This window comes from Psychrobacter immobilis (assembly GCF_904846185.1).
Taxonomy (GTDB): Bacteria; Pseudomonadota; Gammaproteobacteria; order Pseudomonadales; family Moraxellaceae; genus Psychrobacter; species Psychrobacter immobilis_B.
In genome coordinates this window covers 1-57,671 of the sequence record NZ_CAJGZQ010000020.1, presented here as the reverse complement: position 1 = coordinate 57,671, position 57,671 = coordinate 1, and the positions used below count along the sequence as shown (strand labels likewise).

Annotated in this window: 46 protein-coding genes and 2 riboswitches; of the genes, 18 read left to right on the top strand and 28 right to left on the bottom strand. The window is 42.5% G+C overall.

Annotated elements, in window-relative coordinates:
• Positions 1-231: 231 nt before the first annotated feature.
• The 6 genes from rlmKL to queC all read right to left on the bottom strand — a co-directional run bounded on the left by rlmKL (position 232) and on the right by queC (position 7,712).
• Positions 232-2,535 (bottom strand): bifunctional 23S rRNA (guanine(2069)-N(7))-methyltransferase RlmK/23S rRNA (guanine(2445)-N(2))-methyltransferase RlmL, encoded by a 2,304-nt coding sequence (gene rlmKL / locus JMW94_RS11265; protein ID WP_201604468.1) that lies wholly within the window; start codon positions 2,533-2,535, stop codon positions 232-234.
• A gap of 228 nt (positions 2,536-2,763) precedes the next feature.
• Positions 2,764-3,951 (bottom strand): mechanosensitive ion channel family protein, encoded by a 1,188-nt coding sequence (locus tag JMW94_RS11260; protein WP_227685491.1) that lies wholly within the window; start codon positions 3,949-3,951, stop codon positions 2,764-2,766.
• Positions 3,952-4,067: 116 nt separating this feature from the next.
• Entirely contained in the window at positions 4,068-5,564 is a 1,497-nt protein-coding gene (locus tag JMW94_RS11255; RefSeq protein WP_201604466.1) for a dihydrolipoyl dehydrogenase, read from the bottom strand.
• Positions 5,565-5,741: 177 nt separating this feature from the next.
• Positions 5,742-6,239: a peroxiredoxin gene (locus JMW94_RS11250; protein ID WP_201604465.1), complete on the bottom strand. Its 498-nt coding sequence runs from the start codon at positions 6,237-6,239 to the stop codon at positions 5,742-5,744.
• Between the two features lie 190 nt (positions 6,240-6,429).
• On the bottom strand, positions 6,430-6,759 hold the full coding sequence (locus tag JMW94_RS11245) for a hypothetical protein (RefSeq protein ID WP_045445384.1): 330 nt from the start codon (positions 6,757-6,759) through the stop codon (positions 6,430-6,432).
• A gap of 236 nt (positions 6,760-6,995) precedes the next feature.
• Entirely contained in the window at positions 6,996-7,712 is a 717-nt protein-coding gene (gene queC / locus JMW94_RS11240; RefSeq protein ID WP_201604482.1) for a 7-cyano-7-deazaguanine synthase QueC, read from the bottom strand.
• Positions 7,713-8,142: 430 nt separating this feature from the next.
• On the opposite strand from queC, the gene ttcA reads away from it, so the two are divergent.
• A complete protein-coding gene (gene ttcA / locus JMW94_RS11235) occupies positions 8,143-9,300 on the top strand; it encodes a tRNA 2-thiocytidine(32) synthetase TtcA (RefSeq protein ID WP_201604464.1) in 1,158 nt (385 codons plus the stop codon).
• Between the two features lie 154 nt (positions 9,301-9,454).
• Here ttcA and JMW94_RS11230 read toward each other — a convergent pair whose 3' ends face one another.
• The 6 genes from JMW94_RS11230 to ccoN form a co-directional block, all read right to left on the bottom strand.
• On the bottom strand, positions 9,455-10,036 hold the full coding sequence (locus tag JMW94_RS11230; protein ID WP_087813718.1) for a FixH family protein: 582 nt from the start codon (positions 10,034-10,036) through the stop codon (positions 9,455-9,457).
• Positions 10,037-10,371: 335 nt separating this feature from the next.
• Positions 10,372-11,781 (bottom strand): cytochrome c oxidase accessory protein CcoG, encoded by a 1,410-nt coding sequence (ccoG, locus tag JMW94_RS11225; RefSeq protein ID WP_201604463.1) that lies wholly within the window; start codon positions 11,779-11,781, stop codon positions 10,372-10,374.
• A gap of 479 nt (positions 11,782-12,260) precedes the next feature.
• A complete protein-coding gene (gene ccoP, locus JMW94_RS11220; protein ID WP_087813720.1) occupies positions 12,261-13,397 on the bottom strand; it encodes a cytochrome-c oxidase, cbb3-type subunit III in 1,137 nt (378 codons plus the stop codon).
• Positions 13,394-13,576: a cbb3-type cytochrome oxidase subunit 3 gene (locus JMW94_RS11215; protein ID WP_201604462.1), complete on the bottom strand. Its 183-nt coding sequence runs from the start codon at positions 13,574-13,576 to the stop codon at positions 13,394-13,396. The genes ccoP and JMW94_RS11215 overlap by 4 nt, the downstream gene beginning before the upstream one ends.
• On the bottom strand, positions 13,576-14,214 hold the full coding sequence (gene ccoO, locus JMW94_RS11210; RefSeq protein ID WP_045445396.1) for a cytochrome-c oxidase, cbb3-type subunit II: 639 nt from the start codon (positions 14,212-14,214) through the stop codon (positions 13,576-13,578). The genes JMW94_RS11215 and ccoO overlap by 1 nt, the downstream gene beginning before the upstream one ends.
• A gap of 9 nt (positions 14,215-14,223) precedes the next feature.
• Positions 14,224-15,705 carry a cytochrome-c oxidase, cbb3-type subunit I gene (ccoN, locus tag JMW94_RS11205; RefSeq protein ID WP_201560066.1) on the bottom strand — a complete coding sequence of 494 codons (1,482 nt, stop codon included), beginning with the start codon at positions 15,703-15,705 and terminating at the stop codon, positions 14,224-14,226.
• Between the two features lie 861 nt (positions 15,706-16,566).
• On the opposite strand from ccoN, the gene JMW94_RS11200 reads away from it, so the two are divergent.
• Positions 16,567-16,956, top strand: a complete 390-nt coding sequence (locus tag JMW94_RS11200) for a hypothetical protein (protein WP_055123882.1) — start codon at positions 16,567-16,569, stop codon at positions 16,954-16,956.
• 130 nt (positions 16,957-17,086) lie between these two features.
• Here the strand turns inward: JMW94_RS11200 and JMW94_RS11195 are convergent, their stop codons facing one another.
• A complete protein-coding gene (locus JMW94_RS11195) occupies positions 17,087-18,061 on the bottom strand; it encodes a hypothetical protein (RefSeq protein ID WP_201604461.1) in 975 nt (324 codons plus the stop codon).
• Between the two features lie 453 nt (positions 18,062-18,514).
• Between JMW94_RS11195 and JMW94_RS11190 the strand changes: the two genes are divergently transcribed.
• The 3 genes from JMW94_RS11190 to JMW94_RS11180 all read left to right on the top strand — a co-directional run bounded on the left by JMW94_RS11190 (position 18,515) and on the right by JMW94_RS11180 (position 21,238).
• Complete coding sequence (locus tag JMW94_RS11190) at positions 18,515-19,750, top strand: lipoprotein-releasing ABC transporter permease subunit (RefSeq protein ID WP_055123885.1); 1,236 nt, start codon at positions 18,515-18,517, stop codon at positions 19,748-19,750.
• 155 nt (positions 19,751-19,905) lie between these two features.
• Positions 19,906-20,586, top strand: coding sequence for a lipoprotein-releasing ABC transporter ATP-binding protein LolD (gene lolD / locus JMW94_RS11185; protein WP_045451357.1), 681 nt, complete (start codon positions 19,906-19,908; stop codon positions 20,584-20,586).
• A 340-nt stretch (positions 20,587-20,926) separates the two neighbouring features.
• Complete coding sequence (locus JMW94_RS11180) at positions 20,927-21,238, top strand: hypothetical protein (protein WP_226950370.1); 312 nt, start codon at positions 20,927-20,929, stop codon at positions 21,236-21,238.
• Between the two features lie 183 nt (positions 21,239-21,421).
• Here JMW94_RS11180 and JMW94_RS11175 read toward each other — a convergent pair whose 3' ends face one another.
• Positions 21,422-21,997, bottom strand: a complete 576-nt coding sequence (locus JMW94_RS11175) for a DUF2062 domain-containing protein (protein ID WP_227685489.1) — start codon at positions 21,995-21,997, stop codon at positions 21,422-21,424.
• A gap of 323 nt (positions 21,998-22,320) precedes the next feature.
• Here JMW94_RS11175 and JMW94_RS11170 point away from each other — a divergent pair, with 323 nt between their 5' ends.
• From JMW94_RS11170 to JMW94_RS11155, 4 genes are all read left to right on the top strand, one after another.
• Positions 22,321-25,308: a ComEC/Rec2 family competence protein gene (locus tag JMW94_RS11170; RefSeq protein ID WP_201604460.1), complete on the top strand. Its 2,988-nt coding sequence runs from the start codon at positions 22,321-22,323 to the stop codon at positions 25,306-25,308.
• A 206-nt stretch (positions 25,309-25,514) separates the two neighbouring features.
• Positions 25,515-26,570 carry a signal peptide peptidase SppA gene (gene sppA / locus JMW94_RS11165; RefSeq protein ID WP_045451362.1) on the top strand — a complete coding sequence of 352 codons (1,056 nt, stop codon included), beginning with the start codon at positions 25,515-25,517 and terminating at the stop codon, positions 26,568-26,570.
• Positions 26,571-26,705: 135 nt separating this feature from the next.
• A complete protein-coding gene (locus JMW94_RS11160; protein ID WP_201604459.1) occupies positions 26,706-27,596 on the top strand; it encodes an alpha/beta hydrolase in 891 nt (296 codons plus the stop codon).
• Positions 27,597-27,672: 76 nt separating this feature from the next.
• Positions 27,673-28,461, top strand: coding sequence for a CPBP family intramembrane glutamic endopeptidase (locus tag JMW94_RS11155; protein WP_201604458.1), 789 nt, complete (start codon positions 27,673-27,675; stop codon positions 28,459-28,461).
• A gap of 65 nt (positions 28,462-28,526) precedes the next feature.
• Here JMW94_RS11155 and dusA read toward each other — a convergent pair whose 3' ends face one another.
• From dusA to JMW94_RS11140, 3 genes are all read right to left on the bottom strand, one after another.
• Entirely contained in the window at positions 28,527-29,498 is a 972-nt protein-coding gene (gene dusA / locus JMW94_RS11150) for a tRNA dihydrouridine(20/20a) synthase DusA (RefSeq protein ID WP_201604457.1), read from the bottom strand.
• Positions 29,499-29,630: 132 nt separating this feature from the next.
• Entirely contained in the window at positions 29,631-30,932 is a 1,302-nt protein-coding gene (locus JMW94_RS11145) for an MFS transporter (RefSeq protein ID WP_201604456.1), read from the bottom strand.
• A gap of 289 nt (positions 30,933-31,221) precedes the next feature.
• Positions 31,222-32,862: a phospholipase D family protein gene (locus JMW94_RS11140; RefSeq protein WP_060491440.1), complete on the bottom strand. Its 1,641-nt coding sequence runs from the start codon at positions 32,860-32,862 to the stop codon at positions 31,222-31,224.
• A 596-nt stretch (positions 32,863-33,458) separates the two neighbouring features.
• Here JMW94_RS11140 and JMW94_RS11135 point away from each other — a divergent pair.
• The 4 genes from JMW94_RS11135 to JMW94_RS11120 all read left to right on the top strand — a co-directional run bounded on the left by JMW94_RS11135 (position 33,459) and on the right by JMW94_RS11120 (position 37,719).
• The gene (locus JMW94_RS11135; protein WP_201604480.1) at positions 33,459-34,748 is read left to right on the top strand and encodes an O-succinylhomoserine sulfhydrylase; all 1,290 of its coding nucleotides are present in this window, start codon (positions 33,459-33,461) and stop codon (positions 34,746-34,748) included.
• Positions 34,749-34,999: 251 nt separating this feature from the next.
• Positions 35,000-35,329: a YbaB/EbfC family nucleoid-associated protein gene (locus tag JMW94_RS11130; protein ID WP_045445429.1), complete on the top strand. Its 330-nt coding sequence runs from the start codon at positions 35,000-35,002 to the stop codon at positions 35,327-35,329.
• A 119-nt stretch (positions 35,330-35,448) separates the two neighbouring features.
• Positions 35,449-36,042: a recombination mediator RecR gene (gene recR, locus JMW94_RS11125; RefSeq protein WP_055123892.1), complete on the top strand. Its 594-nt coding sequence runs from the start codon at positions 35,449-35,451 to the stop codon at positions 36,040-36,042.
• Positions 36,043-36,384: 342 nt separating this feature from the next.
• Positions 36,385-37,719: a ribonuclease D gene (locus JMW94_RS11120; RefSeq protein ID WP_201604455.1), complete on the top strand. Its 1,335-nt coding sequence runs from the start codon at positions 36,385-36,387 to the stop codon at positions 37,717-37,719.
• A gap of 39 nt (positions 37,720-37,758) precedes the next feature.
• On the opposite strand, the gene JMW94_RS11115 is transcribed toward JMW94_RS11120, so the two are convergent.
• From JMW94_RS11115 to gcvT, 6 genes are all read right to left on the bottom strand, one after another.
• Positions 37,759-38,448 (bottom strand): esterase/lipase family protein, encoded by a 690-nt coding sequence (locus tag JMW94_RS11115; RefSeq protein ID WP_201604454.1) that lies wholly within the window; start codon positions 38,446-38,448, stop codon positions 37,759-37,761.
• A gap of 110 nt (positions 38,449-38,558) precedes the next feature.
• On the bottom strand, positions 38,559-39,179 hold the full coding sequence (locus JMW94_RS11110) for a hypothetical protein (RefSeq protein WP_060491436.1): 621 nt from the start codon (positions 39,177-39,179) through the stop codon (positions 38,559-38,561).
• A gap of 337 nt (positions 39,180-39,516) precedes the next feature.
• Positions 39,517-42,414, bottom strand: a complete 2,898-nt coding sequence (gene gcvP, locus JMW94_RS11105) for an aminomethyl-transferring glycine dehydrogenase (protein ID WP_201604453.1) — start codon at positions 42,412-42,414, stop codon at positions 39,517-39,519.
• A gap of 76 nt (positions 42,415-42,490) precedes the next feature.
• A complete protein-coding gene (locus JMW94_RS11100) occupies positions 42,491-43,273 on the bottom strand; it encodes a nitroreductase family protein (protein ID WP_201539908.1) in 783 nt (260 codons plus the stop codon).
• 259 nt (positions 43,274-43,532) lie between these two features.
• Entirely contained in the window at positions 43,533-43,913 is a 381-nt protein-coding gene (gene gcvH, locus JMW94_RS11095) for a glycine cleavage system protein GcvH (RefSeq protein WP_011280078.1), read from the bottom strand.
• Positions 43,914-43,982: 69 nt separating this feature from the next.
• The gene (gcvT, locus tag JMW94_RS11090; RefSeq protein ID WP_193007665.1) at positions 43,983-45,170 is read right to left on the bottom strand and encodes a glycine cleavage system aminomethyltransferase GcvT; all 1,188 of its coding nucleotides are present in this window, start codon (positions 45,168-45,170) and stop codon (positions 43,983-43,985) included.
• Positions 45,171-45,358: 188 nt separating this feature from the next.
• A riboswitch (glycine riboswitch) is annotated at positions 45,359-45,518 on the bottom strand.
• A 54-nt stretch (positions 45,519-45,572) separates the two neighbouring features.
• A riboswitch (glycine riboswitch) is annotated at positions 45,573-45,710 on the bottom strand.
• Positions 45,711-45,945: 235 nt separating this feature from the next.
• Between gcvT and JMW94_RS11085 the strand changes: the two genes are divergently transcribed.
• From JMW94_RS11085 to JMW94_RS11065, 5 genes are all read left to right on the top strand, one after another.
• Positions 45,946-46,266 carry a YcgL domain-containing protein gene (locus tag JMW94_RS11085; RefSeq protein WP_045451381.1) on the top strand — a complete coding sequence of 107 codons (321 nt, stop codon included), beginning with the start codon at positions 45,946-45,948 and terminating at the stop codon, positions 46,264-46,266.
• A gap of 307 nt (positions 46,267-46,573) precedes the next feature.
• On the top strand, positions 46,574-47,215 hold the full coding sequence (locus JMW94_RS11080) for a hypothetical protein (protein ID WP_201604452.1): 642 nt from the start codon (positions 46,574-46,576) through the stop codon (positions 47,213-47,215).
• A gap of 385 nt (positions 47,216-47,600) precedes the next feature.
• Positions 47,601-48,464, top strand: coding sequence for an AAA family ATPase (locus JMW94_RS11075; protein WP_201604451.1), 864 nt, complete (start codon positions 47,601-47,603; stop codon positions 48,462-48,464).
• 86 nt (positions 48,465-48,550) lie between these two features.
• Complete coding sequence (locus JMW94_RS11070) at positions 48,551-49,786, top strand: vWA domain-containing protein (RefSeq protein ID WP_201604450.1); 1,236 nt, start codon at positions 48,551-48,553, stop codon at positions 49,784-49,786.
• 437 nt (positions 49,787-50,223) lie between these two features.
• A complete protein-coding gene (locus JMW94_RS11065; protein ID WP_201604449.1) occupies positions 50,224-51,420 on the top strand; it encodes a globin domain-containing protein in 1,197 nt (398 codons plus the stop codon).
• Positions 51,421-51,539: 119 nt separating this feature from the next.
• Here JMW94_RS11065 and JMW94_RS11060 read toward each other — a convergent pair whose 3' ends face one another.
• From JMW94_RS11060 to JMW94_RS11040, 5 genes are all read right to left on the bottom strand, one after another.
• Positions 51,540-52,355 carry a phosphodiester glycosidase family protein gene (locus JMW94_RS11060; RefSeq protein ID WP_201604448.1) on the bottom strand — a complete coding sequence of 272 codons (816 nt, stop codon included), beginning with the start codon at positions 52,353-52,355 and terminating at the stop codon, positions 51,540-51,542.
• A gap of 64 nt (positions 52,356-52,419) precedes the next feature.
• Complete coding sequence (locus JMW94_RS11055; RefSeq protein ID WP_201604447.1) at positions 52,420-54,228, bottom strand: FMN-binding glutamate synthase family protein; 1,809 nt, start codon at positions 54,226-54,228, stop codon at positions 52,420-52,422.
• A 207-nt stretch (positions 54,229-54,435) separates the two neighbouring features.
• Complete coding sequence (gene rtcA / locus JMW94_RS11050; RefSeq protein WP_201604446.1) at positions 54,436-55,524, bottom strand: RNA 3'-terminal phosphate cyclase; 1,089 nt, start codon at positions 55,522-55,524, stop codon at positions 54,436-54,438.
• 343 nt (positions 55,525-55,867) lie between these two features.
• Positions 55,868-56,326, bottom strand: a complete 459-nt coding sequence (locus tag JMW94_RS11045) for a DIP1984 family protein (protein WP_201604445.1) — start codon at positions 56,324-56,326, stop codon at positions 55,868-55,870.
• Between the two features lie 15 nt (positions 56,327-56,341).
• Positions 56,342-57,451: a DUF4209 domain-containing protein gene (locus JMW94_RS11040; protein WP_227685492.1), complete on the bottom strand. Its 1,110-nt coding sequence runs from the start codon at positions 57,449-57,451 to the stop codon at positions 56,342-56,344.
• Between the last annotated feature and the right edge of the window lie 220 nt (positions 57,452-57,671).

The window sequence follows — 57,671 nt, the reverse complement described above, 5'->3', positions numbered from 1 at the left end:
GTTATATAAATAAAAACAATCGCAATAGTGGGATTAAAGCGCTCGTAAATATACGCTTCACGGTTGCTTAGCTATTACTTAGCTAGTATTTAGTGACGCTCTATCATAGCAACAAAAAATGACCCAATCAAAGCTGATTGGGTCATTGTTATGTGTACGACCAGACTGACTATAAAAGTTGGCGTCTAAATGCGGTGGTCAACCTTTATATCGATCCATAAACCTAAATTATCAGCCCTGACGATGACGAATCTCAAAACTTTGATGAATAGGCTTTTTAATATCAAAATCAAAACCAATGGTTTTTTGCGTGATATCAATAATTTCATAACGCTCAGTTAACTGCTCATCGAGCTCAAAGCGGGTAAAGTTATTTGAAAAATACAAAATCCCGTCAGAGGTCAAGCGGTTCATCGCACGATTAATGAGGGCAGAGTGGTCGCGCTGCACATCAAAGGTACCTTGGAACTTTTTCGAATTTGAAAAAGTCGGTGGATCGATAAAGATGACATCAAATTGTTCAGTATTGTCTTTAATCCATTCAAAGATATCGGCTGCGACGAATTGATATTTATTGCGGCTAACGTCCAGACCATTTAATACAAAGTTTTGCTTACCCCAGTCTAGATAGTTCTGTGACAAGTCAACGCTGGTGACTTTTTTCGCGCCAGCCAATGCCGCATGGACACTTGCCGTACAGGTATAAGCAAATAAGTTCAGTACGGATTTATTACGACTGTTGTCTTTGATACGGGCACGCATATTACGGTGATCAATGAACAAACCCGTGTCTAAATAGTCTGTAAAATTGACGTAAAAATAAGCACCATCTTCACGTGCAACATGAAATTTACCACGCTTTTCTGTGGTGTTCTGTTTGCTATATTGGTCATTACCAGACTGGCGTGCACGAGTCTTGATGAATATTTGTTCACGGTTAATACCAAAAACTTCACGAATACCCATTAATGCCAAGTTGAAGCGTTTTTTAGCCGTCTCAGGTGGAATGGTTTTTGGTGGCGCATATTCTTGCACGTGCACATAGTCGCCATATAAATCGACGGCGACTTTGAAGTCGGGCAAGTCAGCATTGTAAACGCGCAAATTACTAACCTTGTCTTTTTTAGCCAACTTCTTCAGCTTGGACAGGTTTTTTTGCAAGCGGTTGATAAAGTCTTGTCCCTCTTCCACTTCAATTTCACGTTTTTCGAAGCGACTAACGAGATTGCCCGTTTGTCCCGCAATCAACGTGCCATAGCGGAAATAAACGGTGATAGCACCATTATGACAGCGTAAGGTTTTTGGTTCTTTGATAGGTAAGATATCAACTTGCTCAACATTAGATGCCAATATGCCAAGCATCGGATCAATGCCGCTACCAGCAAAGCTGTCTTGCAAAATAAGTCCAATCGCCTGATATAAGGGCTTAATCATCTCTTCGTCACCCAAACGCTCACCATAAGGTGGGTTGGTGATGATTAGAGGATTGCTCAATCGACCGTCATCGACTAGTGGCTTCAGAATAGTGCTCAGCTGGTCAAGCGCACGCGTCTCAAGATCAAGTAGTGGTAGTAAATCTTGCAAACCTGCGGCAATCAAGTTTTTCTCTGTTGCTAAAATCGCGACGCTATCAGCATCAAACCCCAAAATCAGCGGTAATGTATCTGGTTGCTCATTAGCAATTGCTAATGCTTCGCGGAAACGTGTCTGGGCATCATCGATCATCTGTTGCCATAAGGCATCGTCATGATGCTGCCATTGGTAAAAACCAAATTGATTGGCGGCTTTATCGATACCCACAGCATAATCGCAATGCATGAGTAGTGCTTCAATAATAAAGGTGCCAGACCCACACATTGGATCAATTAGCGCATTATAAAAAGGTGCATTGCCTGCTTCGTTTTTCTTGTGCCAGCCTGCGCTATACAGTAGAGCAGCTGCCAAGTTTTCTTTGAGTGGCGCTTCAGTCATCGCCACACGATAACCACGGCGATGCAAACTGGTGCCTGATAAATCTAAATACAGCTCAGCTTGCTTATCATTCACGGTTGCAAATATCGAAAAGTCTGGGTTTTTACTATCGACGTTAGGACGGCTGTCATAAACTTCATTGAACGTATCTGCAATCGCATCTTTGATACGTAGCATCGCAAACTGTTGACTGACGGCGACACGCTTGTCGACCGACAGACGAATGGCAAAGGTTTGCTCTAAACTAAACTGCTCAATCCAATTGACCGATTTTGCCAAGCCATAAAGTTGCTCAGCCACATCGTATTCGGCATTGATGTTTTTGCGTTTAATGAGCATTAATACCCGCGAGGCGACACGTGACCACAAACAAATACTATATAAGTCACGCAAAGTACCAGTAACTGCCAGACGGCCTGTACTTTTGATTTCACTTGCAATACCAAAACTTGTCAGCTCAGTTTGGAGTGGTGCCTCAAGCCCATCGGCACAGGTGATAATAAGGTCAAGCGACAATTCTGGTGAAGCTGCTGTTAGAGGTGCGGGCGCGGTTGTTTCGGTCATACGGATACCTGTGGGCTAAATTGATAAGTAATGCACATCATAAAATAAGATGTTTAACCGCCAATTTTACCATAATTCAGGGCAGGATGGTTTAAAGTGGTGGTGTTTATCAAAGAGAGATTCAGCAACGCTACCTTTCACAAAATCATGCTTATCATACTAAAGATGAAAACCTTGAGCCTAAAAATTGTGGGATAAATTGTCCAAGGGATAAATAATATAATGAGCTTATTTATCCGCTTTGCTCAGTGGTGGCGTTTCTGACACGACCTGCGTTGTAGTTGCAAAAGGTTTAGTGGCAATAGGATAATCCACATCCTTTGGCATAAGCAGACGCATATGAGGGTAAGGAGTAGAAATATTAGCGGCATCAAAGGCACGCTTGATATCTTCTTTTAGACCTTCTTTAATTTTGGGCATGCGCGCGACAGCAGCAGGCTTGACCCAAAAACGCACGATAAAGAACACTCCATACTCACCAATTTCATCCACGGTGGCCGAGGTTTCAGGACGGCTGAGTACTACATCGGTATCAGTAAGCACCTGCAAAATTTCCTTGCGAGCAGTATCGACATCATCTTCAAAGGCGATACGCACACGAATATCGAAACGTATGAAGTTCTTGGAGGTTAAATTGGTCACCTCAGAGGAGGCAACGTTAGAGTTGGGAATAATGACGGTGATGTTGTCTCGAGTCAAAATATGGGTGGTACGTAACGCGATAAGGACGACGCGCCCCTCATTGTCATTGATATGAATCCAGTCACCAACCTGAAAAGATTGTTCGAGTAAAATGGTAATACCTGCAATGAAATTAGCAAGTGTTGACTGGGCAGCAAAACCGACTGCCAAGCCCACAATCCCTAAACCCGCGACCAATGAGACGATATCGAAACCAAATTGCGCCATGACGCTGGCAAGTCCGAGTACCAATAGCAGCACTGACAAGATATTTTGAAGCAGCTGCTCTATAGAAGCATTGAGACCATAATGCTGTAACACCCTATGGATAATCTGTCCAGATGACGCCCAAAGTACATAATAAATACCCGCCCATGTACTGGCTTTTGCAGTGGCTTTGATAGTCTCTGGCTCAAAGTAAATCTGGCTCATAATGGCAATCAGGCTGGCAACTATCCAGATATAACGCAAGACTGAACGAACAATCTTAGTACGGCGCTCATTCAGGCGGATTTTTGTCCTACTTTGCTTAAGGATATAAATGGCAAGCCAATAAAAAAATCCCAACACTGCCAGCAGTATTAGGATTTTGATGGTAGTACTAGCGAGCTCTACCGCTTGAGACGACCAATCAAGTGACTCTTCATCGACAGAGCCGCCAAGCGCAAGGTAGAGGCTAGTATGTAGGTCACGAACAATCTCTTTAAAAAAATCAGTAATACTAGCGATTGCCATTTTTTGGTCCATGCAGAGTTTTTTAAAGTATCTCAAGTCGTCAGTGCTACCAAACACAACATGAGTGATGATTAATACGACACATCCTTGTTTTGAAAGTGTAGCTGAGCTGATGCTTAAAAGCTATCTTCCTGTGTGTCTTGGTACTGATAAGGTATTGCCATTTTGTGTTGAACATCGCGTAACGCGGTACGTAAGCCTTCTAATATCGTAGGATGATAAAAAGGCGTATCGAGCATGGCCTTAACACTTAAATCATTGGTAATCGCTGCCGCTAAAATATGTCCAATATACTCGGCATCAGGACCCACCATACTAGCGCCTAAGATTCTATCAGTTTTTTTACAGCCATAGATATGTAGTAGACCACAGTTGACACCCATTACGCGACTACGGCCTTGATTGTCGAAGCTGACGCTACCGATAACATATTCTAAGCTTGTATCCTGCTGAATGTCTGGTAGAGACATGCCGACGTTAACGATTTGCGGTGAGCAAAACACAATCGAGAAGGGCGTGGCGGGCGGGCGAATATGAGCGGCGTCTTCATTCTCGCAGACCATACTTCCAGCGCTATAGCCTTCATCACTGGCCACATGCAATAGTGGGAGATTGGCGTTGGCATCACCAACGATATAGACATCTAAATCACCAATCTGACCTGTTTTTTTATTCAAGTGCTTTGGACGGTCTTTGTCGTCAAGTTCAACGCCTAAGTGTTCAACTCCCAGCTGCTTGATATTATTGCGGCGACCAGTCGCAACCAGTACATACTCACCTTGCCATTGTCGCGACTCTCCAGCACTGTCTTCATAATCAATGAACGCGGCTGAATGGTCATTATCTGTGGCTGTTTGCACGCCGACATCGTTGATTTTGCTGCCCAAATGCATGGTCAATTCGCGGCTTAAGCAATCGATAGCTTTGTTATTGATATCATCGTCTTTGAGACCTGCAACACGTTTGACACGATTAAACAAAGTTACTTCTACACCTAAGCGTTTAAAGGCTTGCGCTAGCTCTAATCCGATAGCACCTGTACCGACGACGGCCATTATTTTTGGTAAATTTGTGAGCTCAAAGATCGTATCAGAGGTGAGCATGGTGTCACCAAGCTTATCTGCCCAGCCATCTGGAATAAATGGAGAGCTGCCCGTGGCGATAATGATTTTGTCAGCGGCAATCAGCGCATCATTGATTTCAATGAATCCTTGGTTATTGATATGAGCGCGTCCTGAGATTTTTTTGTGATCAGGCCAGCTATCTACTTGAGCTTTGATGTAGCTAGCAAAATGAGCACGCTCGTCCCGAACGCGCTGCATGACTTGCTTGCCATCTATCTGGACGGTGGCATGGACGCCAAATTCAGCAGAGTGATTGGCTTCATACGCACGATCAGCGGCGGCAATCAATAGTTTGCTTGGCATACAGCCGACCGCAATACAGGTGGTCGTCCAGAATCCGTCGTTAATAATAACAACATCATCATGGGTTTTACTGGCTTGACGAAAAGCATTTTGCCCAGCAGTACCTGCACCGATAACGGCAACAGATACTTGGCGAGTAGCTTTGGATGCTGTGTTATCCGCTGCAGTATCGGATTGTTTATTCATATGATTCTCAAGTTATAAGATGTTTAGTATTCAGGGCTGTTTTTTAGATAAGTTTTTTAAGAGATTGCTCTAAAAAATTATTAAAAAACTACTTTTAGCCTCTGATATCCAGCGTTTATTGTAATGATTATTAGCGTCTATTTTAAAATGCTTTTTTATGACTCTTGGTTTTATTGGTTAAGGTGCTAAAGTTTCAAGCAAACGTTCAGTGTAGCCTTTGGCACGTAAATTTCGCTGAGCATGGGTCAGCGTGCCATCTTTATCAAAGACAAAGGCTGAACGGACCAGCCCTAACGTTATTTTGCCGTACATATTTTTTTCTTTAATAACGTCAAAGTATTGGCATAGTTTTTCATCAGTATCGCTGATAAGGGCAATGTTTAAATCATATTTGGTGATGAATTTCTCGTGAGATTCAACACTATCACGTGAGACGCCGATAATGTCATAGCCTAAATCATCAAACTCATGGAGATGAGCAGTAAATTCGGTTGCTTGAGTGGTGCAGCCTGGCGTACTGTCTTTTGGATAAAAGTACAGAATAAGCCCTTTATCAGTATTGGCAATCATCTCTTTGAGATTGATTTCATCATGGATAAAGTTGCCGGCAAGCTTTCGTACTATCGTCACTGGAAAGTCAGGTAAGGTTAGGTTTTCTGTGGTTGGTTTTGCCATTGTAAAATCCTTATTCATTTTTGTTTATGTCAGTACTTATATTCGTGCTTATGTCGATTGGTAATCTATGCTGTGTTCTTATTATAAGCAGATTAGTAGCAATTCATCATCAGTTTTACACTTTGCGCCTGTATTGACAACAAAAAAGACTGGCAATAGCCAGTCTTTTGTATATCAAACGAGATGTGTATTACGCTGGTTTTTGTGGCTGTTTTAAATCTAAGCCAACAGTGCATTGCTGCAAATCTTTTTGCATTTTTTTGACATAAGGCAGTCCAGACGGATCTTTTTTGTCTTGGGCATAGCTCTCAATTTCCCACATCTGACCGATGGTCATGTTGCTACGCACGCCAATAGTGCAATTGCATAGTTTGGTCGCATCGCCTTTGTCAGCGACTTTATACTTGACCGCACCATTAACGCAGGTATTGATGTTATTTTGCTTAATATCGGCAGCGTTTGCTTGTGGCATCACAAAAATGGCAGCTAAAGCTAGGGGTAATAATGGCAACAACTTCATAAATATCCTCTTACGGGTAACATCAATTTTCTAAATTTTGTACTCAAAGTAAAGCAAAAGTACTCATAGTTCGTTGACTAATGTGGTTACTTATATCTTGTGATAAATGCAATCGCTCATACCATAACAAGTATGTGAGTTAAAATACAACGGCGGCGTGCTGTGTTAATGCAAGCGAATGTTTCGCTAATGTTGATTGCTATCACGCTTTCATGCAAGTGCAATTCTATGATTTGTTAGGATTGATAATGAGTTGGGTCAGTGATGCCTGCCTGAGCAAAGCCTTGACGGCGTAGGGCACAGCTGTCACATACACCGCAAGCAAGACCTTGTGCATCGGCTTGGTAGCAAGATATGGTTTGCCCATAATCGACGCCCAATGACAATCCAAGCTCAATGGTTTTTGCTTTTGACAGTTGCTGTAATGGCGTTTGAATGGATAAGTGATGACCGGTAACGCCCGCTTTGGTGGCAAGATTGGCCATATGCTCGAAGGCGGCAATATACTCTGGACGACAGTCGGGGTAGCCTGAGTAATCGACTGAGCTGACGCCAATGACGATATGATTGGCATCGGTCACTTCAGCAACGGCTAGCGCATAAGACAAAAATATCGTATTACGCGCAGGCACATAAGTGTTGGGAATAGCGTCGTTATCAATCTCATCACGCTTTTTATTAGGGAATTTATCCGTATCGCCATCAGGAACAATCATACTGTGATCTGTCAGCGAAGAGCCACCAAGCTGAGCGATATCAATATCAATGATTCTGTGATTGACCCCTGCAGTCTCAGCGATGGATTTTGCCGCGACCAGTTCACTATTGTGGCGCTGACCATAATTAAAACTGACCGCAGTCACCGACGCATAACGTGCCTTGGCCCAATACAAACAAGTCACCGAATCAAGCCCGCCTGACAGTAGCACAACGGCATTTTGGCTTTTATGCAGAGCATTTAAGTCAGTATCGAAGGCTTGATTATTAGAGGCGCTTTGCGAAGTAACATTAGTCATAGTGGTATCTATTATTGGTTTGCGAAATGGGTTTGTGAAAAACGCCTATTTTAGCAAAAATACGCTCATTACAGAACCACGAAGCCATTATAAATACGATATGAAACCTTAATCAGCTCAAAAGAGAAATTTGTTTATAAAAGTGTGGAGCTATTAGCAGTGCTATGGTCGAATGTTCAGCATGCCTTAAGCTAAGCCATAAAAAAGACTGAATATTTAATCTGATAGTTTACTCTCATCTTTTCAATCTGTTAGCAAATTTTGTTATAATCGCTGCTTTTAGAGCCACTGTGCTATTACTTTCTTGCTAAAGGCTTTATTCTTCTATTTTTTAGCAAAATTCCCTTGTAAAGATATTGAGTAACTTATGACCGCAGCAACCTTGTTTACGCCACAAATTACGCCTGAAATCGATGATATGTCAGCTGATACAGGTTTGGATAATCATGCTTGGGACACTGATGGTGATAGTATGGAATATGAGGATGTTGCTGACTATCATACAAATGAAGACAGTATCGCCGCTGCACCGTCAACGTCTACTGAATCAGCAGAGTTCCGTAAATTACAAAAGAAGCTGCGTAGACAAGTATCATGGGCGATTCGTGATTTTAATATGATCGAAGACGGCGATGTAGTCATGGTCTGTGTTTCAGGTGGTAAAGACAGCTATACCTTGCTGGATATTTTACTATTACTCAAGCGTATCGCCCCGATTAACTTTGATATCGTCGCGGTCAATCTCGATCAAAAGCAACCCGGTTACCCTGAGGACATTTTGCCAGCGTATTTGAACGAGCAGGGCATTGCTCACTATATCTTAGAAAAAGACACTTATAGTATCGTTAAGAGCGTGGTGCCAGAAGGCAAAACTTATTGCTCGGCATGTTCACGTCTGCGCCGCGGCTCGTTATACGGTTTTGCTAAGCAGATTGGCGCAACCAAAATTGCGCTGGGTCATCATCGCGATGATATGTTGGCGACTTTCTTTTTGAATTTATTTCATGGCGGCACTCTTAAATCGATGCCACCGAAATTGCTCAGTGATGACAAGCAAAACCTACTTATTCGTCCATTGGCTTATGTCGAAGAAAAAGACATCATTGAATATGCTCGCTTAAAAGAATTTCCAATTATTCCATGCAACTTATGTGGCAGCCAAACCAACTTACAAAGAGCCATTATCAACGATATGTTGCGGGAATGGGATGATGCTCATCCGCAGCGTTTGGCCTCTATTTTTAAAGCCATGCAAAACGTCGCACCGTCGCAACTAGCAGACCGTGAATTGTTTGATTTTGAGCAGTTAAGTCTTGATCGTGATGATAATGAACGTTTGTTTGAAGGAGATAACATCCAAGCTGGCCAGACCGAGAGCTTGGCTGAAATTGGCTTACCTGTATCGCCAAAAACCCAAGCGTTCAATCCGAAGTTTGATCATAAGCTGCTTTCGATAGAGTCTGATAATTCAGCAGAAAACAAGCATACGAATCAGAAGATTCCAACAATAAATCCTGTTATTTAACGATTTGCTTATTCGATATTGTTAAATGACATTTATAAAAAATAGCATAAACCGTTAGTGTAAAAAACCAGCTCATTATTGATAAATGGCTGGTTTTTTTTATGTGTTAATAAATTGAATATTAACAATGTCTATAAAAGTAGTTTCTATAAAATCAACTTTCTGCAAAAACAGGTAATGGGTCAAAGCTAACTTTTGAACGTGGTAATTTCGCCACATCTTGCATACGCCAGTCATCTTTACCATCACTACTTACTTGTAGATAATATTTTGCTTTTAGAGGATCTATATCTACCTGCGCACTGTATTTATTGCCCTCGACATGTTGAAGTACGACATCGTGATCTTTTTTGATGTCGGTTGCATGTGAGATAGACAGATCTAGTTTTTCAGGATAAGCCAGAGGATTGCCATTCAGCAGTTTACCTGATTGCAGACTCTGTTCAGGATAATTTAGATAGAATACGACATCACCATTATCTGCAAACTGCATTTCGCCGTGTAAATCTAAGTCATAAGTCAGCTTGTCACGTGACACATCATGATAAAGCGTCTTACCATCCATATACCAGTCGTCACGTACCACGCTATCCCGAATTTGATAAGAGTAATAAACAAAAAAGATACAGGCCACTACGACAAATGCTGGCATGCCAATAACAAAAATAACCACCATGTAATTCTTATACCATGGCTGAGTATCTTGATGCTTAAAATTTGATGCTGGAGTAGACATAAAATACCTATTAATCAGATATCTGTTTATCAGATATCTATAAACTGTATCAATGGATAAGCTGACAGCGAAACAGCTGCCAGTTTAATGATAAATCGTCCACCTGCTAGCCACTGACTCACAGGTGAAATATAGAATTATATACTAGGGCGCATCCTCAGTCTGAATGAAAGCACCTAAATGGATTAAAAATGGTTAAATTTTGCCAAACAGCTGGTTAATATGCCGATATTATCTGCACTATTTTCCTAGTTTGGCTGCCATTTATCGTATCTCTATTATCACTTTTAAAATGAGGACGCGCCCTCGCTAAGCTATCAATCGCTTATAAAAACCTACTGCCCTTGAGTAGTAAATACGTTTTGTTTACTGACTTTATACTGACCATCTTCACTGGTCACATTTAGGGTCACTGATGTTTGTTCAAAATCGATGACCTTAGGATCGCCATAAATACTCACAGGCATATCAAAGCTTTCACCTGCTTCTAATGGTACATCATTGAATCGCAGCTCCAAGCTCAAACCTTCTTGTGGAGCAAGGGTTATCGTATAGGTATGCGGCTCTTGTGTCTTATTAGTCAGCTTGACGATATAGCTGTTTTCAATCATGCCTTGATTATTCACTGAAGACAACTGATTACGGTCACGGCGAATATCAATCTCTAACGGTACACGGTCCGTCAATGCATAAATAACGCCACCACATAAAATAGTAATAACGGCTAAATAAGCAAATAGACGTGGACTGATGACGCGGGTATTTTCTTTTTCTGACAACTGTCGTTCTGTCGTATAACGAATGAGTCCACGTGGATACCCGACTTTATCCATAATTTCATTACAAGCGTCAATACAAGCCGCGCACTGTATACAAGCGACTTGCAAGCCATCTCGAATATCAATGCCAGTCGGACATACCTGCACGCACATGGTGCATTCAATACAGTCACCTAAATGTTCAGGATGCGTGCCTTTTTTGCGTGCCCCGCGAGGCTCACCGCGCTCATAATCATAAGATACGACCAAGGTATCTTTATCAAACATGACACTTTGAAAACGACCGTATGGGCAGATTTGGATACACATCTGCTCACGCATATAACCTGCATTGACGTAGGTAGCAAAGGTGAAAATAAACATCGACACCCATACCCATGTTGGCCAATCAGGAATAGGAATAAAACCAATGGTTTGCCAGCTTTGATATAAATAATCTGTTCCAGCGACATAACTGACAAAGGTTGCCGCGGTAATCACTGAAAATACCAACCAAATAAAATATACCAAAGAACGTTTAAAGGCTTTTTTTGCGCTCATCGGTTCTTTGTCAAACTTGATACGCTTGTTGCGATCGCCAATCACCCATTTTTCAACATATTGATAAAGATGTGTCCAAATCGTCTGAGGGCAGGCATAGCCACACCAAACACGCCCCGCATACACAGTCACCATGAATAAAGTGAATGCGGCAATAATCGCAAAGGCGGCAATGAAGTAAAAATCTTGGGTCAAAAAAGTCATGCCAAAAATATAGTAATGCTGCGACGGAACATCAAGCCATATTGCTTGCCTACCATTATAACGTAACCATGGCAACAGCAGAAAAGCGGCTAAAAGCGCATACATCGTGACGACACGAATGTTTTGATAAAAACCGGTGACAAACCTAGGGTGAACTCGATGCTTGGTCGCATCAAGGTCAATTTGCTGTACAGGGATTTTATTGGGTTGTGGTGCTGACATAAACGTGCCTCTTTTAAAAAAGAATCAGTTTGCTGGCATGATGAACAAACATCTTTAATCATCAGATGTATGAGTGTGTGATGTTATCAATGTCAGTAAGTAGCGGATAAAATATTGAACAGAAAAATATTTTAACCCATCTACCAAATGATCGATTGCAAATAGCTTAATGAGAATGGATGACTATCTTCTAAATTCGCCACTAATAAGTGGTTTTTAGGTATTATCATTTTAGCATTCTCCCTATTATAAATGGGGTAATAATCTTAAAAACCAATCAATATATCAGCATAATGATCGATATATTGATCGTGCTATATGCAGTATTAAACCGTATTTCATTTACCACTCAAATTTTGATAATGCGGCAGCAGTTTATAAACTCTCATCAAAGAATTTATAAAAAAAGGAGAACTGCAATAACAGTTCTCCCTTTGTCAAATCTTATCCACTGATGCTATGACAACCATCTTTAAATATTAGTTAGCCGTCGTTTCTACAGTGGTTGCTACTTGAGTAGCGGTTGGTGCTTTAGCAGCAGGTTGAGGGGTTTTATCTGATAATGAGTAAACATAAGCTGCAAGCAGCATAATACGCTCATTACCCAGTTTGGTTTCCCACTCAGGCATCACACCAGCACGACCATAACGTAAGGTTTCGCGGATGGTCTCACGATCACCACCATATAACCAAATGTTATCTGTCAAGTTTGGCGCGCCAGTAGAAGTCATACCTTTGGCATCTGCACCATGACAAAGTACACAGTTAGTCGGCTCATTAAAGATTGCCTCACCTTGAGCGACTTGAGCTTTATCAAGCTCGTAACCAGGTTGGTTGCCAGATATTGATAGCACGTATTCAGATACCGCACGTACCCCATCTTCACCGATTTGATCACGCCATGCAGCCATACCACCAACTCGACCTTTATGTAGCGTGGTCAAAATGTTTGACGCTTCTCCGCCATATAACCAGTCATTGTCAGTTAGATTTGGATAGCCTACCGCACCTTTGGCGTTAGAGCCATGACAGACCGCACAGTTCTGTAAGAACAACCGACTACCAACCTTTAAAGCATTCGGATTTTCTGAAAGCTTTTCTACATAAGGTGATAGTTCTGCAGTTTTCTCATCAATTTGAGCTTGCAGATCTGCTGGTGGTGTTTCGCTGCGGCGCATCGTTGCTTGTAACTCAGCAAGTGCCGCTAAGGTCTCTGTCGCACCACTAGCATCCGCTTTTGCTAAAATATTTTTCTCAAAGTTATCCGTAAATACTTTGTTATTACTCTCAAGCTCGCTATATAGCTCGTTCTTAGAGGTCCACGGTACCGTTTCGCCATCGACTTCTACAGTGGCAATACCTTCCCATTTTGATGGGAAAATACCTGGGAAAAATACCCAATAGGCAACACCCCAAGCGATAGAGCCAAAAAATATTACGAGCCACCATTTAGGTAATGGCTTGTCGTACTCTTTGATACCATCATAAGCGTGGCCTGTTGTACCGTCATCTTCTAGTTCTGGCTTGTACTTCAATACCATTAGTAAGACACCGAGGATAGCAGCCCAACACATGATACTTAGTATGGTAATCCAAGAACTCCAAAAAAATGTCATCGTTTATCCTTATTGCGCTGCTTTTCAGACAGAGATTTTATATCCTCGTCATCAAGCGCAAGTTGTGCATCTTCTTCGAAGCGTTTTTTGTTTTTTGGCGAATACGCCCACCATGCAACACCTACGAAGGCAACAAAGGCAGAAACGGTCGCAATTGTTTGTAATTCACCAATACCCATTAGCGCTGTCCTTCCATCGCGGTGCCCAGTTGCTGTAGATAAGCAACCAAAGCATCAAGTTCAGTGGCACCAAGTACAGCATCTGGTGCTCCTTCGATATCTTCTTCAGTGTAAGGTACACCAAAGCGATCACGGAATAGACGCATTTTAGTTTGAACGTTTTCACCATTCACTTCGTTGGTAGCAAGCCAAGGGAAACCAGGCATTACTGATTCAGGTACTAGTGAACGTGGCGCAATTAAATGCTGCTTTTGCCAGTCTTCAGAATAACGACCGCCAACACGTGCTAGATCAGGTCCAGTACGTTTTGAACCCCATAAGAACGGGTGATCCCACGTAGACTCAGCAGCACGTGAGTAAGGTCCATAACGTTCAACTTCAGCACGTAGTGGACGAATCATCTGAGTATGACATACGTGACAACCTTCACGAATATAGATGTCACGACCCTCAAATTCTAGTGCAGTCCATGGCTCCATAGAGGGCAGGGGAGCATTCACCCCACCTTCTTCAGGACCCTTGTTGTCATATATCAATGGTACGATTTCAACTAGCGTTGCAAAGCTAATAGCAATAACGATACCGATAACCAACAAGCCTGTATTTTTTTCAATAATTTCATGCGGTGTACCAGACATGATCGCTCCTTATACGTTAGCTGCTGAAGGTTTATCAACACTAGGTTCATGATCAGTAGGATCTGCGATATCGACAGGCTTACCTTCTGGCATTTTAAGTGTTTTATAAACGTTATATGCCATCACAAACATACCCGATACATACAAGAAGCCACCAAAAGCACGACCAATATATGGGAAATGTGAAAACTCAACTGTATCAACGAAGCTATATACCAATGTACCGTCTGGATTAGTAGCCAACCACATCATGCCTTGGCCAATACCTGAAATCCACATAGATACGATATAGAAAATAGTACCCGCTGTCGCCAACCAAAAATGCGTGGTGATTAAGCTGATAGAATACATCTTAGGTTTGTTATAGATACGTGGTAACAGTACATATAGCGAACCAATGGTAATCATACCTACCCAACCAAGTGCACCTGAGTGTACGTGACCGACTGTCCAATCCGTGTTATGCGATAACGCATTCACTGTCTTAATTGACATCATTGGGCCTTCGAACGTCGACATCGCATAGAACGACAATGCCACAATCATAAAGCGAATGATCGGATCGGTACGTAACTTATCCCAACTACCTGATAGTGTTAGCACACCGTTAATCATACCACCCCAAGATGGCGCAAACAGGATGATTGAGAATACCATTGCTAGAGACTGCGTCCAATCTGGAAGCGCTGAATAATGCAAATGGTGACCACCAGCCCACATATATGACGCAATAAGTGCCCAAAAGTGAACGATAGACAAACGGTAAGAATAAATAGGACGACCAATCTGTACTGGAACGAAGTAATACATCATTCCTAAGAAAGCTGCCGTTAGATAAAAACCTACCGCGTTATGTCCGTACCACCACTGCACCATCGCATCAGTCGCACCGCCAAATAACGAGTAAGACTTAAATGCGCTAACAGGAATCGCCATGCTGTTTACGATATGCAGTAATGCAATCGTAATAATAAAGGCTGCAAAGAACCAGTTAGCCACATAAATATGTGAGGTTTTACGTTTGATGAGCGTACCGAAGAAAACAATGGCATAAGAGATCCATACCAAGGCAATTAAAATATCGATTGGCCACTCAAGCTCAGCGTATTCCTTGGTCGATGTTAAACCTAAAGGTAGGGTAATAACCGCTGATACGATAACGGCTTGCCAACCCCAAAAGGTAAACCAAGCTAAATAAGGCGCAAATAACCTTGTCTTACAGGTACGCTGAACAATATAGTAAGACGTTGCGAACAGGGCAGAGCCACCGAACGCAAAAATGACCGCATTGGTATGTAGCGGTCTTAAACGACTAAATGTCAGCCATGGAATGTCAAAGTTAAGTGATGGCCATGCTAACTGTGAAGCAATGAACACACCAATACTCATGCCGACGATGCCCCATACCACGGCCATTATCGTAAAGAATCTTACGATAGTAATTTCGTACTCACGGTCAACTGGGGCGACTGCTGTGTTTTGTAAACTCATTGGATGATTCCTTTACAGCCCGAATTATCAACAGAATTAACTAACTCTCCGCGCTATCTGCATCATAAAAGTAATAGTCAGATAAAAATAGAATCGCGGCACATGCTGTTTTTTGTCTCGCTTATCACCATAATATTATTAACTATCAATCTAAGCTTTCGCTTTGTATCAGCTGGTATTGAGGCATAAAGGCGTTTTAAACGCACGACACTCACAGCTGGTCGATAGTAGGATTGTTAATAAATCATTAAGGTGAATAAGAAGATGCGCCGTTTTTGAGCATCAAACATCTAAAGAGGTGAAGTATTTATCTTAATTATTACCAAAAATGCTGTACTAATGAAGATAGATACCAATATCCATAGGGCCATAAAAATGTACTGACCATAGACGTATGCTAGCGGCGGCTGACAAAAAAACATGTTTGCGTAATGTTTAGTTAAAACTCCCGACTCTGTTTAAGGGTATTGTAACGCAATCCTAATCAAATATCATCAGAACTATGCGGCAAAATACAAACTCTTTGGTAAAAATCTTAGCAAGCAACTTATTATAGCTGTGCAATCTGTCTATTTTATACCCAATTTTATCACGATTCTAGAAATACATTTTGGTGATAGAGGGACAGTAATTACTACGCTTAGATATCATGACCAGCAGCATTTTTGTAACAATGGCCGCATAAGCACTCTAAATAAGTTTTACTTATCATCAAGTCGACCCTTATAATGAGGCTAAATATAAGTGATGATAGCAGTTTTTGTACTGCTATTATGAGCAACTATTTTATCACTTGATATCCAGTCAGGCGAGTGAGCCAAACAACGGTAGCCTGAAATAACACCAATTAAGGACAATAATATGGCAGTTTTTTTGACAGATGAGTGGTTTGAGCAAGTTGAGCAAATGGGTAATGAGGCAGGCGAGCTAAATTTGCCGCCAGCACTGGCGAATATGATCGTCAATCTAAAAGTATCTGACACTGAGCAAGACATTGAAGCAAACTTTGCAAACGGTTTATTGCATCGCGGCTTGAACGATGCAGCGACAACCACATTGTTGCTTGACCGCAGTATCTTGCAATCAATCATCACTGATTTCGATACCAATGAAATTATGGGTGCATTTATGGGTGGTAAAATTCGCGTTGAAGGCGATATGTCACAACTGATGGCAGTACAAACGGCACGCCCAAGTGCTGAACAAAAAGAGCTATATACTCGTATCAAATCAATGACGACCATGGCTTAATTTTATATTTTCAGGGTTTTATCCTGACGATTGTAAGAAGACAAAAAGCCCCTAATGCTTATTAGGGGCTTTTTATTTGATGATACATTTAATGGTCATTCTTAAAAGTAGCGGATGACTCGTAAAGTAGTTAACTGGCTTTTGATTGCTGCGCTGCACTTTGCTGGTTTTCTTTATAGATGGCAGCTTGTAGCCAGACGTTCGCTTGTACGTAGTCATGCACTTTAATAGAAGCCGTCTCTGGCGTGTTGAGCGCACCGATACGAATCACGAAAGGATCGGCATCTTGTTCGCGTAGTATCACGACATCAAACAGGATAATGGATTTATCATTAAATGTTGTTTCTTGCTTGCCGAGCACCTGACCTTGGCACCATGCTTCATCTTCTTGTCCCAAAGTATCACCAAATAGATAGGCACACATGTGACCTAAGTTGATCTCAACTGGCGCCATTTGTGCTTTGGTCTCTGGTTTCCATTCTTTGATTTGCTCTTGCAGATCATCGGGTATTTTTCCATCATTAGCGGCAACGATGTCGTTAAATGCACGGTGGTAGCGGATCGCTTCTTGATCTTCAATCATGATGACTTCGTTTTGCTCACTTAGCTTAATCTCATGTGCCCAAGCGCTAAAGTTCACAAAGTAAGATGTGTCTCGCTGATATAAATGGCGATTGGTGGTGTAGAGCTGGTCAAAGGCGTAAATAATACTGCCATCAGCGGTACGCAAGCGTAATACAGCATCGTGTGAATTGTCATTGGCAATGATGCGCTCAATCTTACAATTGAGTCCATACGGGCTATCGACACAAGGATAAGCATTGATAAAGCATTCAGGCTTGCCATTTTTCATGGCCAATACTTGATTGATATGACAAGGCTGGTTTTCAGACAGCAATAGGCAGCTGTCTTGAGCGCTGACATTGCTATTGAGACCTTTAGGCATGGCCGCCTTTTCGATCATTTTTTGTAGCCATTCTGGCACGTCATGACTCATGTCATCGGTCAGAATACTCCAATGATCGGCGTGACCTGCAGATTGTTCATCAGTCATGGTGATTTTGGTGGGAGATTGGACGTTTTTATATTGATAATTAATGGTCATGAAGATACTCAAAATTAGTCAGCGTGAGGTTTGGACCTGAAACGGCTATTGCTGGCTATCATAAGGCTCTATTTAACACGATAGATTTATGATAGTTGGCAACGTTGTCATCAGTAAAGGGTCAACAAACCACAATGAATGGTTAATGACAATTGTCCTTAGCATACAATATATAGGTATTGACGCAAGTAATAGCAAGCCCCTCATAAAAAATAGTAACAAAAGCCAGTTTTTTATTAAAAAATACGCCCAGTTTTTGCTAATGACTGGCACATATCAGCCAAATTGTGTCAAACTAGCTCCCTTTTGACGGCTGTCTTTGGCTCGTCTGAAACCCTGTTTTTGTGTTCGATTTATATGTGACTATGACAAGTGCAGGTGTGAGATGCATTTGCTGTTGCTCGTTTTATAGTATATATAAAGTCGCACGTAGATAAGATAAAGAGTTTGAATATGTTTCGTCCTTTAGCGTTGTTTATCGGCTTACGATACACCCGAGCAGAGCGTAGTAATGGTTTTATCTCCTTTATCTCGCTTATCTCGATGATTGGTTTGACTCTTGGGGTTGCCGTATTGATCACGGTGCTATCAGTCATGAATGGTTTTGATCGGGAGTTAAAAACCCGTATTTTGGGTATGGTTCCGCAAGCAACGGTCGTTTCCACCGAGATTATCAGTGATTGGAAGCAATTGGCTGATAAAATTAAAGAAGATCCTGAAGTGGCAGCTGTAGCGCCTTTTATTCAACTGCAAGGGATGTTGACGTCAAACGGTCAGGTTGCAGGGATTATGGTCACTGGTGTCGATCCTGAATACGAAAAAGATGTCTCTATTATCAATGAACATATGGTTCAAGGCAGTATTGATACTTTACAAAGTGGTGAGTTCAATATTGTACTAGGTGAAGAGATGGTACAGTCTCTAGGGCTGCAACTGGGTGATAAAGTGACGCTAGTGCTGCCAGAGGCATCGCCTTCACCAGCTGGCGTGATACCACGATTCAAGCGCTTTACCTTGACAGGTATTTTTACCATCAGTCCAGAAGTGGATAGCCTCATGGCATTTATCCCGATGGGTGATGCGGCAAAACTGTTGCGTCTGCCAGATGGCGCGCAGGGTGTGCGTATGAAGCTCAATGACATCTTTACCGCTCCGATGGCAGCAGAAAAAGCCGCCGCTATTGCCCCTCAGCAATTGTATCCTAATGATTGGACACAAACGCATGGCAACCTATTTGGTGCGATTCAAATGGAAAAAGCCATGGTCGGCTTGCTGCTATTTTTAATTATCTTAGTAGCAGCTTTTAATATTGTCTCCAGCCTAGTGATGCTCGTAACTGATAAAAAAGCGGATATTGCGATTCTAAAAACTTTTGGTGCATCTCCTCGTTTGATTACCCAAGTGTTTATGGTGCAAGGCGTGGTCATCGGTGTGATTGGTACGATTGCTGGTACGATACTGGGCGTGATATTTGCGCTTACAGTGAGTGATATTTTAGGCTTTATTAATCAAGTCTTTAATTTGAACTTGTTTGATGCGTATTTTGTTAATTATTTGCCATCAGAGTTGCGTGTACTAGATGTAGTATTGATTACAGGTGCGTCTTTCGTACTGAGCTTTTTGGCAACTATTTATCCAGCACGCCGAGCGGCTAAGATTCAGCCAGCACAGACGTTGCGTTATGAATAAATGATTTTATATGCCGCTTAAGTTTTTATATACAGTTTAAGTTATCACCAATGCTTGTTAGTTAAAATTAATTTTAATGCAAGTTTAGGCTGATAAATTGTTTGTAGCGCTGAATACAGCATCAATACCAGTATAAATAGAATAAAGGAAAAGCCATGTCTGCCATTTTAGAGGCGAAAAATATCAACAAGATATATGATGAAGGGGCGGTTAGTACGCAAGTATTGACTGGCTTGGATTTGACCGTCCATGCTGGCGAGCGCATCGCCATCGTTGGCACCAGTGGTTCAGGCAAGAGCACTTTGCTACACTTGCTTGGTGGTCTTGATACGCCAACCAGCGGCGAGGTCTGGCTACATGGTCAATTGTTAAATAGCATGAATGAAACTGAGCGCGGTGCCATGCGTAACAAGCATCTGGGATTTATTTATCAGTTTCATCACTTATTAGCCGAATTTACTGCCATTGAAAACGTTGCGATGCCGTTATTGATGCGACCAGAGGTCTCAACGACTTCAGCAAGAGAGCAAGCAATTGCGATACTAGAAAGTGTCGGACTTGAGCACCGTCTGGCGCATAGACCTGGTGAGCTATCGGGCGGCGAGCGTCAGCGTGTGGCTATTGCCCGTGCTTTGGTTACGAAGCCATCGCTCATTTTGGCAGATGAGCCAACTGGTAATTTGGACTATGACAATGCGCAAAGCGTGTTTGGATTATTATCAGAGCTGCAAAATACCATGCAGACCGCACTATTAATGGTGACACATGATCGCAATCTCGCGGCGTTGGCAGATCGTCAGTTATTGCTACGTAATGGTCATTGGGAGCAGTATTAACTGTTTTTTAACACTGCATTTTTTAACGCTTTATTTTTAATAGCGTAAATGGTTATGGTTATGGTTATTAAGTAGTAGGGTGTGTCCTGATTTAAGTCAATTGTTATCTACATGGGCTAAACTTTATCAAACGTCGTTGAACTGAACTGCTGATTAATATTTACTATGATCTGTGTTGTTTCTCTTGTTTAACGGCAATTTGTCTTGCTTTTATCATCATTATTAAATGAGGATATACCCTAGAACGACAAGATTTATGTTCAACAGACCCTAAGTTTTAATAAAAATAAACGCAAAATGGGGCTGCAAAATGCCGCCAATTTATTGAAGAAGGACTATTATGATGGATAGAGATGACGACCCAATCGCTGCTTTTGGCAGTGCCGAAGAAGGCAATGAACCGTTAAAACCCTATATGGATGTGACGTTATTCGAGACAATTGATAAACAGGCACAAATAGACCTATTAACACCCGTTTTTGATGCCATTACTTTGGCTGGCGTTGATTATGATCTAAAAGCTCAAGACAGTGCAACGGGCAAACGCTATACATTACTTAAAGATGAAAAAGTAGTTGAAGTTTTCGTGATGGACACTAGCCTTACGGACAACATCCTCGCAGCCATAGAAAAGAATAAAGAAGCAGAGTGACTGGTATCAACAAAGAAAATGACTTTTGTTTTTAAGTCATAGCCAGCTTAAGGTGATATCGAGACATAGCATAGAATAATCGAGGATAGATGGTGACCTAGATTGCTATCGTTAGTGAATGGTTGATAGTAAAGGGTGGTTCGCTACGTTATGGTTACCATGACTTGGTAACAGCAGTATATATTAGATTTTAGGCGATTTATCAGAAGGTTCTTGCTGACGCTTTTGCCAGCTCACGACGGTTTTGTAGCGCCAAACCGCCTTAAATGCCAGTCCACAAACGATGCTGGTCACAATCGCTAAGATCGTCAAGCCTATGCAAAAAGCAGCAATCGATACCGTGCCGCGATAAGTAATAAATGGATTTGCACCATCTGACAGTGCCCATAAGCTAAAATCAGCAATCATCCTGCCGATAAGCCGCAGACTAATCATCGGTACGTCAAGGATTTTGGCACCGATATAATAGCCTGCATAAAAGATCGGCAAGCTCGTGAGTGGATTGGTAATCCAAGTCAAACCGAGTGCCATGGGAACATTGGCACGAAAAATTAATGAGCCAACTAGAGCCAGTAGCATCTGCCCTGGCAATGGGAAAAACGCACTAAGCACCCCAATATAGACCGCTTTATTTAAGCTATGTCGATTAAAGTGCCATAATCGTGGATCAGCCAAATGCGGTGCGAACAGTTTTAAGGTGCGACTTTCTAAGATTTTCTCTGGCGTAGGAAGCAGGTCTTTCAGACGTTTTTGGGGCACAGGATCGCCTTTTGTAATCGTTAGCTACAGTCCGCTCAATCGCATTGATGGTCTGCTATAAAGTAATATTATTCATAAAGTGTACAGCTGAGGATATAGAGGATAATGATGTCAGATTATCATCATCGCAATATGTCAGTCAGTATAGGGTAATAGTTATATAAATGCTATTGCATGACGTATCAGTTGTTGTTTCTGGTTTTAGTATCAATCTGTGTTTTGGTGTTTCGGTACATTTTCGTCATATTAAGTGGCTATTTATCATAACAAATGGCTTTATTTAGGCAAAAACTAATATTCACCTCATCAAGCAAGGAGCGCTGGTGTACTGGTTGATTGGTAGCTTGATTATTATCGCCATGATGGGCGTTTTGGCAGTCGCAGATAGTATGGCGATACCCACTAGTTCATCGTTAATGGATATATTAAATACTCCCACCTTATCTTTGTTGCTCATTATTTTTGCTATTATCCTGATGGTTATTGCCCAGTTTAATGTACCTTCTGCAAAACCCAGCCATTTATCGCAACATACTGCTGGTCTCTCTTCACGTAATCCTTCACATAATACTTCATATAAATCTAAACTCTTCTTTCGTATTTTGACTCATGTTTTAGTTGCTGTATTGGCAATTGGATTAATCATTGGCAGTGCGCTGCAAGCCCTGATTAGCTATCAACAAGCAGAATTAACAGAAATCACTGAGCCAATGCGTGTGCAAGCATTAGTCACCATCGAAGGAATAAGTGACAGCGTTTATGACGTCGCCACGGACAGTGGCTATCGACAAGTTGCTGTCATTAGCGATATATCACCCTTAGTGTCGGCGTTGGCGGTTGAAGATTTAGATGCCATGACCAATAACTTTCTAATAGATGAAAATAATAGCCTAAGTAATAAAAAATTGTATGAAAATAACTCGAATAACAATAACGGCAAAAATGTCACGTACCGTGTATTGCTCAATGGTTATCCAAAAAAACCATCAAAACAATCGTCCAAGAAAAATTTGGACAGCAATCCGTTTGACCGCTTAAATTATTTACAACCTGGCGATCAGCTGTTTATGAGTTTAGCGCTTGCACCACTGGCGACTTCTGAGCAAGCGTTGAGCAATCCATCTGGTTTTGACAGTTATCGCTGGCTGCGAGGTCGTCATATTGATGGAGTCGCTAATATATTGACCGTTGGCACATCAAATGTCACCAATACTGAGGTATCAAAGCCAGCGTTTGCCTCTTCTTCATATCTGCAGCGTTTTCAGACTTATATTAATCAAGGACGTTGGCAATTACGCCAGCATTTTTATCAAGATTGGTCAACACAGACCACAGCAACGCAACAGGCAGAAGCGGTCACTTTAAGTTTGCTCACAGGTGATCGCAGTTTAATCAATCGTGAGACCAAAGATCTATATCAACTGGCTGGTATTTCACATTTGCTGGCTATCTCTGGCACTCATGTATTGTTTTTAGCGATTATGCTGGCGGGTGCGGCGGTGTTGCTTTTTGATCGGCTATGGCCAAGGGTTTATCGTTATGTACCGCGTTGGCAAGTGCGCTGGTGGGTGATGATCGCTGCTGCTTTTATTTATGCGCTATTTACTGGTTTTGATGTACCCGCTGCTCGTACCGCATGGATGTTATTCGCGATAGGTTTGGTCCGTTTAACATTATTGCCGGTTAGTACGATGCGGGTGTTGTTTGCCTTGGCAGTGTTGATGGCATGGCTTGATCCCTACGTATTATGGCAGGCAGGGTACTGGCTATCTTTTATCGCAGTGGCATTACTCCTTAAATATGATGATACATCATATACGCAATCAGCCGTCGTATCAAAAACGGCATCTGCTCATAATGCCAGTGTAGTAAATACTGTATTCAAGCGTATTTGGATAATAGGCAAACGTGTATTCAAATTACAATTTTGGCTATTTATTACTTTATTACCTATTACATTGTTATTATTTGGCAAGGCGTCGCTGTGGGGTCTTGTCATCAATCTGTTTGCTATCGGTTTATTTGGTTGGGTGATTGTGCCGCTTAATCTGTTAGCAGGGCTTTGCTATCTTTTATCACCTGCTATTGCTGATAGTATTTGGCTGCTTGTTAGCGCCATTGTCGCGAAATTGCATGAACTGATAACGTGGTTAACTTCATTACCTGCATTGTCAGAAGCGTGGCTTTATACTCCTGTGAATGTCGCCATATTGCTGATGGTACTATTAAGTATGTTGCCATGGCTACTACCACGAGGATTTATCAGTCGTTTGCTGGCACTGCCGCCACTAACCTTATTAATGATGACGGTCTATGCCAATCAGCAATCACTAACGACAATACCGACCTTGTATATCTTACCAACGGGTGACCCCTATATAAGCGCTGCTTTGTTGCAGTATCCTGTTACCAATAATAAGCAGTCATCCACAACAGATACGCATAAGAAAAACATCAGCTGGCTATTTTTATCTGACCACAGACCCAATGCCGCACGAACGATGCCAAGTAATCTAACGGCGAATAAGCTGTCGATGACATTGGCGCAGCAGCTGGGTAGCTTGTCAGTTGATACACTAGAGGGTATGGTTGTGCAGAGTAGTAGTGCTGGATTGACGGATACGCTTGCTACTGATAAGAAGTATTTAGCTTCTAATGCTAATGCTTCTGAGCTGTTACCTTTGACGGTTTTTCAGCTTAATCAGCGTTTACCTATTAGTCAGTATTGGCAAGCAGGACGCTCTGATCGTTGGTCTGCATTTGAGCAAGCCTATAAAGTCACTAGCCAATCCAAGGACATGACGAATATCAGTGTGCAACGTTGTGAACAAGGCAAAACGTGGCAGTTGGGCAATGGTGATTTGTCCATACAAGCATTGACAGGGTGGAGCAAAATAGACAGTCCCAGTATTTGGGATTGTACGGTGGCTATAGATGCCAGCTTGCCCATAAGGGTATTAAAATATAATGCGGCTGATCCACTCAAATCAACACCTGCCACTGCGCAAACACTCACATCAAGTAGCCAGCCACCGACTCATCAAGCCAATATGCCTCAGGCACGTCTGATATTAAATGCAGATACTCATCAGCGCATTTGGCAAATGTGGACATTATTATGTCCAGTTGAACCACCTGAGCAACCACGTACTTTTCGTAATGTGACATGGCTAGGACATAGCACATCACAGATAACTACCGATGTGATAAATCGTCAAACAATCACTGAAATGATCACTTATGATGACAAAATGCCAGAAGCAACGTTGTTTCTCAATGCGGCAGTAGATACGACCAATATGACGCCATAAAAATATCGCTTATCTAATCAATGTTACAATATAGTGATATTTCCCAGTTATACTATTGAACCATGATTGAAATACCACCATACTTAGCAGCCTATGAATATAGATGACTGTGATCGTATTTGGAGTGACAAGCAGCTCCTTATTACTGACTGTATTTCTATCTTCTCTTTTTATTGCTTTAGACTGTTTCTGACTTAGGAAGTTATATGCCCAACTGGCCACCAGACCCTAACAAACGTCCTGACAATTCGGCAAATCAGCCAGTACCGATGTCGCCGCCAAGCCAGCCGAGTGGACAAGAATGGCGATTGCTTGAAAACACTTTATTGGCTAGTGTGGTCGAGCAACGCCGCGCCCGTCGCTGGAGTATCTTTTTTAAACTATTGACCTTTGGTTATATTTTACTGATATTTCTGACGCTTGGTCGTAGTTGCAGCAGCAGCGCGCCAACGGGTTTAGATGGTGTTGACACGAGCAAGCCGCATTTAGCTGTGGTTGAGCTACAAGGTGTCATTAGTAGTGGCGATGTGGCCAACGCTTATGATGTCAATGAGGCATTGACCCGTGCTTTTGAAAATAGCAATTCAAAGGCGGTAGCATTGGATATCAATTCACCTGGTGGCTCACCAGTACAGTCTGATGAAATTTGGCAGACTATGATGGATTTGCGTAAAGAATATCCAGACAAAAAACTCTATGCGGTGATTGGTGATATGGGTGCTTCTGGCGCGTATTATATTGCTTCTGCGGCGGATGAGATTTATGTGAACCCATCAAGTTTGGTTGGCTCTATCGGCGTGATTATGCCAAGCTATAACATCAAAGGTTTGATGGATAAAGTCGGCGTAGAAGATCGTACGATTACTGCTGGTGAATACAAAGACATCTTAAGTTTGTCACGTCCGTTAACGGACTATGAAGAAAAACATGTCGAAAAAGTATTGGACAACACCCACAAGCATTTCATTAATGCAGTGAAAGAAGGGCGCGGTGATCGTCTCAAAAATCCTGAACAAAATAAGCTGTTCTCAGGATTATTCTGGACAGGCGAGCAGTCGATTGAGCTTGGCTTAGCCGATAAGAAAGGCAGCATCGCTAGCTTAGAAAAGCAGTTAGAGCTGGATAATGTCATCAATTATAGCCCAACAGATCCGTTCCAATTATTCATGGACCGCTTTGCTGTTAAATTGGGTGCGGGCATTGGCTCTAGTGTCAGCCTTGACGTTTTACCGCAAGAAGAAGGTAATGCGCAGATGCGTTAAGCGTTTTATGTTTGAGATTTACTGTGTATGATTGTTGAGGCTGAGCGTATGATTATGCTCAGCCTTAATTGTATATGAGATTCAATGATTATAAAAAATATCCTAAATAGCGACTTAAATCGAAGAGAGCTTGTCATGAGTGATGAAATTAATTTGCCAACTTTTACTGCTTTACCTGTCTCTACAATAACCAACAAACCTGTCCTGCATTTTGCTCATGCTAATGGGATGCCAAGTGCGGTTTATCAGCCATTTTTTGAGAAGTTAGCAGAATTTTTTACCATTGAATATATTGCCATGCTGGGTGCAACGCCTGATTATCCAGTCGATGATCATTGGCGTAGTCTTACACAGCAGATTATTGATAGTGTCAAAAATACCTGTGAGAAGCATGGTGTGTCGCAAGTAGTGGCAGTGGGCCATTCGCTGGGTGCGATGTGTACCTTGCAGGCATTGTATCGTGCGCCGCAGTACTTTGCCCAAGCGGTACTCATGGATCCACCTTGGATTTATGGCAAAGTGAGCTTGCTATGGCATTTGGCAAAGACGGCGGATAGATTGCCGATGATGAATAACCGCCTGATGGATAAATTGTCACCAGCTGGCGTGTCTAAGCATCGCCGTGATGTCTGGGATAGCCGCGCAGATGCGTATGATAAGATGCGGCACAAAGGCTTTTTCAAAAACTTTGATGAACGCAGTTTTCAAGGCTATATCGAGCATGGGCTACAAGAACGTGCGGATGGCAAAGTGACATTGGCGATTCCGAAAGCCAGTGAGGTCGCTGTCTTTCGCACCAATCCATCTTGGTATTGGCTGGCACCAAATCATGGACCAAAGCCGCCTGTTACTTTGATTATCGGTCAAGACAGTATCTTTTTAAAACGCCGATTTCCGCAACAAATAAAGTCGCGTTTGAATATTCCTTATGAGACCCATGCCGGTGGTCATATGTTTCCACTTGAGTATCCAGAGTCGGTCTCTCAGCAAGTATTATCATTGATTGAGCAACAACTACCAACATAATCGCTGATGACTATTTATGCTCATTATTGCTTATGTTAATGCGAGCTGACAAAATATCCGTTTGAGTAATGACTTTATGCTAAAAAATGCTACTGGTTCGCACAATCTTAATACGCCGCCTAAGCGCACGCCGCTATTTTCACGATTGGGTGTCTTTCTACTGACTGTTGGTATGCTGATGGCATTTTTTATGAGTCAGCTGCTAGGCGTGTATATTGCTGGCAAGTTAGTATTACCGGCTTCTAAAAATTCAACCATGGCTGATATCTTCTTTTTTGGTAGTAACGATGGCACCGTGGTCAGCCTCTCTATTATCATAGGCTGCGTGCTATTGATCGCTATTAGCCTTTTGGTGATCCGTGTAAGAGGCGGCGATAGCCGGCAGTATTTAGCGTTAAAGCCGTTCTCATTTGCGGTGGGTATGGGATTGCTTGGGCTGCTATTGATATTTATGATTGGCAGTCAGGCATTAACTTATTTGCTTGATAAATCGCCACTGCTCTTCGTCGACCCTTTATATCAGTCTGTCAGCTCAGTATGGCTGTTGATATTTGCAATGGTCATTGTCGCGCCAATCTATGAAGAGTTGATATTTCGTGGTCTATTATGGTCAGCGATCGAAGAGCAATTTACCTCGTCAACTTATTCAAAGCATCGAGGGGCGATCGTAGCAAGTGTCGTGACCAGCTTGATATTTGCGGTGATCCATGTGCAGTATGGTATTTATGAAATCAGTACCATCGTGGTACTGGCATTGATATTTTGCTACGCGCGTATCAAGTCAGGCTCGCTGTTACTGCCGATATTATTGCATATCGTGAATAATGGGGCGGCGATGTGGCAATATATTGCGCAAATCGCCTAGATAAACAATGGCTATTTCGGCGTTATTATTACACTTTTATGCTATCGTCATAATAATGAATTTTCTTAAGCATCAGGATTTAGTAGTAACACCTCATCCGCTGCCCGTTTGATATCGTCGATTGTTAGCTGAGGTTTACCACTTAATGCCTGTCGCCATTTGCGCGCACCCGTCAGTCCTTGAAACAACCCTAAATAATGTCTTGTCATCGTTGGCAGTGCTTCACCTTTAGCAATCTGCGCCTGCATATACGGATACAGCTGCGCTAGAATATCTGAGCGCTTAGGTGCTGGTTCGTTCCATAAGCTATTGGTTTCTGCTAATAGGTAAGGGTTGTGATAAAACGCGCGACCAATCATCACGCCATCCACATGCTGCAAATGTGCTTCGATGTCTTTAACAGTATCGATGCCGCCATTAATCTCGATATCAAGCTGTGGAAAATCTTGTTTGAGACGATAGACATCCTCATAACGTAGCGGTGGTATCTCGCGATTTTGCTTGGGGCTAAGCCCTTGTAGCCATGCAGTACGTGCATGGACAATAAAGCGTGTACAACCCGCTGCTGCCACTTTTTCTACAAAATCCACCATAAACTCATAACTGTCAAAATCATCGATACCAATACGATGCTTCACGGTTACTGGGATATCGACCTCCGCTTGCATGTGTTTGACCAAATCAGCGACCGTATTAGGCTCCGCCATCAAACACGCACCTATTTTATTATGCTGTACGCGATCAGAGGGACAACCAACATTGATATTGACCTCATCATAACCATGCTGCTGCGCAAATTCAGCACATTGCGTCATCTCGCTAATATCTGCGCCGCCCAGCTGTAGTACCAGCGGATGCTCAAGCGTATCAAAGCGCAGATGCCGTGCTCGATTGCCATGTATCAGCGCGCCTGTACTGATCATCTCGGTGTACAAATAAACATGCGGATTAAAAAGCCGAGCGAAATAACGATAATCCGTCGTTGTCCAGTCGATCATGGGTGCAACGGAAAGACGTTTGTTGGTCATATCAACCATGGTTTTGAGCCTTAATATTTTATAATATTGGTGTCTTAAATAAATGAACAAGGTGCAATGTATGAGACATACGATTGCACCTTAATTTTTTAATTTCAATCGTTATGCAGACAATAGGCAGCTATTAACTAGCTAAATAATGTGGTCGATTTTTTTGAATTCAGGCAAATTATAAAAATAAATACCCATTATTATGCCGATAAAACCGATAAATGCAATGTAGAGCGCTGGTGAGAAACTCACATACAGAGTGGCATAACCCAGTCCAAAAGGCACAAGCACTCCAACAATACCGTAGGCGATATTATAACAAAAAGCCATTCCTGTTAGTCGTACATTGGTCGGAAATAACTGTACAAGGATGGCAGGTATCATCCCAACGATGCCAGCACAAAAGCCTAAAAGCGCATACATAATAAGGATGTAGTCACCGCTGGCTTGCAGATGGTAAAAAAAGGCAAACATCTGAGCGATTAAAAGAATAGAGCCAACCGTCAGAATCTTACCGAAGTTTTGGTGGTTGGATATTATCCCATAAAAAATACAACCAAAAACCATGAACACAATACCCAGACTGTGTGAGAATCCAAATAAATCGCTGTCTAAGGTAAAACGTAATTCAATCAAATCGGGTAGCAATAGCACAACAACGGTCGTGATGCTAGAAACAATAAGCGTGAGAACCATACCGATAAATAGCGAATGTTTGCAATGCTTAAAGAGTAAATTAAAGGGTTTGGCAACATAATCGCTTGGTTTTGAATTTTTCATTTCCAGAAAAAAGGGTGACTCATCTATCCATCGCCACGCCAGTAATGGCAATAAACTCAGAATAGCCGCGATGAAAAATGGCAAGCGCCAGCCGTAATTAGCCAATTGCTCAGTCGTCATAGAATTGGTTAACCAAAGAAAAAAGGCATTAGAAAACAGCACGCCTACATAAAAACTGGCGGTGACATAGCTACAAGATACTGACGAATATTGGCGCGGTACATGCTCTGCCACAAAAACCCAAGCGAGTGGCACATAAAGACCAAATGCCATGCCTTGTATCAGCCTCAAGACTATAAATAAGGTTGGTGCAATCAGCCCCCATTGCCCATAGGTCGGTAAGCATGCCATCGTCAACAAGCTGGCCGCCGTCACTAATATACTGATCAACAGTATAGGTTTTCGACCTTTAATATCACCATAACGACCAAAGATGATGCCGCCAAGTGGGCGTGCCAAATAGCCAATTGCAAATAGACCGAGCCCTTGCACCTTTGTAATAGCTGGGTCAATATTGGCAGGGAAAAAAGCGGTCGCCATGATATCTGCTAGATATAAATAAATCAAAAAATCAAAAAACGCGACTGCGCTGCTAAAGCAGATAAACAGTACGGTGTTTCTGTCTTTAGAGGACATCATTGCATATTGAGAACGAGAAGGCATAATAGGTCGCGCATCCACATATAATAGTATTCGTTAAGCCGATTATTATCTGGATAACCGGCTATAATAAAAAACGACAAATCAATATGAAAAATAATGATTTGCCGAAAAAATAAAGACGTTTGAGCTAACAGTTATTGAGCAATAAGCATCGGAGTTAAAAGCACTTGAATGAAAAGCACCCAAATTAAAAAGTGCTCAAACTAAAAAAATTGGGCAAAAGAATCACTCAATAACGCTGTTATTATTTAAATATGACTAGGTTTTAGAGTACTTTTGATGGTGGCAGCTATAGCAACCAATCAATAGGTAACCATGACATGATAGTCAGCCAGACATGATCGCTGATATCGACGCGTGGCTCTGAATCGTAAACCACTTTTTTATCGTCTTCCATAGTATGCCACTGTAGCTTACCATTATCTGATAGTTTGACTTCATAAGCTTGGTTTAGCAGGTCATCGCTCAGCGCACCATGCAATTGTTTTGCCAGCTCATCATCATTGATGATCACACCCATTTCTGTATTAATATTGGCAGAGCGAGGGTCGACATTATAGGAGCCAATGAATACTTGATAGTCATCAACGGCAAACGTTTTTGCATGTAAACTGGTTGAGGATTGACTACGAGCTTTCCAAAGCTTGTTTTCGCGTTTTTCTTCAGAGGCGGTGGATTTTAGCTCGTAGATTTTGACACCAGCGCGCAGCAAGTTAGGTCGCCATTGACTATAGCCAGAATGCACAGCAGTCACGTCGGTCGCATCAAATGAGTTGGTCAAAATCTTAATCTCGATACCAGCTTCAGCCAATTGCACTAAAGTATTGACACCATCTTTGGTGGGTACAAAGTAAGAGGAAATGATGGTTAGCTTTTTGGTCGGACTGCCTAATAAGGTACGCAATTGATGCACTAAATTGGTATCCGCTGGTACCGTTTTGGTCAGCTTGCCCACATCATCACTTAAAAACTGCATATCTGTCCAGCGAAAAGGCACGCGTTTATTGACCAAGTCACTGTCTATCGTTGACTCTTCTAGCGCTTCTTTATACACCGTCAAATGATTGTCGCTACCTTTTTCGTCCTGACCGAGCTTGTCCAGTGCCGCTAGGAAATCAGGTGCTGTATTGTTGTCAGGCTTCACTAAAGTTTCGATGTCGAATGACAAAGGCGACGACCAATAGCTTGAAAAACTGTTGTCAATATCTGCGACGACTTTACCGATGAGTAAAACATCCAAATCCGCAAATTGACTATTTTGGTCATTGCTTAAATATTCATTGCCAATATTACGTCCCCCAATGATGGTAATCTGCTTATCAAAAGTCATGCTTTTATTGTGCATGCGGCGATTGATACGTGGCAGACCTGTGACGTAGTTTAATGTTTGAAACTTACGGTGCATCAGCGGATTGATGATTCGTACTGCAATATTTGGGTGACTGGAAAAACGTAATAAATGCTGATCGAAGGTGGCATCATTATTAAAATCATCTAATAATAAGCGTACAATGATGCCGCGTTCAGCCGCTTCCCACAGATCTTTCAATAGTAGCTGACCAGCTTGGTCATTATGCCAAATATAATACTGCGCATCGATATTACGTGTGGACATGTCCGTTAATATACTGCGAGAAGCAAAAGCATTGGCACCAGTTACAATGGGGTGATAGCCAGATAAATCTGGGTGAATATCATTCTGCTCGCTAATCGATGCTACCAAATCAACGTCATTGGTTGCTACTGTGTCACTTTGTCCAGTTTCTTGATTGTCTTCTTGTTGATATAAGTCATGTACTCGTGCTGATAATGCTTGGCTCTCAGGTAAGTGCGGCTGTTTTGGCAAAACCTGACATCCACTAAGACCTAAGGTTAGTCCGAGTGTTAGACTCAACGATAAGTTGCTTGGTTCTATACTGAACATCGACATAAATGAATTACCTTAATGAGCCTTACATAAAGAAGTATTTGTTAGAAAGTAAGCGTGAGGGCATGTCCTCAGTTTTAGCCCATTAAAAAGACTATCAATTGAATGAAGGACATGCGCTAGTGCATCGTTTATTTTACCGATGATAGCACTGATTACGAAGCGTATAACAATATCGCCCAAGGCAAAAATTAAATCGCCGCTAAGCTTATCAGCTGTCGTCATCTATGCCTATTATAAATACGTTATTTTTGTTAGATTCAGCGACTTATTCAGTCATTATTTACTTATCGTTTAGATATGCTCTCTCTTTCATCTGTTGTCTAGAAAAAGATATAGTTAATCCTATATAAACCAGATACGGTGTCAGGCTCGCTTACCCTACTATTTGTAGTACTTTCGCTTGCCTTCCTCGTATCTAAATTATATTGAACCGACTATAGATGTGTATTCAAAAATAATGTTTAGCCATCGCTTGAAACCAGCTGTGTGGAATAAGTTGACATGATATGATAACGCTGATGCATTCGGTCGATAATCAGAAGAATAAGCAGTCATTTTATACCAATCAAAATACCAATCAAAGCAACGGAATATTTATGAGTCAGTCGCAAGCCCATGATGATAAAAATGTAGATAAATTAGATCCAAACTGGCGCAGTGACGCGCTCAATTTAGCTCTCGATTATGGTATGCAAACCATTGCTGTACGGGCAGGGCAACATCGTACCGATGAGGGTGAGCACTCAGAGGCTATTTTTACCACCAGCTCATACGTTTATACCTCAGCGGCAGATGCCGCGGCACATTTTAATGGAGACAAGACGGGCAACGTGTACTCACGCCATACCAATCCGAGTGTGCGTACCTTTGAGCGGCGTTTGGCAGCGCTTGAAAACGGTGAGCGCGCAGTGGCGACAGCCTCTGGCATGGGCGCGATTTTGACCATGTGCTTGGCATATCTGAAAGCGGGCGATCATTTGCTTGCTGCCAATCAATTATTTGGCTCATCGATTGGTCTATTTAATAATTATATGGCAAAGTTCGGTGTGGAAGTCAGTTATGTCGATTGCTTCGATAATGAGGCGTGGGCAAACGCCGTTCAACCAAACACCAAAGTCATTTATTGCGAAAGCCCTAGTAATCCATTGGCACAGATTTGTGATATCGGCTTTTTAAGCCAGCTGTGTAAAGCCAATGATATCTTATTGGTCGTTGATAATTGCTTTGCGACACCAGCTTTGCAGCGTCCGCTTGATTTGGGTGCAGATGTGGTGATTCATTCTGCAACCAAGTATTTAGATGGTCAGGGTCGAGTACTCGGCGGCGCATTGGTGGGCAGTGATAAGCTCATGCAAGAGGCGTTTACTGTGGTACGTTCAGGCGGTATCAGTATGAGTCCGTTTAACGCATGGGTATTTACCAAAGGGTTAGAGACGCTGAAACTGCGTATGCAAGCGCATTGTCAAAATGCCAATCAAGTGGCAGAGTTTTTGGTCAATCATCCCAATGTTAGTGCCGTACATTTCTCAGGTTTGAGTGATCATCCTGCTCATGAGCTGGCGACGCGCCAACATCATATGACAGGTGGCTATGGTGCTATCATGGGTTTTGAGGTAAAGGCTTCTGATAGCACTGATTTAAATAGTCGTGATTCGAAATCTGCCGCTTGGCATGTCATTGACTCGACCCAAATGGTTTCTATCACCAATAATTTAGGTGATGCTAAAACCACCATTACCCATCCTGCGACCACCACTCATTTTCGTTTGAGTGCAAAAGAGCGCGTAGAAGCGGGCGTAAAAGATGGTCTTATTCGTTTGTCAGTAGGCTTAGAAGATGTAGAAGATATCATCAAAGATTTGGCGCGTGGTTTAGACAGTTTGTAAAGATAACGGTATAATCGCGGTTAGCACTTTATATTAGGGCGTGTCCTTATTTCAAAAATGGTGATAAAAATGAGATAAATTGCCGTCAAACGAGGAAAATAGCGCAGATAATATCGGGATATTGACCAGCTATTTGACGATGTTTGGCAAGATTTAGCCATTTTTAGCCCGTTTAGATATGATCAATTGAATTGAGGACACGCCCTAGTAAAATATCAATCATTTATGATTAAAAAACAAAAGAGGCAACTATGAATATTCAAGCATTAATGCAACAAGCACAAACGATGCAAAAGAAAGTCGAAGCAAACGTTGAAAATGCTAAAAAAGAGCTTGCGAATAAAGAAGTACAAGCTGAAGCGGGCAGTGGTCTGGTAAAAGTCACCATGACGGGTCGCCATGTGGTTAAGCGTTTAACCATCGATCCAAGCTTGCTAGAAGATGAGCCAGATATGATCGAAGATCTTATCGCTGCTGCTATCAATGATGCCGTTCGTCAAGCAGATGCGCTATACGAAGAAACCATGGCTGGCGCGACCTCAGGTATGGGTCTACCACCTGGTATGCAAGGTATGTTCTAAGTCGTTATTTTTTGAGCCAAACACGACATATTAAAGACAAAATGGGGTTGTTATCGACATGATACGACCCCATTTTCATAGCTACGATTTATAAATTAAGTTAAATAAAGGAAGATGCTTTGCTGACAGCCAAATTTGATCAGCTGGTTAAACAGCTGCGTATTTTGCCGGGTGTGGGTCAAAAAAGTGCCCAACGTATGGCACTGCATTTGCTCACCAAAAAACGTCCACAAGGCATGGCACTTGCCCAAGCGCTTGATGAAGCGATGCGCGATATCGTCGAATGCCAGCGCTGCCACAGCTTCAGTGATGATCACATCTGTCCGCTGTGCCAAGACCCAAGGCGTGATGATGCCTTGCTATGTGTGGTTGAAACAGCAGCAGATGTGATGGCTATCGAACAAACCGCAGGCTACCGTGGCCGCTACTTTGTATTAGGTGGTCATTTATCACCGATTGATGGTATTAGCGCTGATGATTTGAATATTGAACAACTGGTCTGGCGGGTCAAGCAAGAGCCTGTTGAAGAGTTGATATTGGCGACTGGTACGACTGTCGAAGGGCAGACCACCGCGCACTTTATCAGTGCAGCGGTTAGTCGTCATGTTAATAAGGTCACACGTTTGGCACAAGGTGTACCAATGGGCGGTGAGCTTGAATATCTTGATAGCATGACCCTTGGACAAGCGATGCAAAATCGTTCATTTTTATAGCATACTGGCATTTTTTCTATAACTTCTTTATAAAAACCAAGTCTTGTCCATTTTATTTCAGGAAATTGTTATAATTGATTCACTAGGGCGTGTCCTCAATTCAATCGATAGTTATCTAAATGGGTTAAAAATGGCTAAATCTTGCCAAACGGCGTCAAATAGCTGACTAATATCTCGATATTATCTGCGCTATTTTCCTTGTTTAACTGCAATTTATCTCATTTTTATCACCATTTTTATCACCATTTTTAAAATGAGGACACGCCCTAGTATTTTATTATTTACTTTTATTGAGACGCCCTTTAGCGTTTTATTTTCTCCTATTTATGCAGGTATCTGCCCGTGTCCAACCATGCTCCAACAGCTTCAACTGCTGCCATCCAATCAAACCTTGTAGACAACATTAACGTTGCTGCTTCTGATGATTTATTAGCACCATCAATCAATTCTAAAATAGAGTCAGCAGATATACCTTCAGAGCCAGATATTGATGCGCTGCTAGATAGTGCCGACGAAGCTGCTGTCACGTGGGTGCGTGAGCAAAATGGTTTGGCTGAAGTTATCGATGCATTGGCAACTTGTGGTCGGGTGGCGTTAGATACCGAATTTATCAAACGTGATACTTACTATCCGCGCTTGGCATTGGTGCAACTAAATACTGGCAATCATATTTATTTATTAGATGCCCCGCAGTTGCAACTGACCGAACTGTGGCAGGCACTGGCCAAAGTTGATGTAGCGATTTGGCATGCCTGTGGTGAGGATTTAGGAATTTTTTATCTACTCTCTGGTTGTCCGCCATTGACTAATATATTTGATACGCAAATTGCGTTGTCTTACTTAACGGGTCAATTGCAAATGGGCTATCAGCAAGCGCTTGACGACCAGCTAGACATGCACATTGATAAAGAACAAAGCCAGTCGGACTGGCTGCAACGTCCATTATCAGACGAGCAAGAGCAGTATGCGATTGATGACGTACGCTTTTTGCCAGCACTTTATTTAAGTCTTGAATATGCGTTAAAAAAGCAAGGTTTGTACGATTATGTATGGGCAGATTGCCAGCTTTATGCCAGTGATTTGTATGATGCTCAGCATGTTGAAGACAGCGCAATGTACCTAACAATGGCAGATTATCGTTATACTTCAAAGCAGATGGCGATACTGCAAGCGGTTGCGACGTGGCGCGAGGAGCTGGCGCGTTCGACCAATCAGCCACGTACGTTTGTGATTAAAAAACAAGCAGTACGTGAGATCATCAATGAAAAACCAAGCAATATGCGAGAGCTTGCGCATAAAACCACGATGCATCGCAGTATGTTGCGCTTATACGGCGAAGAGCTGCTAAAAGTGATAAATCAAGCAAAAAACCTGCACCCTGCTGAATTTCCTGACTGCCTATTACCGCCGTATCGCTCAAAAAATAAAGTACTGTCAAAAGCAGTGCAGCAAGCGATCGATGATCACGCACGAGCTATCGGCGTACCTGACAATGTATTGATGCGTAAGAAGTGGCTCGGACAATTGTATGAAGTAATTGCTTTTGATAAAGATTTAAGCGAGTTGCCAGAAGGCTTAAAAGGTTGGCGGAATGACTGGGTCATGAACACCCTGATTCCAGTCATCAAAAAACATAAAACTGAGTTGCAGCAGGGTATGGGTATCAATGTTAGATAAGCCATAAGATTCTATCATTGATAAAAGATGATGCTTTTCTCAAGACGTAAGTTTGTTATGCTCGAACTGTCCATGTTGTAAAAAGTACTTGGTTTGCGCGGCTACTGTTTTATCGACCAGCATCCCAGTGTGCGACACTGGTAATACGATATGGTCAGTAGCTGCCTCTATTTTGGTTTCTGCTACATATACGGTGCCATCGTGTAGTAGATGTTCTACTGATGGTATATTATTTGTCTTACGCAGTTTGCGATTATGGTATTGCAAAAACAACTGCCCTAAGCCATAAGGACGATTACCCGCAATCACGCCTAAGGTGATATGCTCGGGTAGGGGTGCGACCGTTCCATCTAGCGCATCGACGTACGAGCACCCCACCACAGCTGGGGTCAAGCGCCAAATATAATCTGCACAAACACTACCTAAATGCGGTGTCCCAAGTGTGACGCAGCGTCCGATTTGCCACTGCGGATATGCAGTGACAAAATCACGAATAATCAGACCGCCCAAACTATGACCGACCAAATCTATCGGTTGGTCAGGGTGATGATGGTTTTCTAGCCAGTTATTTAGGCGGGCACTATTGGTTTGAATACCGTCACGCATACTACGATAACCGAATTGATGAGTATCAAATCCTGTTGCTTGCAAGCGTTTGGCGAGTGGTCGCATGATCCAAGCGGTTTGGTGCAGACCATGGATGAGAATGACGCAGTTTTTTTGTGGCATGGCATTTTCCAACAAGGTAAAAATAGTTTTGGTAACATATGAAAAAGAATGCTAAAAACATGAAGAACCAGTCTTTATAATTCATATAATCTATGTATATTAAATCTAGCTCAAGTTTGACTCATTTTACGGAGTTCTATTCCCAACCTTATATGGCAATATATAATAAGGATAATTGAGCAAACCACTGCCCAACCTAGAAAGCTTAGTAAGTACTTATCCCAATGTTTATAGATAACAAGTTGGTAGTTGTGATTCAGCTTTCTGTTTTCTGCAATTTCTTGATTTTCTAAGTAATCTATAAAAGCGCCACTATCATCATATCCAAAGCAGTTTTGTTTCCACCATTCATTAGAATGCTGAGTTTTCCAAATTACTTCTCCATAACTACCATATAATTGAGCTTTGCACAGCTTTTTTTGGAAGTTGTTACTAACTGCGCTAGGACTTCTGTTAAAAACTAATACTCCTAATATATTAGCAGTAGTAATAGGTTGGTCATCAAATAATACAGTCTTCTGATCAAGTAGGTTTACTTTAACAATTTGGCAGATTGCTATTTCATCAGGTCGTTTTTTTTCACAGCTGATGTTTAACTTATAGTCATTAAAATAGATACTGATAACTGTGGCTAGAGCAGCAAAAAACATGATGCCTGCTATGAGTATGACACCTTCAAGCTGAATGGGCTCGTGATTAGACACTGTCGTATTTTTATTTGCACGAGTCATTTTAGCTATTCCACATAAGATTAAATAAGAAGATCATTATAAAGCGTTTGCTTATAGACACAATTATGATTTTAACTAACTATAGTCGATTAAATTTAAAAAGAATTAAGTGCTGCTGAGATAAGTTTTACGTAGCATCTACAGTGACGAAGTCGCACAGCAAGCAAGGAAAATATGTATTAGTAGCAGGCTATTCTGATCATCTTTTGTTTTATTTAGAGTTAACCATGCTAAGAGCATAACAAGTCAGATAAAGTACATACAAAATAAAAACCTCCAAATCAGCTGCTGACTTGGAGGTTTATTTTTATATCAACTGTTCATGCTTATTTGAAAACTACATATAGTTTTCGATACTTGGGCAAGAACACATGAGGTTCTTATCACCATAAGCGTCATCGACACGTGCTACGCTTGGCCAGAACTTATGGGCGCGGATATAAGGCAGTGGGAATGCTGCTGTATCACGGCTGTATGGGTGCGTCCATTCGCTGTTGGTGACCATCGCCGCGGTATGCGGCGCGTTGACCAGTGGGTTGTCTTCTAACGTCCAACCCTCTTCGCCAGCTTTGGCTTTCATTGCTTCGGCTTTGATAGATTTTAGCGCACTGATGAAACGATCTAATTCTTCTTTAGATTCAGACTCAGTTGGTTCAATCATCAAGGTACCCGCAACTGGGAAGCTCATCGTTGGTGAGTGGAAACCGTAATCCATCAAGCGCTTAGCAATATCGCTTTCACTGATGCCCGTCTCTTCTTTCAACGGACGAATATCGATGATACATTCGTGAGCAACGCGACCGTTTTTGCCCGTATAAAGGACAGGGTAGTGGTCTTTTAATTGAGCAGCGACATAGTTAGCATTTAATAGCGCAAGCTCAGTCGCTTTTAGCAGACCATCACGACCCATCATGGCAATGTACATCCATGAAATTGGTAAAATGCTTGCTGAACCATAAGGGGCTGCCGATACGGCCGAGCAGTCTTTTTGCGCATTATGCACAGGGCTCAATGTATGATTGGCCATAAAGGGTGCTAAATGCGATTTCATGCCGATAGGGCCCATGCCTGGACCACCGCCGCCATGCGGGATGCAGAAGGTTTTATGCAAGTTCATGTGCAATACATCAGCGCCAACGTCAGCCGGTTGCATCATGCCAACCTGTGCATTCATATTGGCACCATCCATATAAACCTGACCGCCATGTTTATGAATGAGGTCACAGATTCTACGGATGCCTTCTTCAAACACGCCATGCGTTGATGGATAAGTAATCATCAACGCACCTAGATTGGCACTGTTTTCTTCACACTTAGCAGTTAGATCATCGATATCAACGTTACCATTGTCATCAGTTTTAACCACGATTACTTTCATGCCCATCATCATAGCCGTCGCAGGGTTGGTACCGTGCGCTGACTGAGGGATTAAACAAACATCACGGTCAGTTTCACCCAATGATTCGTGATAACGGCGAATCGCTAACAGACCAGCATACTCACCTGAAGCGCCAGAGTTTGGCTGCATAGACACATCATCAAAACCAGTAATGGCTTTCAGCTGGTCTTGCAAGCTATCAATCATGGCAACGTAGCCTGTGACTTGGTCACGTGGTGCAAAAGGATGCACGTTAGCAAATTCAGGCCACGTAATCGGTAGCATCTCACTGGTGGCATTCAATTTCATGGTACAACTACCCAATGAAATCATGCTGCGGTTCATTGCCAAATCTTTGTCTTCAAGCGATTTTAAATAACGCAGCATTTCGTGTTCAGTATGATGCGAGTTAAATACTGGATGCGATAAAATAGCATCGGTACGCAAGTGTGCACTATCAAGAGAAACGCGAGCGTCTTCTGGTAGGTCATGTGCTTTACTAACAAACAGTTGAGTTAATACACTAAAATCATGCTGATCGCTGGTTTCACTAAACGCAACGCTTAATTTGGTTTCACCAAGACGCCATAAGTTATAGCCTACATTGTCAGCATTTTCGAAAATTTGAGTGGCCAGTTTTTCTGAGCCACAATCAATCACAACGCTGTCAAAGAATTGGTCATGTACGACATTTAAGTTGCTGTCGTTAGCATTTTTGATGACATCAGCAAAGGCAGTGGCAAATGCATGAATACGAGTAGCAATACGCTTTACGCCACCTGGACCATGATAAACGGCATACATACCGGCTAGGTTGGCGAGCAATACTTGTGAGGTACAGATGTTTGAGTTGGCTTTTTCGCGGCGGATATGCTGCTCACGAGTTTGTAGTGCCATACGTAGGGCAGTATTGCCTTGTGAATCTTTAGAGACGCCGATGATACGACCAGGCGCTGAGCGCTTGGCTTTGTCAGAGAAGGCAAAGTAAGCAGCATGTGGACCACCAAAGCCCATTGGAATACCAAAACGCTGCGTGCTACCTAAAGCGACGTCTGCGCCCATATCTGCTGGTGATTTTAATAATACCAAACTCATGATGTCACTGACGACACTCACATAAGTTTTGTTTTTCTTCACAGCAGTGATGACGTCGGTTAAGTCTTTAACATCGCCTTCAACACCGACGTATTGGAAGAGAGCACCAAAATAATCGCCTGATTTAGCCAGTTCAAAATCACCAACCACCACTTCCCAGCCAAAGTACTTGGCACGGGTATTAATAACATCTAATGTTTGCGGGTAGATACGGTCATCAACAAAAAACTGCGTTGATTTGCTTTTGCTGACACGCTTTGACATTGCCATGGCTTCTGCGGCTGCGGTTGCTTCATCAAGCAATGACGCGCCAGCGAGCTCAAGACCAGTCAGATCAATACATACTTGTTGGAAGTTAAGCAGCGCTTCTAAGCGACCTTGGGCAATCTCTGCCTGATAAGGCGTGTAAGCTGTGTACCAGCCTGGATTTTCAAGGACGTTACGCTGAATGACCGCAGGCATACGTACTGGCGAATAGCCTTGTCCGATATAGCTCTTATTAACAGTGATGTCATCTGCCATGGTACGCAATTTGGCAAGCGCTGCATGCTCACTCATCGCTACAGGCAAGTCTAGCTCTTTATGCAAGCGCACTGGTTCAGGCACGGTATCGTTAATGAAGCTCGCCATGTCTTGATAGCCAACGGCATTGAGCAAGTCAGCTTGCTTGGTCTCATTAGAGCCTAGATGACGATAGACAAATTCAGCTTCGTTGAATAAACCTTTAAAGGTATCAAACGTTGGGTTTTGCGAGATAGTCATGACAATCCTTGGTTAAGGGAGTAATAAAGGGATGGCTAAAATAAATAGTAATAATAACTAATGACGGTTTAAGATTTTATACGTAATGAACAAATTGCTTTTGGTCAAAGCGGAACTGGCTGTTGTAAACGCCATTATCAGCGCGTTCGCCAGCACCAATCATCATAATGATATGTTGATCATCACTCAAATTTAATAAGCGCTTCATGGCAGGCTCATCAAAGCCGCCCATCGGACAGCTATCAAAGCCATGCGCGCGTAGGGCAAGCATTAGGTTTTCAGCCGCAAGGGCAGTATTGTTGGTTGCCCAGTTTTTGGTGTCTTCAAAAGTATAGTAAGGTGATTTAATCGGACCTTTTACCCGTCTGACCACTTGAGTCGCACCCCATTTAGCCGCTGATACCACATTGGCAGGTCCTCGTAAGAAGTCCATGGCAACGACTTTGGTATAGTAGTCTTTGACCTTTTTGGGTACTGGCTTATCAGGGTATTCGCGCAATATTTGCTTGGCATGGTCATGCCACACATCGGTGCGAGCAACGACTGCGATTAAACGAGCGGCGGTTTTCGCTGCATTTTGATTCATGCAGTTTTTCACCGCGCGTTTGCGCTTGTCCGCATCATCAATCACATAAAATTCCCACGGCTGTAGATTGCTAGAGTTTGGTGCAAGCATGGCCAAACGCAAACAGTCTGCTAACACATCATCAGGTATCGGTGTGTCGGTAAAGCGGCGCACTGAACGACGTGATTCAACCACTTCGCGAAACGCTTGCAGCTGCGGTGTATTATCAGGCGTGGCAAATTTTTCTTGAGAACTTGCTTGAGCGTTTGCTTGATTGTCAGTGTCAGGGGTCATATGAGAATCCATGCTGGAGATTAAGTGATCAACTTGAGGCAGTATTGAGTACGTCTCTTTAATAGCGCCTGACACGTAATTGATATGAATAAATCAGATAGCGATTGGACGCAATAAATTGAGCGATAAGCATTCTAAGAAAAAGTGTACAGATATCAGCTGACGCCAATATCTGTCATAACAAGCTATGTTTTTTAAGGTTATAAGTAGCGGCATTTAAATAAAACATCGCTTTTAAAGCGAGAGAGTGAAGATGCTATTACAGCTCGTTTTCGTACTCATCAGCGGTTAGCAGTGCTTCATAGTCAGCGATGTTGTCAGGCTTCATTCTAAAGAACCAACCTTCGCCGTATGGGTCAGAGTTAATGATTTCTGGATCGTCTTCTAGGGCTTCGTTGATGGCAACGACTTCACCTGAGATAGGTGCATAAACGTCAGAAGCCGCTTTTACTGATTCAACTACAGAGATTTCGTCATCAACAGCGATGATGTCGCCCACGTCTGGCAATTCAACGAATACCACGTCACCCAATAGGTCTTGAGCATGGTCAGTGATACCAACAGTGATAGTACCGTCGTCTTCTAAGCGTAACCACTCGTGGCTGGCGATGTATTTTAGTTCTGCTGGGATATTGCTCATGGTCTCTCTCCTAAGTGATAGAGGATGGTTAACAAAAATAGTGGACGTTAATAATAGGGTTTATAATGCCTACGAGTCAAACTGCTGTTTGCCATTACGGACAAACGGTAGCTTAAGAACACGCACATCAACGAACTTGCCTTTGCCGCGCAGATCGACCTGAACGCTATCATCATCTGATACGCTGGCAGGCACACGGGCAATCGCAATCGAATTTTTTAGGCTAGGGGAGAAGGTACCACTGGTGATAATGCCAGTTTGCTCATTTTCCGTGCCTTGATTGATGGTGACTGTCATGCCTTCACGCAATACGCCGCGTGTCGTTAGCAACAAGCCAACTTGTTTCATGGCAGAGCTATCGTCTTTTGACTGTTGACGCTTGCTGACCAAAGCGTCACGACCGACAAAATCACGATCGTCTTTAAGCGCGAGTGTCCAGCCCATGTTGCACTCGTAAGGACTAACGTTGTCGTCCATGTCATGACCATAAAGGTTCATGCCAGCTTCCATACGCAAGGTATCACGCGCGCCAAGACCGGCAGGTTTGATGCCATTGGCTTTTAATTGCTCAAAAAACGCTGGTGCATCATCACCATGCATAATGACTTCGACGCCATCTTCACCGGTATAGCCAGTCCGAGCGACGAACCAATCTTTGCCTTCGATGTCTGTTAAATCAGCACCAACGAAAGGCTTAAGACCAGCTAAAGTATCTGCCCAGCTAGGTTTGGTTTGCGCGAGTTTTTCAACAGCGTTCGGTCCTTGCACGGCAATCATCGCAAGCTCTGGACGCTCAGTGATGCTAATGTCAAAACCTTCGGCGACTTTATCAAATTGTGCCATGTCTTTATCACGAGTAGCAGCGTTTGAGACGATACGATATTCAGTAGCGTTTTCGTTCATCAAGTAAACGATTAAGTCATCGATGACGCCACCTTGCTCGTTGAGCATGCCAGAATATAGCGCTTTACCGACGGTTTTGAGTTTATCGACATCATTGGCCAGTAGCTTTTGTAGCCATGCTTTGGTATCGCTACCTGTGACATCCGCGACGACCATATGCGAGACATCAAACATACCAGCATCAGTACGTACCGCTTCGTGCTCTTCGATTTGCGAACCATAATGGATTGGTAATTCCCAACCAGAAAAATCCACCAGCTTGCCGTCACTATCAACGTGAGACTGATAAAGAGGTGTGCGTTTAGGGGCTGAAGTGTTGGCGCTTTGAGCAGTGTTATCTTGAGTAGTGGTCATAACAAATCCTTATGTGGACATCAGCTGCATTCGATAACCAGTCGTAAAAACAAGTATCAAAGTATGAGGGCTGATGTGCCTTATCATAGTAGCGAGAAGCAATATTGCAAGGTGCAAACATTGCAACCAAGGGTAGCACAGAAAAATAGCGCAATCCGCCAAACAGACGCTGAACGTCGGTTTAAGCAAAAGCCCTATCTGTCCTGTAACCTGAGATTTTCAACACGAACCATCATTGCACGTTTTTAAAAGCATCAGCCTTAAAAAACCAAATTAAATGATGTCGCATTTTCTCCCCTTCGGTGGGTAAGGCGTCGTCCGTCCTTACCGCTCTCCAGATTTGTTATGCCTTATGTTTGGGTGTGCTACGCAATTGATGGTAGACAGCGAAACAGTCGTGACATGTGTTTTTCAGTCCTTTTACCTGAGCGATTGGCAGGGTGGATGCGCCTTCGGTGGTCAAGTAGCAACTATCAGCGCCAGCTCATTAATATGAACGCACCTGATATCGTGCTCAAGACTCTCTCCTGAAAAACGCTTTTATTATGAAAGGTTCACCGCGCTTTTACAAGTCATCTACGCGATTAAAGTGAATAATTTTGGCAAAAATTATTTTTTGTGAGAATAATCAATACCGTATCGATAAGTAAAGCGTTTTACGTTTGGTAGGTAGTGGTCAATTTAGCATGAATGCCCATCGTAAAACGTAAAGCGACTACTGATATTCACCCAAAATATGCTAATCTATGGCGATAGTTTCTGATAGGTCATTATTATGCATTGTGATATTTATAAATTCCCCAAACATAACGATATGTATGTCTATATTGCCCGTCCTGATTATCCTGACGATACCGACGAGATTAAAGATTGGCTTGGCGTATTACCAAAAGATTTCCGTGCCAGTTTAGGGCGCAGTAAATTTGTGATGCACTTGGACTTAGCCAATACACCGACACTTGCGCGCGTTGATAAAGCAGAGGTACTGGCAAAATTACAGTCGCAAGGGTATTTTGTACAAATGCCTCCGCAAGATGTGATGCGCCGCCAAGCGGAATTACGTGCGCGTGAAGCACAAGACAATATTTATGATTAATGGGTATTTTTGAAGCGAGTTTTCAATCAGCCTCTTTTGGCTATGTTGCATGACAGCCAGCAAGAAAAAGTTTACGACACATTTGCGCTCATGCATTTTGGTAGAAAGTCGTGATAAACTAGCAGGCTATATGAGTGACAAGACAAAAAATACGTGGCGAGGCAAAAGGTCGTGTTTCAAGTGCTTATGTCTTAAGGGCTTTTGAAGATAATGTATTCGATATTATGGTTCGTTGAAACAGCACATTGTCTATCGTTAAGCGCGTAAACGCGCTGCACAATTTATAAACGCAGGTAACTACACACGCATGGACTGGTTAAAAGGTATTATAAACAGCTTACCGCTGGAAGCCATTAGTGATATTCTCGGCGAAATTGCTATTTGGTGGGGACAGCTGGTAAAAGACGTGCCACCCGCAGACTTACCGATGTACGCGTATCTGGGTGGTGTCGTTATTGTGTTGGTATTGTGGTTGCTGGTCGCTCGTATGCTGCCGCGGCCGTTGGGCGGTGTGAGTTGGATGATATTGTTTGCTGTGTTATTGGCACCAGGCACTGCCCTTGGCGATCCAAGTGTGATTGCCCCCGCTAGTATCGCCGTGGTTTATGCGATTATGATGAAAGACACGGCTGGCGCGATTACCAATATGCTGCCGATACTCGTGGTGTTAGTGGTCGGCTTATTTGTGGGCTTTGTCTGGCAGCTTATTCGCGGTGCTTTTGAGTCAAGTCTAGACAAAGCGCGCAGTCGTACTGCAGAAGATACACAAGCGACCATGCAGCTGACGACTGGCAATTATTTGACAGAAGGCATGACTTTAACCGACCAAGCCACTGTGGCTGAACCGTCTAATAAAACGCCTTTAGCGGCTAATCCTAAAGCAGACGTTAGCTTAAAAAAAGACAGCAGTTTAGCTAAAAAGCCTAATATGGAAAAGCTCGATAAGTAGTAAAGCAACATCAATAAAGTGCCATCAGTAAAGCGACGTCAGTAAAATGATATTAAAATTTCGCTAGCGATGATTGGCTCTGTGCTTTAGGTTTATGGTGGCTACATAAAAGACGCTATTAATAAAAATACTGTGAATGAAAAGCGCCATAAAAAAAGACACCATGCGTGTCTTTTTTTATGAAAAAACGTTTTATGACTGTGCCGATCAACCGTCAAAAAGCGTTCAAGGCATCTATTGTTTTTCAACAACTGCGAACGCATGAGTATTTTGGCAATCAATCATGCTGTGCTAATCTAAATGATTATTTATTTGCCATCAATTGCCTTTAAGCCTTTTCTGGCTCTTGACAGCCCTAATCTATAACAATAACTGAGACTTGATTATGACCACGACTGATAAAACGAAAAAAAGCTTTACTGGTACGCAAAACTATATTGCCACTGACGATTTGCAGTTGGCGGTCAACGCAGCGATGACGTTACAAAAACCACTATTGATTAAAGGCGAGCCGGGCACTGGTAAGACATTATTGGCGGAGGAGGTCGCTGAAAGTTTGGGTATGCCGCTGATTACGTGGCATATCAAGTCAACCACGAAAGCCGAGCAAGGGTTGTATGAGTACGATGCAGTATCGCGCTTGCGTGATTCGCAATTGGGTGATGATAAGGTTTATGAGATTGGCAATTATATCAAACCCGGTAAGCTATGGGAGGCATTTACCAGTAAAGAGCGCAGTGTGCTATTGATTGATGAAATTGATAAAGCTGATATCGAATTCCCGAATGACTTGCTTCATGAGCTCGATAAAATGTCTTTTTATGTTTATGAGACAGGTGAGACCATTACCGCGGCACAGCGTCCAGTGGTTATCATCACCTCGAACAATGAAAAAGAGCTGCCAGATGCCTTTTTGCGTCGTTGTTTTTTCCATTATATTGACTTCCCAGAAGAAGAAACCATGCGTCAAATCATTGACGTGCATTTCCCTGATATTCAAGAAAAGCTGGTCAACGATGCGCTCGATATTTTTTATAAGCTGCGCAATGTTCAAGGGCTTAAAAAGCCACCATCAACGTCTGAGCTGGTTGATTGGTTAACGCTCCTACTGGCTGATGATATGGCACAAGCAGAGCTGGAAGAAAATTTGCGTGGTGAAAAATCCATTCCACCGTTATATGGCGCACTGCTTAAAAATGAAGCCGATGTGAGCTTGTTGCAACGCTTTGCTAATATAATGCGCCGTTAAACGAAAGACTATTTTCAAAATGATGACACGCCCTAATAAAACGGCTTCACTTGTCACCATATCAGCCAATAAGCGATGCGACTCTTATGTTTATCAAATTGTTCTATACCTTACGTACTTATGGTGTGCCAGTCAGTACGCGTGAGCTGCTTGACCTAAATGCCGCGTTAGATCAAGGGCTGATGATGCAGCCAATTGTCTCATCAAAGCAGGAAGATCCAGAGCTGTCTACCTTTGCCAGTCGTGAGGATATGTACCGACTGATTCGGCTTTGTATGGTCAAAGACGAGCGCCATTTTGATAAGTTTGACCGAGCAATGGCAGATTATTTTGAAGGCGTCGACAGCCTGGATATGGATGAGCTATTGGCTAAATTAACGGACATTCCTAAAGAGTGGCTTGACTTAAAATTAGATCCAAAAAACTTAACCGAAGAGCAGCGCCGACTGCTCAAAAAATACGGCTCGTTAGAGGAGCTAATGAAAGCGCTTGAAGAGCGTCTTAAAGAGCAAAAAGAGCGGCATCAAGGCGGTAGTAAGTGGGTTGGTACAGGCGGTACATCGCCATTTGGTGCCTATGGTGACCATCCAGAAGGCGTGCGCGTTGGCGGTGAATCGCGTAAACGTAGCGCGGCTAAAGTCTGGGAGAAGCGTAAATACCGCAACCTTGATGATGACAGTCAGCTTGGTACCCGTCAAATTCAAATGGCACTACGAAACTTGCGCCAGTTTGCTCGTACCGGTAGCGCCGATGAGCTAGACATTCATGAGACTATTAAACGCACGGCAAAAAAAGGCGTGCTCGATATCCATATGCAAGCTGAGCGCCGTAATCGCGTCAAAGTATTGATGCTGTTCGATGTGGGCGGCAGTATGGATGTCCATGTTGAAGCCTTAGAAAAGCTATTTTCAGCGGCTAGAAATGAATTTAAAACCTTAGAGTTTTTTTACTTTCATAACTGTTTGTATGACTATGTTTGGAAGGACAATAATCGTCGCCATAGTGCGCCGATGCCAACGTATGAGCTACTCAATAAATACGGTCGTGAATATCGCGTTATCTTCGTCGGCGATGCGTCAATGTCGCCATATGAGCTGATGACAGTTGGTGGCAGCGTTGAATATATGAACAATGAGGCGGGTATTGTTTGGTTAAAAAGGGTATTGGCGCATTTTGATAAAGTCGCTTGGCTCAATCCTGAAGATCCAGCGTACTGGCAATATACCCAAACCATCGTTGAAATTAAGAAACTATTCGACAATAAAATGTATCCGATGACCTTACATGGGGTAGAAGAGATGACCAATTATCTAGCGCGTTAATTTTGACGTGTGGATAAAGATACGCCCTAACTTAGAAAACCTGTTAATCCCCGTATTTTTTGATAAAAGCAGCCGTTATGACAGCATAGCGGCTGCTTTTTTGTCGAAAATAATCAGTTTTGCAGTCATACGGCATTGGTATAAGCAGCAAAATATGATAACATTCATTTAAAATGAATGTTATAGAAGCGTTTTGACTGGTTCGGCGAAAAATTTGATGACAAGAATTTGATAATTGTTTGTAAAAATCAGTCGTCGTTGCTTATTTAAGCACTTCATTTTTCATATGTTAATCAACCAATCAATGTAATGAACTTATGCCATTTTCAACCATTTTAGTAGCAAAAAAGCGCGTGCAAGTACTACATTCAGTAGACTACACGAGTTTGACAGCGCTCCTCATATTTTTTGGAATTGGTACTAATAAGAGAGACAGTATGGCTTCACCAAAGACTTTAGAAATCGTCACCGCAACTGTTCCCGTCCTTGAAGAGCATGGAACGGCAATCACCACGGTGTTTTATAAAAACATGTTTGAAGAGCATCCCGAGCTGTTGGACATATTTAACGAAACCAATCAAAAATTGGGTCGTCAACAGACGGCTCTTGCAACGACCGTGTTAGCCGCTGCTAAGCACTTGGATAAATTGGCGACGTTATTGCCACAAGTCACGCAAATCAGCCACAAGCATCGTGCTTTACAGATTTTGCCTGAGCATTATCCTATCGTTGGTAAGCATTTAATTGGTGCAATTAAGCAAGTGCTGGGCGAGGCGGCCAATGACGATATTATCAATGCTTGGACTGAAGCTTATGATGAGATTGCCTCAGTATTTATCCAGATTGAACATGGCATGTATAAGGAGGCGATGTGGCAGGGTTTTGCGCCTTTTGTAGTGACTAAAAAGGTAGCAGCTGCTACGGATATTGCGGCCTTTACAGTTGTACCAGCCAAAGATAATGCAGAAAGTCATCAACAGATTGACCTGAGCAAATTGACTTTAGCCGCAGGTCAGTACATCACAGTGAAAACAGATCCAAAAGACAGTGACCATGTTGCGCTACGTCATTACTCTTTGTACTCTGCTAGTACCGATGCAGGCATTCAGTTTGCGGTCAGACGCGACAACCGCAATGAGCATCATGGTTTGGTCTCTAACTATATGCACGACCAATTAGAAGTGGGTGACACGGTTTTATTATCGGCACCAGCAGGTGACTTTGCGCTCAATCAAGACTTGGTACAGCAAAATGAGATTCCGCTAGTATTGATGAGTGCGGGTGTTGGGGTAACCCCTGTGCTATCTATGTTGGAAGCACAAGTATTAGCCAATCCAAAACGACCTATTATTTGGGTTTATGCTTGCCAAAATGATGCGCATCACGCTTTCAATACTGAAGTGGAGACGCTGTTAGAAAAGGCTGAGACTGTAGAGAAGCATGTCTTCTATTTTGAGTCTGGACAACTATTAGATGAGGCGTGGCTTGCTCAATTACCTAAGCCTGCTGATATTTATGTCTGTGGCTCGATGCCATTTATGGAAAGCATGATCGATGGGCTAGTGACGCTAAATCACGGTGTTGATAGCGTTCATTATGAACCGTTTGGTCCCAAGATGAGTTTGGGCGGTTAATTTTAGCTATTAACTGTTGCTAATAATAAAAAAGCACTTGGATGACAGAGTCGTCTCAAGTGCTTTTTATTCAATGCAATTTATCTTATTTTTATCACTATTTTAAAAAAATACATCGCCTAATCTTTATTTTCAACCAATCCAACCATCACACCCATCTCTTTTTTATCATGCTTATCAATGCTGGGCGCATATAATGCCGAAGCAATCCCGCCATCTAAAAACAGAGCATTCGGACAGTTTAAGTCATTCTTAAACAACGATGCAAATTGATAAAATGTCACAGGCTCATCGCTACTGACAAATTTTATGTGACCGTCATCACAAACACCTGCGCCATTACGAATCTTGAGTGAAGTACTATCAGGATTAAATTGCGGATGTATCTCGTTATTGATAACCAACATAGGACCTGATTGGGTGGCATACCAAGGCTGTGCCTTACTACTGTTAAGCTGATCGTCAAAGGCGTTACTTTCCGTAATTTGCACGTTGCCCAATTTATCCCACCACATCACGCCATTGGGCAGTAAATGAAAATTGCCACCGCCTTCTTTGAGATTTAGCGATTTGATCTCTTCACCATCAATGATGGTATAACCAATCGGTGCATAATTTTCGTTATACATACCTGCATTCATAGCAAAGTTAAGTGCTTGATTTTTTGGTAAAGTCGCTAATAACGTATCAAAGGTAAGTAATGGCTGCGTACTATCAGGCTGCTGCCAAAATAATTTTAATGAGTAGCGACCACCTATCAAGGCTTGAGCGTCAATGCTACAAACACTATAAGAAAATGGTGCATCCTGAGTCTGGCACGACCAGTTTTGTGTCTTGTTGTCAGCAGCATCAGTGCTTATCGGTTGGCAAGCACTGACACTTAGCAAGAGTAGGACGACTGCTCCTAAAGGTAAGGGAAGAGCGAAATTTGGCATCAATCATCTGTCTTTTTGATAAAGAGTAAAATATAAACGCTCATGGATAGTGAAATACTAATCACTATTGCTCATCATTGCTAAGTGGAACATCGCGAAAAGTATTGTTGACGTTACCGATTAACTGCCCACCGCCAGTGATACTCGCAAAGTTGCCAAGGCTCTGTTCCACCGATGTGGTGGTTTCTCTGCCTTTATCCCGTGAGTCTTTATTATAAGCAATGAGGGCGTCATCATTGGCTAAAAAGCTATCTGGGTTCGCCATGACCCACATCTGATTAAACACATCTGCGCGGGCGCTATTATTGAGTAGCGCTCCCTTATCGGTAAAATAAAAGAACTTTGACAATAGTTTTATCTGCCCATCATCGAGGCGGCGCGCGATATGATACGGTTGTAATTGGCTTGGGTGTTGTAAGCCGACTGCGCCAACGATACTGGCCAGGGATTTCAGAGTGTTTTTATGGAAGCTTGCGACGCGCTCAGCTTTGCTTGGTACATCCAGCGCCTTTTGACGATACGGGTCTTGGGTGGCAACGCCCGTCGGGCAAGTGTTGGTATGGCACGAGCGTGATTGAATACAGCCAACGGCAAACATAAAGCCGCGCGCTGAATTACACCAGTCTGCGCCCAAGGCAATCATACGGGCAATATCGAAACCAGAAACGATTTTACCGCTCACGCCAAGTTTGATCTTATCGCGAATGCCTGCGCCGACCAAAGTGTTGTGTATTAATAAAAATCCTTCAACCATCGGCATGCCGACATTGTCCATGAATTCGACAGGAGCCGCGCCAGTACCGCCTTCTGCGCCATCGATGACGATGAAATCAGGGTAGTTATCGGTTTCAATCATGGCTTTCACAATGGCCATAAACTGCCAAGGCTGACCAACACAAAGTTTGAAGCCCACAGGTTTGCCGCCTGACAACTCGCGCAGTTGTTGCCAAAAAGCGACCAATTCTCGCGGGGTACTAAAGGCTGTATGCGACGAGGGCGACACACAATCTTGACCTGTCGGTACTTGACGGGTATCAGCGATTTCTTGGGTGATTTTCTCCGCGGGTAGCACGCCACCTTTACCAGGTTTTGCCCCTTGAGATAATTTGATTTCAATCATTTTTACTTGTGGATCAACCGCTTTTTCGGCAAAAGAATGCGGGTCAAAATTGCCACTATCATCACGGCAACCAAAATACCCTGTACCTAGCTCCCAAATCAAATCACCACCGAACTTGCGATGATAAGGGCTGATAGCCCCTTCACCCGTATCATGAGTAAAGCCGCCCATTTTTGCGCCTTGATTGAGCGCCATAATCGCGTTAGCCGATAAGCTACCAAAGCTCATCGCCGAGATATTAAATACCGACATATCATGCGGCTGTTGACAACGCTCACCGCCAACCATAATACGAAAATCTTTGTTTTCTAGAGGTTGGCTAATCGCTGATTGTAAAAACCATTCTTTACCATTGGTGTATAAATTATCTAACGTACCAAAGGCGTTAGTGTCGCTAACGTTCTTAGCACGTTGGTAAATTAGCGCCCGCTGCTGGCGTGAAAACGGTACTTGCTCTTTGTCATTTTCTAGTAAATATTGACGAATTTCAGGACGAAAATCTTCAAGCACATAACGAATATGTCCGGCAACTGGATAGTTTTTCAAAATAGCATGCTTTGATTGTATGACGTCATAAATCCCCAAGCATACCCCAAACCCACCGAGAATAATTAACCACCAATTTAGCAATAGTAGACCTGCTAAAAATATTAAGATGGCAGCGCCAAAGGTGCTATAGCGCAGCAATAAGCCGACCAAATACGGAGAGTTGGTTTTAGGTTCAGGATTTAGATTGGTACGAGATTGGGGCATGGCTACACTCAACAGTAATACATAAATATTAAAAAGGTGACAATGATTTAAAGAGAGAGTAGGGTAAAAACCACCCTCTTATGACCATTATTGTTAGACACTGACAAAGCGCTCAGATTTATCGCCTACATCATACACATATGATATCACTGCATAGCAGTAATTGGGTAACAGAGTGCTACTGTTGATGTTGCTAGTGGCGTGATTTTAACAGACAACTTGTACCAAAGTTTTCTGCTCGTCGATCACTTTAAGCTTAATCTCAACGGGCAAAAATTGCTGAATGAGCCATGCTTGGGTTTCAGCGTGCTTACTAACGACACGTGCGGTAAACTCGCCACCGCCTGCTAACGCCAGTGGTAATAGCAACTGGTCTGTTAAGTATTCATCAACCAATGCATCGGCTTTAAAGAGATAACGTTTAACCAAACCTGCTAAGCGATTGCCCATCTTCTCCGCTGATGTGCGTTTTTCACCCAATAGCGTAAATATTTCGTGATGCAGACAATCGCCCCATTCATGAGTAACCTGTGCATAGCAAGTATTACCTTCACCGATACCGTTCAGCTTATTGGTTTTAGTGGTAATGAGCGTGTCATTCATTCCAGTTTCGAGCAGTTCTACTTTAGCGCTTGCAAGCTCACGTTTGCAGATATCGTATTCGAGATTTAGATTACTCGCGACTAGCTCTATACCGACCAACGCTCCGCGTTCAGTTAGCGTCAATGGTCGTGAGTCAGCACGGCGCATAAACGGTGTGATGACAGCACAAATCGAGCCGCCACCAATGGGCGCAAAGCCTGCTTGCATACATTCAATATCAACTTGCATCCCTAATTTCGCCAATGCAGGGACGAATGCGTGCTGTAAAAAGTCCGTGGTGGGTGCTAATGGATTATGCGTACCGCCTTTTATTGTTACGGTAGATGGTGATGCTGAACCAGTGTTGGCAAAAAGCAGGGCGGGTAAAAGCGTTTGTAGCACAAGACTGGTGCTGCCTGCTGAGCCAATATCAAAATTATAATCGCCTGATTTCACTTTGCTTGGCGTAAAGGTGAACGCCATACTGCCCAAAACGGCACCTGTCACGGTGGCATTTGATATTTGCTGCGAGGCTTGTACACACATCAAGTGCTGACGCATCAATCCAGATTTAGCTCTTCCAGCACGAATATTGGTGATCTCGATTGGTGTGCCTGTGAGCATCGATAACGATAGGGCAGTGCGAATGATTTGCCCGCCACCTTCGCCAGTGCTGCCATCTATTTTTAGGGTTTTGGGCTTTGTTTTAGTCATGATAAATGTCTTTATAGTTTGGACGACTATTGATTTGTGATGTTTTTAAAATAGACTCAATGAAATGCTTCCGATACATTTTGGGTCGCATTTAAAATAAGATTGAAACCGACTGTCAGTGTCTGGTAGTAAGGTCTAAATGGTGCGTTGTGCTGAGTGACGTGTACGGGGCATAAGTTGTAAAAAAGCGTTTGCCCGCAACGCGTAGCAGCCACTACAGTATGTTTTCAACCCCCTGCTGTGGATACGCGGGGTCTGACACTCGCCCAGTCGATTCCAAAAGAGGAGTCCGACAGCTTATTTTAAGCTGGCAAGAAATTTTAAAAATGTGGTTTAAAAATAACTATTTAACAAGATTAAATTGCCAGTTATTGGCTTGAATAACAATATTAATCTTGCGAAGTTTCATCGCGATATCATCGGCTTGCTTTTGCAAACCTGCAACCGATACCATGACATGCCACTTAATCTCTCGCGGGCTATAACGATCAACCTCAGTATCGGTGGCTTCAATTGCCTCCACCAACAGCTTGTGACGCATCTCTAACGTATCACGCTCGATTAATAGTGTCAGCATCGATTGGCCGTCATTGGTCTTGGCAATGGCATTGGTACGGTGAATGCGTTCAATCAATACGCTCAGCTCGGTAATGATTTGGCTTGCATCGATCATCAATGCGTTTGGGTCTTCATTTGGCGTGTCGCCTTCTTGGACTTTGACATTGCTGCGAATGCGTCCTTTGATTTGCGCTAGCTTCTTTTGCATATCGCTACGGATAAGTAGGGCTTCTGCGAGTTTCATTGGGGTTTCCTTTTACTAAATTTGATGTGCTACATTGTTTTCAATTGATTTTATAATCATTCGTAAGATTAGGAACCAAGCGTAAACACTTCCTGATGTAACTGCATGTGCATCATCTAGCAATCCATGAGCAATATTATTGCGTAAATTAAATCCCTTAGAATCTGTAAATAGAGTCTTAATTTCAAAACATAGATTTTCACCTAGCAACCTAATTAGCTCTAAAGAATTCATTAATGTACTTAAACCATTTTCAGATTCAATATTATTTGATGGGTCAATATAGGACGTTTTGACACCTAAATCTTTTAGAATCATTCTAATCATATGTTCAAACTGAGGACATAGTACATGCGTTGAAGTATAGTAATCTTTCTGAAACCCTGCATATAAGGCATGACCCATTAACTTCTGACGATTAAGTGGAACAATAGGAGCTTGCTCACATAGGTTTTCTAGGTAATCACGTGTAAATATATGTTCTGAATTAATTTGATCCAGTGCGGGTAAAATTTGACTTTCTACAGTCAAGTTGATTCTAGTCATTAATAACTTAATAGCATGGTCGTTTTTGCACTCTTCTATACTGTTAGGGTCATTTATATCAATGCCTTTATTTATTGCTATAGTACGACCATCAACGGGTGAAACTGCTCTACTACCTCCAAGAAAATCTATTACACTAGGGTGGTACTGTTCTCTCATCCCCTGATAGTCTAGTTCATGAACTATATTTATAAATCTTTTCAAGGCTTCTGATAAATTGGTAGTACCAGTGACACGACTAATTGCTTGTTCAGTAAGTTCAGAAACATCAATTCCAGTTTCAGTTATTTGCATAGAGTTTAGTCCAGACAGGTTTGCATCATTAATTTTTTGTCTTATTCTTTTAATGCTTACTTCAGTTTTTAAGTTTTCACGAAATGGTTTTTCTACACCCTGAAAAGCATTAAGAGCTTTCTTATAAAAATCACAAGCTGCTAGACCACTATCTAGCATTCTATTATCAGCATGTACTTCAAGATAAAGCCCTTTTTCATTGTTGGCTTTGGACTTACTTTGTCTTTTCTTAGACTTATGATATGAATCAATCACAAAATCTAAATAATCGATAGCTTGTGTCATTTTCACGTGAGACTCAGTTTTTTTAGACTCCACTATATGCTGCATCTTTTTAGCAAGTATATATTCTTCATTCTTATTCAAACCTGAATCGAGAATATAGTCAGTCTATAATAAAAGAGATACAGCCCATATCCTGAAACAGTTTTGGTAAATTATTCTCCATCCACCCTTGGCGTAGAAACTTAGCCTGTGCCCACTTTTTCTCGATAGGGTTTAGATC

Coding starts and splice junctions, on each gene's coding strand:
- JMW94_RS11200 (WP_055123882.1), top strand. CDS start 16,567: ATGGCAGTTTTTTTGACAGATGAGTGGTTTGAGCAAGTTGAGCAAATG.
- JMW94_RS11110 (WP_060491436.1), bottom strand. CDS start 39,179: ATGACTCGTGCAAATAAAAATACGACAGTGTCTAATCACGAGCCCATT.
- JMW94_RS11140 (WP_060491440.1), bottom strand. CDS start 32,862: ATGTCGATGTTCAGTATAGAACCAAGCAACTTATCGTTGAGTCTAACA.
- JMW94_RS11085 (WP_045451381.1), top strand. CDS start 45,946: ATGCATTGTGATATTTATAAATTCCCCAAACATAACGATATGTATGTC.
- JMW94_RS11075 (WP_201604451.1), top strand. CDS start 47,601: ATGACCACGACTGATAAAACGAAAAAAAGCTTTACTGGTACGCAAAAC.
- JMW94_RS11250 (WP_201604465.1), bottom strand. CDS start 6,239: ATGGCAAAACCAACCACAGAAAACCTAACCTTACCTGACTTTCCAGTG.
- JMW94_RS11255 (WP_201604466.1), bottom strand. CDS start 5,564: ATGAATAAACAATCCGATACTGCAGCGGATAACACAGCATCCAAAGCT.
- gcvT (WP_193007665.1), bottom strand. CDS start 45,170: ATGACCACTACTCAAGATAACACTGCTCAAAGCGCCAACACTTCAGCC.
- JMW94_RS11045 (WP_201604445.1), bottom strand. CDS start 56,326: ATGAAACTCGCAGAAGCCCTACTTATCCGTAGCGATATGCAAAAGAAG.
- ccoG (WP_201604463.1), bottom strand. CDS start 11,781: ATGTCAGCACCACAACCCAATAAAATCCCTGTACAGCAAATTGACCTT.
- JMW94_RS11160 (WP_201604459.1), top strand. CDS start 26,706: ATGAGTGATGAAATTAATTTGCCAACTTTTACTGCTTTACCTGTCTCT.
- ccoO (WP_045445396.1), bottom strand. CDS start 14,214: ATGTCTGGTACACCGCATGAAATTATTGAAAAAAATACAGGCTTGTTG.
- JMW94_RS11080 (WP_201604452.1), top strand. CDS start 46,574: ATGGACTGGTTAAAAGGTATTATAAACAGCTTACCGCTGGAAGCCATT.
- lolD (WP_045451357.1), top strand. CDS start 19,906: ATGTCTGCCATTTTAGAGGCGAAAAATATCAACAAGATATATGATGAA.
- JMW94_RS11070 (WP_201604450.1), top strand. CDS start 48,551: ATGTTTATCAAATTGTTCTATACCTTACGTACTTATGGTGTGCCAGTC.
- dusA (WP_201604457.1), bottom strand. CDS start 29,498: ATGGTTGATATGACCAACAAACGTCTTTCCGTTGCACCCATGATCGAC.
- ccoP (WP_087813720.1), bottom strand. CDS start 13,397: ATGACATTTTTTTGGAGTTCTTGGATTACCATACTAAGTATCATGTGT.
- ccoN (WP_201560066.1), bottom strand. CDS start 15,705: ATGAGTTTACAAAACACAGCAGTCGCCCCAGTTGACCGTGAGTACGAA.
- gcvP (WP_201604453.1), bottom strand. CDS start 42,414: ATGACTATCTCGCAAAACCCAACGTTTGATACCTTTAAAGGTTTATTC.
- rlmKL (WP_201604468.1), bottom strand. CDS start 2,535: ATGACCGAAACAACCGCGCCCGCACCTCTAACAGCAGCTTCACCAGAA.
- sppA (WP_045451362.1), top strand. CDS start 25,515: ATGCCCAACTGGCCACCAGACCCTAACAAACGTCCTGACAATTCGGCA.
- JMW94_RS11245 (WP_045445384.1), bottom strand. CDS start 6,759: ATGAAGTTGTTGCCATTATTACCCCTAGCTTTAGCTGCCATTTTTGTG.
- JMW94_RS11055 (WP_201604447.1), bottom strand. CDS start 54,228: ATGCCCCAATCTCGTACCAATCTAAATCCTGAACCTAAAACCAACTCT.
- JMW94_RS11180 (WP_226950370.1), top strand. CDS start 20,927: ATGATGGATAGAGATGACGACCCAATCGCTGCTTTTGGCAGTGCCGAA.
- JMW94_RS11145 (WP_201604456.1), bottom strand. CDS start 30,932: ATGCCTTCTCGTTCTCAATATGCAATGATGTCCTCTAAAGACAGAAAC.
- JMW94_RS11130 (WP_045445429.1), top strand. CDS start 35,000: ATGAATATTCAAGCATTAATGCAACAAGCACAAACGATGCAAAAGAAA.
- JMW94_RS11135 (WP_201604480.1), top strand. CDS start 33,459: ATGAGTCAGTCGCAAGCCCATGATGATAAAAATGTAGATAAATTAGAT.
- JMW94_RS11065 (WP_201604449.1), top strand. CDS start 50,224: ATGGCTTCACCAAAGACTTTAGAAATCGTCACCGCAACTGTTCCCGTC.
- JMW94_RS11155 (WP_201604458.1), top strand. CDS start 27,673: ATGCTAAAAAATGCTACTGGTTCGCACAATCTTAATACGCCGCCTAAG.
- JMW94_RS11215 (WP_201604462.1), bottom strand. CDS start 13,576: ATGGGTATTGGTGAATTACAAACAATTGCGACCGTTTCTGCCTTTGTT.
- JMW94_RS11260 (WP_227685491.1), bottom strand. CDS start 3,951: ATGGCAATCGCTAGTATTACTGATTTTTTTAAAGAGATTGTTCGTGAC.
- JMW94_RS11230 (WP_087813718.1), bottom strand. CDS start 10,036: ATGTCTACTCCAGCATCAAATTTTAAGCATCAAGATACTCAGCCATGG.
- JMW94_RS11190 (WP_055123885.1), top strand. CDS start 18,515: ATGTTTCGTCCTTTAGCGTTGTTTATCGGCTTACGATACACCCGAGCA.
- gcvH (WP_011280078.1), bottom strand. CDS start 43,913: ATGAGCAATATCCCAGCAGAACTAAAATACATCGCCAGCCACGAGTGG.
- ttcA (WP_201604464.1), top strand. CDS start 8,143: ATGACCGCAGCAACCTTGTTTACGCCACAAATTACGCCTGAAATCGAT.
- rtcA (WP_201604446.1), bottom strand. CDS start 55,524: ATGACTAAAACAAAGCCCAAAACCCTAAAAATAGATGGCAGCACTGGC.
- JMW94_RS11040 (WP_227685492.1), bottom strand. CDS start 57,451: ATGACACAAGCTATCGATTATTTAGATTTTGTGATTGATTCATATCAT.
- JMW94_RS11100 (WP_201539908.1), bottom strand. CDS start 43,273: ATGACCCCTGACACTGACAATCAAGCAAACGCTCAAGCAAGTTCTCAA.
- JMW94_RS11195 (WP_201604461.1), bottom strand. CDS start 18,061: ATGACCATTAATTATCAATATAAAAACGTCCAATCTCCCACCAAAATC.
- JMW94_RS11115 (WP_201604454.1), bottom strand. CDS start 38,448: ATGCCACAAAAAAACTGCGTCATTCTCATCCATGGTCTGCACCAAACC.
- JMW94_RS11060 (WP_201604448.1), bottom strand. CDS start 52,355: ATGCCAAATTTCGCTCTTCCCTTACCTTTAGGAGCAGTCGTCCTACTC.